The sequence below is a fragment of the Paenibacillus faecis genome, assembly GCF_008084145.1.
GTDB lineage: Bacteria > Bacillota > Bacilli > Paenibacillales > Paenibacillaceae > Fontibacillus > Fontibacillus faecis.
The window spans coordinates 479,206-536,876 of record NZ_VSDO01000006.1; the positions used below are offsets into that span (position 1 = coordinate 479,206).

General features: G+C 54.2%; 45 protein-coding genes (2 of these 45 only partly in view). 8 read left to right on the top strand and 37 right to left on the bottom strand.

Annotated elements, in window-relative coordinates:
* From FRY98_RS27380 to FRY98_RS27480, 21 genes are all read right to left on the bottom strand, one after another.
* Nucleotides 1-431, bottom strand: the start of a protein-coding gene (locus FRY98_RS27380) for a hypothetical protein (protein ID WP_148457869.1). 946 nt of this gene lie to the left of the window's left edge; only the first 431 of its 1,377 coding nucleotides appear in the window; the start codon lies at nucleotides 429-431; its stop codon lies off the left edge, out of view.
* A gap of 198 nt (nucleotides 432-629) precedes the next feature.
* Nucleotides 630-1,922: a homocysteine synthase gene (locus FRY98_RS27385; RefSeq protein ID WP_148457870.1), complete on the bottom strand. Its 1,293-nt coding sequence runs from the start codon at nucleotides 1,920-1,922 to the stop codon at nucleotides 630-632.
* A 280-nt stretch (nucleotides 1,923-2,202) separates the two neighbouring features.
* Complete coding sequence (locus tag FRY98_RS27390) at nucleotides 2,203-4,125, bottom strand: FAD-binding protein (protein ID WP_148457871.1); 1,923 nt, start codon at nucleotides 4,123-4,125, stop codon at nucleotides 2,203-2,205.
* 175 nt (nucleotides 4,126-4,300) lie between these two features.
* Nucleotides 4,301-5,113, bottom strand: coding sequence for a MerR family transcriptional regulator (locus FRY98_RS27395; RefSeq protein ID WP_225039534.1), 813 nt, complete (start codon nucleotides 5,111-5,113; stop codon nucleotides 4,301-4,303).
* Nucleotides 5,114-5,848: 735 nt separating this feature from the next.
* Nucleotides 5,849-6,709 (bottom strand): ATP-binding cassette domain-containing protein, encoded by an 861-nt coding sequence (locus FRY98_RS27400; protein ID WP_148457872.1) that lies wholly within the window; start codon nucleotides 6,707-6,709, stop codon nucleotides 5,849-5,851.
* Nucleotides 6,706-7,560 (bottom strand): hypothetical protein, encoded by an 855-nt coding sequence (locus tag FRY98_RS27405; protein ID WP_148457873.1) that lies wholly within the window; start codon nucleotides 7,558-7,560, stop codon nucleotides 6,706-6,708. Before FRY98_RS27405 ends, FRY98_RS27400 begins: the two co-directional genes overlap by 4 nt.
* Nucleotides 7,544-8,164, bottom strand: a complete 621-nt coding sequence (locus FRY98_RS27410; RefSeq protein WP_148457874.1) for an RNA polymerase sigma factor — start codon at nucleotides 8,162-8,164, stop codon at nucleotides 7,544-7,546. Before FRY98_RS27410 ends, FRY98_RS27405 begins: the two co-directional genes overlap by 17 nt.
* A gap of 66 nt (nucleotides 8,165-8,230) precedes the next feature.
* Complete coding sequence (locus FRY98_RS27415; protein WP_148457875.1) at nucleotides 8,231-8,953, bottom strand: hypothetical protein; 723 nt, start codon at nucleotides 8,951-8,953, stop codon at nucleotides 8,231-8,233.
* Nucleotides 8,950-11,106 (bottom strand): ABC transporter permease, encoded by a 2,157-nt coding sequence (locus FRY98_RS27420; protein ID WP_148457876.1) that lies wholly within the window; start codon nucleotides 11,104-11,106, stop codon nucleotides 8,950-8,952. Before FRY98_RS27420 ends, FRY98_RS27415 begins: the two co-directional genes overlap by 4 nt.
* Entirely contained in the window at nucleotides 11,099-11,989 is an 891-nt protein-coding gene (locus FRY98_RS27425; protein ID WP_148457877.1) for an ABC transporter ATP-binding protein, read from the bottom strand. The genes FRY98_RS27420 and FRY98_RS27425 overlap by 8 nt, the downstream gene beginning before the upstream one ends.
* A gap of 835 nt (nucleotides 11,990-12,824) precedes the next feature.
* Nucleotides 12,825-13,502: a deoxyribose-phosphate aldolase gene (gene deoC / locus FRY98_RS27430; RefSeq protein WP_148457878.1), complete on the bottom strand. Its 678-nt coding sequence runs from the start codon at nucleotides 13,500-13,502 to the stop codon at nucleotides 12,825-12,827.
* 18 nt (nucleotides 13,503-13,520) lie between these two features.
* Entirely contained in the window at nucleotides 13,521-14,102 is a 582-nt protein-coding gene (def, locus tag FRY98_RS27435; protein WP_148457879.1) for a peptide deformylase, read from the bottom strand.
* 91 nt (nucleotides 14,103-14,193) lie between these two features.
* Nucleotides 14,194-14,553 carry a hypothetical protein gene (locus FRY98_RS27440; RefSeq protein ID WP_148457880.1) on the bottom strand — a complete coding sequence of 120 codons (360 nt, stop codon included), beginning with the start codon at nucleotides 14,551-14,553 and terminating at the stop codon, nucleotides 14,194-14,196.
* Between the two features lie 144 nt (nucleotides 14,554-14,697).
* Complete coding sequence (locus tag FRY98_RS28630; RefSeq protein WP_170287205.1) at nucleotides 14,698-15,003, bottom strand: TSUP family transporter; 306 nt, start codon at nucleotides 15,001-15,003, stop codon at nucleotides 14,698-14,700.
* Between the two features lie 559 nt (nucleotides 15,004-15,562).
* On the bottom strand, nucleotides 15,563-17,635 hold the full coding sequence (locus FRY98_RS27450; RefSeq protein ID WP_148457882.1) for a beta-galactosidase: 2,073 nt from the start codon (nucleotides 17,633-17,635) through the stop codon (nucleotides 15,563-15,565).
* 465 nt (nucleotides 17,636-18,100) lie between these two features.
* Nucleotides 18,101-19,669: an extracellular solute-binding protein gene (locus FRY98_RS27455; protein WP_148457883.1), complete on the bottom strand. Its 1,569-nt coding sequence runs from the start codon at nucleotides 19,667-19,669 to the stop codon at nucleotides 18,101-18,103.
* Nucleotides 19,670-19,742: 73 nt separating this feature from the next.
* Complete coding sequence (locus tag FRY98_RS27460) at nucleotides 19,743-20,687, bottom strand: carbohydrate ABC transporter permease (protein ID WP_148457884.1); 945 nt, start codon at nucleotides 20,685-20,687, stop codon at nucleotides 19,743-19,745.
* 18 nt (nucleotides 20,688-20,705) lie between these two features.
* Nucleotides 20,706-21,626: an ABC transporter permease gene (locus FRY98_RS27465; protein WP_148457885.1), complete on the bottom strand. Its 921-nt coding sequence runs from the start codon at nucleotides 21,624-21,626 to the stop codon at nucleotides 20,706-20,708.
* A 132-nt stretch (nucleotides 21,627-21,758) separates the two neighbouring features.
* A complete protein-coding gene (locus FRY98_RS27470) occupies nucleotides 21,759-23,348 on the bottom strand; it encodes a response regulator (RefSeq protein WP_148457886.1) in 1,590 nt (529 codons plus the stop codon).
* A 99-nt stretch (nucleotides 23,349-23,447) separates the two neighbouring features.
* Nucleotides 23,448-25,178, bottom strand: coding sequence for a sensor histidine kinase (locus FRY98_RS27475; protein WP_148457887.1), 1,731 nt, complete (start codon nucleotides 25,176-25,178; stop codon nucleotides 23,448-23,450).
* Between the two features lie 129 nt (nucleotides 25,179-25,307).
* Entirely contained in the window at nucleotides 25,308-25,565 is a 258-nt protein-coding gene (locus tag FRY98_RS27480; protein ID WP_148457888.1) for a YqkE family protein, read from the bottom strand.
* A 134-nt stretch (nucleotides 25,566-25,699) separates the two neighbouring features.
* Here FRY98_RS27480 and FRY98_RS27485 point away from each other — a divergent pair, with 134 nt between their 5' ends.
* A complete protein-coding gene (locus FRY98_RS27485) occupies nucleotides 25,700-26,269 on the top strand; it encodes a type II toxin-antitoxin system PemK/MazF family toxin (RefSeq protein ID WP_148457889.1) in 570 nt (189 codons plus the stop codon).
* A 346-nt stretch (nucleotides 26,270-26,615) separates the two neighbouring features.
* Here FRY98_RS27485 and FRY98_RS27490 read toward each other — a convergent pair whose 3' ends face one another.
* Together FRY98_RS27490 and FRY98_RS27495 are read right to left on the bottom strand one after the other, a co-directional pair.
* Nucleotides 26,616-27,185: a TetR/AcrR family transcriptional regulator gene (locus FRY98_RS27490; protein WP_148457890.1), complete on the bottom strand. Its 570-nt coding sequence runs from the start codon at nucleotides 27,183-27,185 to the stop codon at nucleotides 26,616-26,618.
* Nucleotides 27,163-27,918 carry an MBL fold metallo-hydrolase gene (locus FRY98_RS27495; RefSeq protein ID WP_148457891.1) on the bottom strand — a complete coding sequence of 252 codons (756 nt, stop codon included), beginning with the start codon at nucleotides 27,916-27,918 and terminating at the stop codon, nucleotides 27,163-27,165. Before FRY98_RS27495 ends, FRY98_RS27490 begins: the two co-directional genes overlap by 23 nt.
* 152 nt (nucleotides 27,919-28,070) lie before the next feature.
* On the opposite strand from FRY98_RS27495, the gene FRY98_RS27500 reads away from it, so the two are divergent.
* On the top strand, nucleotides 28,071-28,703 hold the full coding sequence (locus FRY98_RS27500; RefSeq protein WP_148457892.1) for a LysE family translocator: 633 nt from the start codon (nucleotides 28,071-28,073) through the stop codon (nucleotides 28,701-28,703).
* A gap of 13 nt (nucleotides 28,704-28,716) precedes the next feature.
* On the opposite strand, the gene FRY98_RS27505 is transcribed toward FRY98_RS27500, so the two are convergent.
* Nucleotides 28,717-30,102, bottom strand: coding sequence for an amino acid permease (locus tag FRY98_RS27505; protein ID WP_148457893.1), 1,386 nt, complete (start codon nucleotides 30,100-30,102; stop codon nucleotides 28,717-28,719).
* A gap of 287 nt (nucleotides 30,103-30,389) precedes the next feature.
* Between FRY98_RS27505 and FRY98_RS27510 the strand changes: the two genes are divergently transcribed.
* Nucleotides 30,390-30,692: a hypothetical protein gene (locus FRY98_RS27510; protein WP_148457894.1), complete on the top strand. Its 303-nt coding sequence runs from the start codon at nucleotides 30,390-30,392 to the stop codon at nucleotides 30,690-30,692.
* An 80-nt stretch (nucleotides 30,693-30,772) separates the two neighbouring features.
* Here the strand turns inward: FRY98_RS27510 and FRY98_RS27515 are convergent, their stop codons facing one another.
* Nucleotides 30,773-32,209, bottom strand: a complete 1,437-nt coding sequence (locus FRY98_RS27515; protein ID WP_211373377.1) for a SulP family inorganic anion transporter — start codon at nucleotides 32,207-32,209, stop codon at nucleotides 30,773-30,775.
* A 168-nt stretch (nucleotides 32,210-32,377) separates the two neighbouring features.
* Nucleotides 32,378-34,672: a PAS domain S-box protein gene (locus FRY98_RS27520; protein ID WP_148457895.1), complete on the bottom strand. Its 2,295-nt coding sequence runs from the start codon at nucleotides 34,670-34,672 to the stop codon at nucleotides 32,378-32,380.
* Between the two features lie 261 nt (nucleotides 34,673-34,933).
* Between FRY98_RS27520 and FRY98_RS27525 the strand changes: the two genes are divergently transcribed.
* On the top strand, nucleotides 34,934-36,208 hold the full coding sequence (locus tag FRY98_RS27525; RefSeq protein WP_148457896.1) for an MFS transporter: 1,275 nt from the start codon (nucleotides 34,934-34,936) through the stop codon (nucleotides 36,206-36,208).
* Between the two features lie 92 nt (nucleotides 36,209-36,300).
* On the opposite strand, the gene FRY98_RS27530 is transcribed toward FRY98_RS27525, so the two are convergent.
* Complete coding sequence (locus tag FRY98_RS27530) at nucleotides 36,301-37,233, bottom strand: manganese-dependent inorganic pyrophosphatase (protein ID WP_148457897.1); 933 nt, start codon at nucleotides 37,231-37,233, stop codon at nucleotides 36,301-36,303.
* Between the two features lie 191 nt (nucleotides 37,234-37,424).
* On the opposite strand from FRY98_RS27530, the gene FRY98_RS27535 reads away from it, so the two are divergent.
* A complete protein-coding gene (locus tag FRY98_RS27535) occupies nucleotides 37,425-38,111 on the top strand; it encodes a response regulator transcription factor (protein WP_148457898.1) in 687 nt (228 codons plus the stop codon).
* A complete protein-coding gene (locus FRY98_RS27540) occupies nucleotides 38,108-39,628 on the top strand; it encodes a sensor histidine kinase (RefSeq protein ID WP_148457899.1) in 1,521 nt (506 codons plus the stop codon). The genes FRY98_RS27535 and FRY98_RS27540 overlap by 4 nt, the downstream gene beginning before the upstream one ends.
* A gap of 626 nt (nucleotides 39,629-40,254) precedes the next feature.
* On the opposite strand, the gene hflX is transcribed toward FRY98_RS27540, so the two are convergent.
* From hflX to FRY98_RS27590, 10 genes are all read right to left on the bottom strand, one after another.
* Nucleotides 40,255-41,538, bottom strand: a complete 1,284-nt coding sequence (gene hflX, locus FRY98_RS27545) for a GTPase HflX (RefSeq protein ID WP_148457900.1) — start codon at nucleotides 41,536-41,538, stop codon at nucleotides 40,255-40,257.
* 368 nt (nucleotides 41,539-41,906) lie between these two features.
* Nucleotides 41,907-42,728, bottom strand: coding sequence for a 3-keto-alpha-glucoside-1,2-lyase-like domain-containing protein (locus FRY98_RS27550; protein ID WP_148457901.1), 822 nt, complete (start codon nucleotides 42,726-42,728; stop codon nucleotides 41,907-41,909).
* Entirely contained in the window at nucleotides 42,725-44,512 is a 1,788-nt protein-coding gene (locus FRY98_RS27555; RefSeq protein WP_148457902.1) for a glycoside hydrolase family 43 protein, read from the bottom strand. The genes FRY98_RS27550 and FRY98_RS27555 overlap by 4 nt, the downstream gene beginning before the upstream one ends.
* Before the next feature lie 103 nt (nucleotides 44,513-44,615).
* The gene (locus FRY98_RS27560; protein ID WP_148457903.1) at nucleotides 44,616-46,376 is read right to left on the bottom strand and encodes a glycoside hydrolase family 2 protein; all 1,761 of its coding nucleotides are present in this window, start codon (nucleotides 46,374-46,376) and stop codon (nucleotides 44,616-44,618) included.
* Nucleotides 46,377-46,441: 65 nt separating this feature from the next.
* Nucleotides 46,442-47,248 (bottom strand): carbohydrate ABC transporter permease, encoded by an 807-nt coding sequence (locus FRY98_RS27565; protein ID WP_148457904.1) that lies wholly within the window; start codon nucleotides 47,246-47,248, stop codon nucleotides 46,442-46,444.
* Between the two features lie 2 nt (nucleotides 47,249-47,250).
* Nucleotides 47,251-48,138 (bottom strand): carbohydrate ABC transporter permease, encoded by an 888-nt coding sequence (locus tag FRY98_RS27570; protein ID WP_148457905.1) that lies wholly within the window; start codon nucleotides 48,136-48,138, stop codon nucleotides 47,251-47,253.
* 79 nt (nucleotides 48,139-48,217) lie between these two features.
* Complete coding sequence (locus FRY98_RS27575; protein ID WP_148457906.1) at nucleotides 48,218-49,558, bottom strand: ABC transporter substrate-binding protein; 1,341 nt, start codon at nucleotides 49,556-49,558, stop codon at nucleotides 48,218-48,220.
* 286 nt (nucleotides 49,559-49,844) lie between these two features.
* Nucleotides 49,845-50,783, bottom strand: a complete 939-nt coding sequence (locus FRY98_RS27580; protein WP_148457907.1) for an ArsR/SmtB family transcription factor — start codon at nucleotides 50,781-50,783, stop codon at nucleotides 49,845-49,847.
* A 570-nt stretch (nucleotides 50,784-51,353) separates the two neighbouring features.
* Nucleotides 51,354-52,322 carry a glycoside hydrolase family 43 protein gene (locus tag FRY98_RS27585; protein ID WP_148457908.1) on the bottom strand — a complete coding sequence of 323 codons (969 nt, stop codon included), beginning with the start codon at nucleotides 52,320-52,322 and terminating at the stop codon, nucleotides 51,354-51,356.
* A gap of 36 nt (nucleotides 52,323-52,358) precedes the next feature.
* Nucleotides 52,359-55,112, bottom strand: a complete 2,754-nt coding sequence (locus tag FRY98_RS27590; RefSeq protein ID WP_148457909.1) for a glycoside hydrolase family 2 protein — start codon at nucleotides 55,110-55,112, stop codon at nucleotides 52,359-52,361.
* 148 nt (nucleotides 55,113-55,260) lie between these two features.
* On the opposite strand from FRY98_RS27590, the gene FRY98_RS27595 reads away from it, so the two are divergent.
* Complete coding sequence (locus tag FRY98_RS27595; protein ID WP_148457910.1) at nucleotides 55,261-56,196, top strand: ArsR/SmtB family transcription factor; 936 nt, start codon at nucleotides 55,261-55,263, stop codon at nucleotides 56,194-56,196.
* A 789-nt stretch (nucleotides 56,197-56,985) separates the two neighbouring features.
* Nucleotides 56,986-57,671 carry the 5' portion of a DMT family transporter gene (locus FRY98_RS27600; protein WP_148457911.1) on the top strand. The gene runs 205 nt beyond the window's last position, so only the first 686 of its 891 coding nucleotides appear in the window; it begins with the start codon at nucleotides 56,986-56,988; the stop codon falls past the right edge of the window.

Here is a 57,671-nt window from a genome sequence, read left to right on the forward strand (position 1 = left end):
TTATGGGACAACATCACTTTAACGGCCCCCTCGTCCCCGGAAAACACGTTGGCCATCACCAGCGTCTCTCCCTCCAGCTCAACAATAGCTCCGTTATCGATGAAGTAATCCTCTTTCAGACCGGCCGGTACCGCGACTAGCGCTCCGTCCGCATTGCGGCTTGCGTTGAAAGCGCCCGGCGTCCGTTTGTCCTGCTGCGCCGCTGGCGGGGTCTCCGATGCTCCGCCTTGCGCTTCTTGCTTGACGTGTGCATCCGCCTTTTGAGCATTCGTTATTTGAGCTTCCGCTTGCTGCGCACTCCCCTTCATCGACAAAGATGTATTCTCCCTGGCTCCTTCAAGGCCTTTCCCCGGACCACTCGTCGGAGAGCAGCTCGCCAGCAGCAGTCCGGCGGCGACCATCGTCGGGAGCAGCCAATCCATTCTCTTCAAAATATAACCTCCTCCATCCTATACGATCATGATGGACCGTTAATATACGCTGCCTATAACATAAACGATGTTGTGCTCCCGTTCGTTTCACCTTAGCTATTTATTTACCCGCTATTTGCTCTCCTATAAAAAAAGCCGCCGCCCGGGACGGACCTCACCGTGATCCCGGGACAGCGGCTTTCGCTTGATTGACTGGAATTAGGCCTGGCTGGCGGCAATCGCCTGCTCCAGGTCATAAATAATATCGTCGATGGATTCCGTGCCTACGGACAAACGGATCAACTCGGGATTGACGCCCGCCGCGAGTTGGTCCTCCTCGCTCAACTGCTGATGCGTCGTGCTGGCCGGATGAATGATCAGCGACTTGGAATCGCCGACATTGGCCAGGTGCGAGAACAGCTTCACGTTCTCGATCAGCTTGCGGCCGGCTTCAACCCCGCCCTTAATGCCGAAGGTCAGGATGGCCCCTTGCCCTTTGGGCAGATATTTCTTGGCGAGCTCATAGGATGCATGGCTCGGGAGTCCCGCATAGCTGACCCATTCCACATGCTCATGCTGCTCCAGGTACTGCGCCACTTTGAGCGCGTTCTGGCTGTGACGCTCGACCCGCAGGTGCAGCGTCTCCAGGCCTTGCAGCAGCAACCAGGCGTTGAACGGCGACAGCGAAGCGCCCAAATCGCGCTGCAATTGAACGCGAGCCTTGATGATGTACGCGAGCGGCCCCACCGCTTCCGTATACACGACCCCGTGATAACTCGGATCCGGCTGCGTCAGCCCCGGGAATTTGTCGTTCGAGGTCCAGTCGAACTTGCCGCCGTCCACGATAATGCCGCCGATCGATGTGCCGTGTCCGCCGATAAATTTGGTCGCCGAGTGAACCACGATATCCGCTCCGAATTCAATCGGACGCAAGAGATACGGGCTCGGGAAAGTATTGTCGACGATCAGCGGAACGCCGTTCTCATGCGCGATCGCGGCTACAGCCTCGATGTCGAGCACATCGCCCTTGGGATTGCCGATCGATTCGGCATACAAAGCTTTGGTCTTCTCCGTAATCGCCGCGCGGAAGTTTTCCGGATTGGAAGCATCCACAAATGTCACTTTAATGCCGAGCTTCGCCAGCGTGTTCGCAAATAAGTTATAAGTTCCGCCGTACAAGGTGGACGAGGAGACGATCTCGTCCCCCGCACCAGCAATATTTAAAATCGAGAAGGTAATCGCCGCCTGTCCCGACGCCGTTGAAAGGGCACCTACGCCCCCCTCCAGGGCGGCGACGCGTTTTTCAAACACATCGTTTGTCGGATTCATGATCCGCGAGTAAATATTGCCGAACTCCTTGAGGCCGAACAGGTTAGCCGCATGCTCGGTATCGCGGAAACCGTAGGAAGTCGTTTGGTAAAGCGGAACCGCGCGGGAATATGTAGTCGGATCGATTTCCTGACCCGCATGAATCGCGAGGGTTTCCGGTGCAAATTGGCGTTCTTCTGACATGGGTGATTCCTCCTTTAAGTGGGCATTATGAAGATTGTTCATCATATATTGTTCACTATTCTCTCACATAAAATGTTATTTGAAAATAGGAAATCCGATAAAAAAACTGAGAATTAAAATAGCATGCAGGAATAGCCCCCGAAACTCCCCTACAGAGTGCTTTATCGCCTGATGTTTGGCGGCATAAACAAAACGACGGCAGATCAAGCTCCGCGGAAAAGTGGAGCCGGCTGCCGCCGTACAATTTTACTTTATGAAAAAACCATCCATCCCTCGCTGTCTATAGACCTAACGCTTCCGCCGCAGCGCTTTCCCCACCTAGACGACCGGACGTAAAGGAGTAGCCGAGCCCAACTCCGTTGCCCACGTATGTATCGTTGAACAATACGCCCTCGGATTCCAAGCCGACCGCATACAAGCCTTTGACCGGTACCCGCTTGTCATTCAGCACTTGAAACTTTGTGTTGACCAGCAGCCCGCCGACCGACCCCAAGTTGTTGACCTCGGCGATCACTGCATAATAAGGACCTTCGGTTCCCATCGGTAGCAGGTATTCCCCGGCCTTCCCGAATTCCGTATCGATCCCCGTTTTGGTGGCTTCCGCATAGTTGTTGAACGCCGCTCTGAAGACCTCAACATCCATGCCGGCGTTTTGGGCCAGTTCTTCAACCGTCTCGCCTTTGTAACCGTCCCCGTTCTTCACCATCGATTCAAACACCTTCTCCGCGTTGTCCCACGGCTGCTCCAGCGTAAACCGATCCTTGAAATCGGCATAGAACTCCGGTGGCATGCCGGGAAGCTCCGGCGCTTTAACCCCCTTCATCCCTTTAGAGGCAAGGGCGTCCAATTGCGACTTAGATACGATCACCAAATGGTAAGGTCCGTTAAACGCACTCGTATTAGCGGCCGCTACCGAAGTGAGCGTGGCCGCCTCATCCCGGAATCTTGCCCCTGATGGGCCGACGTTCATGAAATTAGGCAGATAGGACACCATCAGCGGATAACTGGCTTCAAAGGAAGAGTACTCTTTCTTCAACTTCGCCGTCGCTCGAGCCAAGGTCTGGTGAAGCATCTGACCGCCGAAGTTGTCCGGAACCTTCGCTCCGGCCGCCCAGGCCATTTTCAGCCCCTCGCCCACATTTTGACCCAAACCTCCGTTGACGCCTTCAAAACCGAAGCTCTCCTTGACCATTTCCTTATTCCCGGCATAACCGCCGGTCGCCATCACTACGCTTTTTGCCGTGATCTCCAAGGTGGTACCGTCGGTTTTTACCGCTTTGACGCCGGTCACCTCTCCGTGCTGCCCAGTCATAAGTTCTTTGGCCGTTGTTTCCGTCAAAACTTGTCCTCCATGCTGTTCTACGGATTCGGCCAACATATTACGCAGCAGCTTCTCCCGGGTGTCGTAAGCCGGCAGCATATGCAACTGCTCCCCCGCAAAATTGATAAACGTAGTCTCGTAGCCTTTGCTCTTTAGCCAGTCGTAAGTTTCACCGGATTTTGTGACGTACTGTCGGATCGCCGCCGCATCCACTCTCCAGTGGTTATTGACAATCCAATCGGCGATTTCTTTTTCCACGTTTACTTTCACGCCGTTTTCAACGGCGACCGAGGAGTTGTAGAACTTCCCTGCCCAGGAGAGGTTGCTCGCCCCGCCGATAACGCCGGTCTTCTCGAGAATGATGACCTTCGCTCCTTTGTCCGCCGCCGTTACGGCCGCCGACACCCCTGAGGCTCCGGCACCGACAATTACGACGTCCGCCACTAGTTTTTCCGTTTTGCCTTCGCCGGCCTTTTTGATCTTAGCGGCTTTCAGCGTCTCCAGATCTCCCCCGGCCTGTTTCACCGCGTCTTCAACCGCGGCTACCAAGGCCTGACTGGAAAGGCTCGCTCCGCTGACCGCGTCGACGGACAGGGTCTGTCCTTCAAGAATTTGTTTTTTTACCTGCTCGATCGCGTTATCTCCCAAACCCGCAGTTTCCGTTTGACTGATAACCTGAATATCCTTGATGCGGTCCGCCTGCTCCATGGTCACTTCTACCTTGATAGTTCCGTCTTTTCCTTCGGCCTGTCCCGTATACTTGCCCGCTTTAAATCCGCCGGAGGCTTCATTCACCTTATCCCCTTGACAACCGCCCAGCACAGCTGTAATCAGAAAAAAACAGCAGCTGAGTATAAAGACTTTCATCCATCCCTGTTTCATTTCATTCTTCCCTCTCTTTTTTACTCGTTCTGATTTAGCATCTTTAAACAGCCTGATAATGTGATTTTTTTCACTTATAAAGATATACTAAAGTTGCTTCACCCACAGGCTCCCCCTGAAGTTTAAACCTTGGTGCAGCACCAAGGTCAAGCGAAATCGCCGGTAAAGTTCCGCGTCAAATCGCCATATATACCTCCAGGTAATACCAGGTTTGTTTCTCCCGTTTTTCATTCACAATGATCCGCCCGACGATGTCGCCCCGCAAACTATATCCGTTGTTCCGCAAGTAATCGAACATAAAGCTTAGAGATGATCTCGATATATTCTCTTTCTGATGCACCCGGATCGTCGCCGAGATGCCGATGGCCGGAGGCAAATACTCCGCTTGTTCCGGCACGGTAACTTCCAAGCTTCGCACATCGTCTTCCATCAAGGATAATCCCCAGCTGTAATCCCAGTCATCCTGCTCGTCCGCGTCCGTCTCTCCCGACTCGATCCGGAAGGAGTAGAACGTAAACGGAAGCAGCTCCATCCAGGTCGTTACATCCCATTTCAGGGCATCGTTTCTCAATAAGCGGTTCTTCTTCGTTTGCTTTAACCGATACATGCCGGGTCTCGTTTTAATATGGCATTGATTCATCGTTGCCTCCAGAGATTCAAGCTCCCGGTAAATTTCGTCGATCTTTCCCAGGAGCATGGTGCTTCTGCGAATCTGAGCCTGCAAATTATGACGGCTGTCGCCCACTTCTTCCCTAATTTGGTCCAGCGTCGATTGCTGCATCATATCCGCCACGCTTTGCAGGGGCAGCTGCAGGCTCCGATACCAGCGGCTCATCAAAAGATCCCTCGCGTCAAAATCATCAAAATACCGGTAGCGGTTCTTCTCATTTTTGCTGGGCTGGACAATATTGTGCTTCTCATATAACCGTAACGTGTCCCGCGTGATCCCGAGCAGAGCCGAGAATTCGCCAATATTGTATTCCATCATTCACGTCCTCCATTCCTCTTAATCATGGACGACTCTCATCATACAAGAGGGACTCGTGAGATAATATAACCGTGTTCACAAACCGGGCTCAAGCGCTAACCATAATCACCCGTCAAATGGGTGGTTTGCTCTAAAGCTATAAGCCTTTATTACCGGCTCGCGTCTAAAAGCGCTAGCTTTCACTACGTTCAAGCTACTATGTGCCTTTGCCGCTTTTGCCTACCCTTGAAGGGATGCGATTATTACTAGCTAGTACCCGTCAGACAATCTTGCTAACATAAAATTCCTGCATATCTGCATGCTTTTTTCCTGTTTGGACTCAAAATTTCTAAATTCCTGCAAATCTGCAGGAATTTTCGACGAAACCGGCTCGTTTCTCTAAAATCGCTGGAAATGCCTGCAGATTTGCATCTTTTTTCGAATTCCCACGGGACCGGCCAGAAATACCTGCAGATTTGCATCCTTTTGGAGTTACGCCCCCATTCAGATGGCTTTTGGCTATAAGCATCACTACACCACCCGCATAGCAGGTGTTTTTTGTTTCGCACGCTTGCCAGCTCAACTGGCTAAAGCCCAAAAAAGACACTTCCCCCGGAAGCGTCTATCATATCTAGATTTAGGAATATACGTTCATTCTGGCCTTTTCCCTAATTAGCGTCGGATTGTACTTCGTACTGTTTAAGCTGTACCGCGTATCGCGAACCGGCTTCGTCCGCGGAGTCAGCCGTATGTTCTTTAACGCACCACGCTATCCCGTCCGTACTGGCGGACAAAGTAGGCGTCCTCCAAGGTCGGCTCCGCCAAAGTCAGCCCCGGGAAAGGGCGATTTCCCCCGATCAGGCGAACATAAATGCCCTCCGCCATCTCACGAAAGTGAATCATATTCCGTTGGGAGCAGTTCTCGAACTGCTCCCGGGTTATAAGGCCCTCCCAAACTTCCAAGGGCAATTCGTCGTTCCAGCGGCGCGTCCCCCCTTCGAAACCGATCTTTCCCCGGTTGAGCCAAATGACATGATCCGCCGCTTCATCCCATTCGTTCATTTCGTGCACGGCGGCGATGACGGTCCTCCCTCCAGCATAACGGGACAAGTAACTGATTGCCATTTTCCGCTCGGCTGTATCCATCGCATTAAGCGGCTCATCCAGGAACAGAAAATAAGGTGCGGCCAAAAGAGCCTGAGCCAGGGCGATGCGGCGGCGAATCCCAAGCGAAAGCAGCTTGATCTTGTGGTTTCGGTATGGAATCAGGCGAAAATCGGACAATAGCGCATCGATCCGTTCTCGATGATACACCCCCTTCAACTCCGCCAAATAAGCGAGCAGACGGTATACCTTCATCTCCTCGTAGAGTTCGATCTCGGCCGGCACATAGCCGATTTGGCTCCTGAGCAGCGGCAGATCTTCGGCGGCGGACCGCTGGCGGTACAGGATTTCCCCCCTCCGGGGCAGTTGAAGGGTCGCCAGCAGCTCCAGCAGCGTTGTTTTCCCGGCTCCGTTCGCCCCGACCAACAGCGTCAGCCCCGGGGGGATGCGGAGCTTCCCGATTTCCAGGGTCAGCTCCCCCATAGGGTGGCGTATATTTTCCAGCATAATCATGGCCGCTCTCCTCCGTCCGGCCCCCCGCTCATACGCAGGCTGCGGTAGTAGGAACGCAGAAGCAATATGCCGCCGGCAAGCAGCATTCCCCCGTCCACGGCCGCATTAGCGTTCATTGTCCATTCGTGCGTCCGGGTATATTCCTCCAGCACGAACCAGAGCACATAGGCTGCCGCAGCGACCGCACAAGCCAGGCTCATGCCTTTGCGAAACAAAACGTACATGGCCGCTCCCGCGGTCAACATGGAGATCCCCAGCCATTCGAGTAAAAAGGGGATAAACGGCAGCGTCGTTTCCCCGGCCCACGAAACGCGCAGCCCGACCACCACCGAACTGATCAACGCCCAACTCAACATCAAGGCGATGACCATAAGCATTCGGCTGTAGACCACCAGCGCCGGCGGGTAAGGGGTAATGCTTTCTATGGCACGCATACCGCGGTCCCAGGAGCGGTAACTGAACAGCATGGACGCCAGGAGCATCAGCGGCGTTATAATCGGGAACAATCCGCCGGGAATTGTATCCCCGAATAGCATGATCCTGTAGGGCCGCTCCGGATCGATCAATAAAATCAACATAAGGAACACCGCCGACCCGGTCAATATTAGCGATTTCCGGTTTAAACGGAATTGGCTCCACAGCAGCCTGCGCAGGGAAGGCGTCTCCACCTGTGGATTAAAATCCAGCGATGGGGATACCGCTTTGGCTTTGAGCTTGTCGAAGTCCGGCTGCAGGGCCGCTATCAATGCCGCGGTTTCCGAGGGCGACGGCGGCGGCAGGACGGCTTGGCGCAGGGGCTCGGCCAGCTCCTTTTCCAACTGGGCCAATTCTCTATCAATGGAGGGGTTCATGAGGGTACACCTCGCTTTCTTGTTTTTGCTTGATTCGCCTGCCATAGTCGGAAGAGGCAAATTCCGATGATTTGGACAGCGCCCGCTTCAGCTTGCGCAGCGCCCCGTACAAATGGGATTTGACCGAGCTTAGCGGTATTTCCAGCATCTCCGCGATCTCCTGCAGCTTCAGTTCGTGAAAGAACCGCATTCTTACGATGTTCTGCTGGACCTCGGGCAGCCATTCCAGCGATTCGGCGATTTGCTCCACCGTTTCCTGCCTCTCCAGCAGCTCTTCGGCCCCCGGCGAGGGGTCCGCATCCTCCGGCATTTCGTCCGCGGCCGCATGCTCGGAGCGGTAAGAGGCGCTCCTCCAGTAATCGCGGCACAAATTCAGCGCAACCTTGTATAGCCAGGGCCTGAGCTGATCCAGCGCCCCGTGCCTATCCAGATGCCGAATGAGCCTGATAAACGTCTCCTGCACCAAATCCTCCGCTTTCGCCCGGTCCCCCAACTGCTGCGTAATGTAGCTGAGCAGAGGCCCGTGATATCGGGTCACCAGCAGCTCGAAGGCCTCCTGTTCCCCTTGGGCCATGCGCTCCGCCAATTGTTGATCGGAAATCATGCCTCTCCTCCTCTCTCGTTCCTGGTCGTTCTCAATTTATATTTTTGAATTCCCGTCTTCTTCCGTTTATTCTTCTTCCTCAACAATCCAGCGATCCCTTTTCCCGATCAGCCATAGCGAGAATCCCAGCAATCCCCCGGCACCCGCCAGCAGAACAAGACGATTGGCCACAAAGGTGCCGTCCACGGGAAGAAACTCGGCATATAGCGTGAATCCCTTCAATAGATCGCCCCTGCTGATCGTATCTAAAACCCAGATCGAAAAACCGGATACAAGTCCGCCATAAGTTTTTCGGAAAATAAGCATGCCAGCCAGGGTCAGGGAAGACAGCAGCATGAACGCAGGCAAATTCTGCAGCATAAGTGCGGGAATTCCCGTGCTCACCTTGACCCCTTCTCCCCCGGACCAGGGATACATCAAAGTCTTGATTTCTCCGAACTTCGCCAAGTAAACGAGCATCCACCCTACATTCAATACGGAGGCGTACCCTAAGGCGAGCAGCCACTTCCGCAAGGCGATCAAGTGAAGAGATACCGGATAAGTGGCTATCATTTCCATCCCCCCTCCTCCGAGTTCCCGTTGGAACATCACGAGGGTCATCATGATAACGAGGGGAAACATGCCCATCTCGGAAAAGTAATATACCATTCTTGGCCGGTTCGGATCGCCGCTCAGAATGCCGATCAGGTACAGCAGAAATATCAGGACGACCAGTCCGGCAACAGGCTGCTTTTGCAGCTTGAAGTCAAAAGAAAGGCCCCGGCGGAGTTGTTCCAAAGCCGTCTTCATTGGCCCATCACCCGCTTCCATACCTGTTCCCACTCGGAATAAGGAATTTTGCGATCCTCACTGCTGTCTTTGCCGTCCGAATTCCGGATTTCCAGCCCCCGGTCATAAAAAATATTCAGCACTCGCTTCACCTGCTCGAGCTTCCCTTCGTCCAAAGCCTTGCCCACCTGATTCATCATGCGCAAATTCAACCTATTCGGATCGCGCTCCTTCTCATTGGAATAAAGTTCGTAAAGCAGATTGCTGTCCGCTTGGCCTAGGGTCAAATCCTGAGTGCTGTAACCCTCCTCTTCGTAAAAGTAAACATACCACATCAGAGCGCGAAGCTGGAGCCGGATGTCCTCTTCAACCTGGAGGTTCGGATCCTCGTCCCGCCGACTGCCCAGCAGCATTTCGTTCATCACGATTTTGGCCAAATATTCGGGATAGGAATTGTTCGACATAATATAGGCCTGGTTCTCCACGCTGTAAGTAATATAACTGTAATTCGGCAGATACAGCAGTTGAGTCAAGCGGGGATTAAAATGGTCCACCCAGCCGGCGAAATACCCGTACATGTCCTGCCAGCGTTGCAGCACTAGATTCCCGAAACGCTGATCATAGGGGGATGTCATCACCTTCCCCGGAAAACCCGGTTTGGTCAGTTCTGTAAAAGTCCCGCCAAACAGGCTTAGCCCATCCCTGATTTGTCCCTCAAATATCTGTGTCCCTTCCTGCCGTTTCGTTTCCGGAATGCTCGTATATAACGGATAAGCAAAGCCTTCCGCCTTCAGTTTCAAAGAGGTGTTTCCCTGAACCAGCAATCGAGAGCCCAATTCAATGCCGGAGTCGTGCTGTGTCTTTACGTAAATGGATTGATAGCCGGGCAGCGGATACCAGGCGATATAACCCGGAAGAAACAAGCTCATTCCTTTGCTAAAAGCATAGACGGAGCCTTGCCCCTGGAAGCCCGGGGCATAATCGAACAAGGTTCCGCCGTAGGCGACCTCAACTTTAAGCGCGACATCCCCGGCCTTGGGGAGCTGAATCGCCAGCCGCTCGCCATTATGGGTGAAAGAGGCGGGGTCGCCGTTTATCTTGGCCTCCTTGACCTGAAAGCTCCGGTTTAACGTCAGATGTATCTCGTTCCGTCCGCTCAACTCCCCAGCCGGAATATTGAGGACTGCCCGTAGATCCAGAAAATCCCCCTTCCGTTTTTTCAGGGTGATATCGTAGTCTTCGATGACAAACATATCCGTCTTTTTCCCTTCTGGAGAGTCCTCTCCCATCATTTCCAGTCCCGGATCGGCCAGTTTCGCCCGGTAACCGTCGTACCGTTCTTTCCAGATCAGCCCGTAAGGGACAAACGCGCCGACCGCCAGCAGCAGAGCGAGCCCTCCGGCCGTCCATACCGCCAGCTTGTGTTTGGTCGGGCGTATCCGGTCCAGCACCGTTACGCCGACCGCCAGCAGCAGGAGCGTAAAGGAGAACACAAACATACGGGAATAAAACAGCTCATTCCCAAGGACATCAAACCCCCAAGCGTCATGCGGCGCTCCCTCCATAGTAAGCAGTCGGTTCAAATGAAAAGTCCGCAACAGATTTAGGCCGGCTTTATCGATCAGAAAGATATCCATAAAGAAGGTGCCGAACATCCAGGCACAAAAGCCGATGAGATAGACGACCCGATTCGGAATCGCAATCGCCAGCAGCATGGCCAAGGCGAAGGTAACCAGGTAGGACACCTCATAGGTCATGGCAAAAAAGACTGTATACTCGCGGGTAATTTCCGGAAGCACGCCCTGACTTCCCGAAAACCAGGCGTATAGGCCCGCGGCCACGAGCGTAAAAAGGGAGCAATAGAGCACGCCGGCTAAATATTTGGCGGAAACTTTAGTTCCGTAGGAAACCGGAAGCGCGGAGCTCCATTCATAAGAGGGCCGGCGGATATCCCTGCGGACACTCAATATGCCGAGAAACACGACCAGTCCCAACGTCATGGTTTGAATTAACGCGTGCATGTTGTAAGCTTCTTGAAACAAATTTTGCTCAGGAGAAACCCGACCGAGCGCCAATCCGTTAAACAGGGCGAAAAACACAGGAAGAGCAAGCAGCCAGGGATTGCGGAAGAGCATGGCCAATTCAAAAACAAATTGCCTCCACCACTTACTCATAGCTGTAAGCCCCTTCCTTTCGACCGCTCCGCAGCAGCGCCAGGTAACCATCCTCCAGGGACGGGCGAACCTGAACGGCGCCGGACCCCGCCGGAGGGGTCTCCCCGATGATCCGGCAGCGCAGTCCATTCTCTGTCCGGCGGGTGGAGACGATCGACATGGGGTCGAGTCTTGCGAATTGCTCCTCGCTGACCACTTCCTCCCAAACCTTGCCCCGGCCGAATTCCTGAAGCTCCGTCAACTCCCCGGACATTCTGACCCGCCCCCGGTCAAGGACGGCGATCTGCCGGCAGTTGCTCTCGATATCGGCTACGATGTGGGTAGAGAGCAGCACGATCCGCCCCAAGCTGAACCGGGTCAACAGATTGCGGAAACGGACACGCTCCTCCGGGTCGAGCCCGGCCGTAGGTTCGTCGACGATGAGCACCTGCGGCGATCCGAGCAAGGCTTGGGCGATGCCGAGACGGCGCTTCATGCCCCCTGAGTAAGTCTTTACCCGTTTCCCGGCTTTATCCTGAAGATTGACCTCCTCCAGCAGACGCCCGATCTCCCGTTTACGCTGTTTCGGGTCGTTCATCCCTTTCATCGCGCCCACGTAGTCCAGATACTCGCTACCCGTCAACTGCGGGTAGACCTGAAACTGTTGGGGCAAGTAGCCGATGATTTTGCGGATATCTTCCGCTTTCCGCAGCGGGATCCCGTTGATTGACGCCTCGCCCGAGGTGGGCTCCACCAGCGTGGCCAGAATCCGCATCAGCGACGATTTTCCCGCTCCGTTCGGGCCGAGCAAGCCCACCATCCCTTCGTGAAGCGTCAGCGTGACATCGTTTAGGGCCAAGCCGCCTCTCCGGTATTTTTTGGATAAGTGTTTAATTTCTATCATAAAAAATCCTCATTTCCAACCAAATTCAATACTCCGCGCGGATCGTATCTGTACCTGTAACGGGAAGGCTGACAAAAAAGTTCGTGCGACGATTAAAAAATCAAACTGGAAATATTACAAAAAACCATCCCCCGGCAACGGCTGCATTATGCATTATGCATCAAGCGTTAAGGTTCCGAAGGATGGCATTACCCGCCAAAATCAAAACGACCCGTTTGAACGGGTGGTGCTCTAAGGCTATAAGCCTTTATTACCGGCTTGCATCTAAAGGCGCTAGCTTTCACTACGTTCAAGCTATTATGCCGCTGCCGCTTTTGCCTACCCCTGAAGGGGTGCGATTATTACTAGTACCCCGTCAGACAACCTTGATAACATAAAATTCCTGCATATCTGCATGCTTTTTTCCTGTTTGGACTCAAAATTTCTAAATACCTGCAAATCTGCAGGAATTTTCGACGAAACCGGCTCGTTTCTCTAAAATCGCTGGAAATGCCTGCAGATTTGCATCTTTTTTCGCATTCCCTCGGGAATCGGCTTAAATACCTGCAGATTTGCATCTTTTTGGAGTTGGAAGCTTGGAAGCACTCTAGGCGCCTCTTTGGATGTGACATATCACTTCGATTAGCTATTAAGCCACCCTTTTCCTTTCGTTATACATCGTAGCTTGAACACTCTTATGATAACGACCCCAATCAGATGGTTTTTGGAATATAAGCATCACTGCACCACCCGCATAGCACGTGGTTTTTTGTTTCGCACGCTTCGCGAGCTCAACTGGCTAAAGCCCCAAATAAAACAGGCTGCCCGTTAAGGACAGCCTGTTTACATCGTATTTTTAATAATCCGTGCGGCTGCTCAGCCCCTGCGCGATCGCAACGCCCGCGCTCGTTCCGAGCCGGGTCGCTCCCGCCGCGAGCATCGCCTCCGCATCGGCCAAGCTTCGCACGCCGCCCGAGGCCTTGACGCCGATGCCGGGGCCTACCGTCTTCGCCATCAGCTCGACCGCCTCAATGGTAGCTCCGCCGGTGGAGAAGCCCGTCGAGGTCTTCACGAAATCCGCGCCGGCCGACACGGCCAGCTTGCAAGCCCGTTCGATCTCTTTTTCCGTGAGCAGACAGGTTTCCAGAATCACCTTCACCAGCGCCTTGCCGGCAGCGCTCTCCACCACCGCAACCATGTCGCGGACCACGGCTTCGTCGTCCCCGTCTTTCAGCGCTCCGATATTGATGACCATGTCCACTTCCGTCGCTCCGTCGCGAATCGCTTGAGCCGTTTCAAAAGCCTTGACCTCGGAAGCCGACGCGCCCAGCGGAAATCCGATCACCGTGCACACCTTAACCTCCGGAGTGTCCTTCAACGCCTCCGCGGCCGTCTTCACCCAGTACGGATTGACGCATACGGAAGCAAAACGGTGCTCCTTCGCTTCGGCGGCCAGCTTGAGGATCGCTTCTTTGCCCGCATCGGCTTTGAGCAGCGTATGGTCGATCCGGCTTAATACTGATTGTGTCGTCATAAAATAGTACCTCCGCTTTTAATATAGGCTGGTGATTTGTACGCCCTCGGGAAGCTTGAAAGGGTGCTCCTTGTTAATCCGATCGTAGAACATAATTCCGTTCAGGTGATCGATTTCATGCTGCATGACGATGGCGTCGAAGCCTTTGAACCGAAGCTTTAACTCCTTGCCTTCGCCGTCGTAGGCTTTAATCTGCACCTTCTCGTAACGGGGCACGAAGCCCTGGACCACCCGGTCCACCGACAGGCAGCCTTCGCTCTCCGGCAGATAGATCATCGCCGCCGAGTGGCTGACGATTTTGGGGTTATACAAGGCGATCTCCCGGTCATTCCCCTGATCGTCCGTGAGCAAGGCGGCAAACATCCGCTTGTTTAAGCCGATTTGGTTAGCCGAGAGGCCAACCCCGGCCCGGAGCTTGTATTTCTTGCTGATTTCCGGGTCCTGGCTGTTTTTGAGGAAAAGCAGCATCGCCGCCATTTCCTCCCGATCCTCCTCCGTCGGCGGAACGCTTACCGGCTCCGTCACCACGCGCAAAATCGGGTCGCCCTCCCGAACGATATCATCCATAGTAATCATATAATCGCTTTTAAATTTACTCATGAGTGAGCCCTTCATCCACCTTCGCATACTAAATTTTCCCGTCCATTCAGATCAGCCCCCAGCTTAGCATGGGGCGAGCCCCGTGTCAAAGTCAGCGTTTGATCTTCATCCCCCAGACCGAATCCTTTTGAAAAGCCGCCGCCTCCCGGAGCTTCTCCAAACGGATATCTTCCGGATAATGCCGCTCCAGATACAAGACGAAAGCCTCCCGGAGCCGGATCTCCTCGTCAAGCTTATTATACTCGTTAGGGTGCTTCTCGAGTTCCTGAAGATTCGCTTCCCATAAGGCGAGATCCTCATCCGAGGAACAATCTTCCCGGGTTCGCGCGTTTAAAGCCCGAAGCTGCGCATACGCGGCCTTTACTTTACCGGACAGCCTCTGCTTCTGATTGAGCCAACCCAATATGACGATAATCAGAAAAAGCCCAACCCATAATAAGATATCTTTCAAATCTTCACCCCGGTTGTTCGATTCATGCCTAAAGTATCACAGCGGGAAAAACCATGTCAACCGACGCTTAAAACGATCCCCGTTAGTATGGTCCACAGCCCGAAAATGATGATTAGAATCAGCACCGTTTTCCTGAAAAAAAGCTCATTCATTCGGCGGCCCGCTCATCGAGACGCTTCCGTTCAGCAGCCCGCTGGCCAGGTCGGCCGTTACGAACCGCAGCTTCTCGCTGCGGACGGGAAACGAGCGCCCCAGCAGCATGATCGCGGCGAACAGGAGGATCAGCGCCCCGGCAATGATTTTTAACCAAGTCTCCGATATGTATAGGAGCAAGTAGGTTCCGAACGGCGCCGCGACCATCCCGGTCAGGATCAGGAGCAGCACTTTACGTACGGCGAGGTGTTTATAGCAGGCCGCCAACAGAATGACAAGCATTCCGAGCGTGATCAAAGGTTTATTTCCGTAAGCATACGATCTTCTTCCTTGAATGAAAGATGATTTAAGTAATTCTGTGCGGCCAGCCTCTCTGGAAAGCCGGCTACGTAGCTCGCTTGCGATCCGTACAGGGGAATAAGGGTGTTTTAAGGCGCGATTTTGTCGAATTAAGCTCATCGGCCAACAGTAGCGGCGTTTTAAGGACTTATTTTGGGAAAAAGCGCACTGGCGTTGCATTAAACCCGACATGGTGCTGCCGATCCGCAATCTCTCTTGCCGCCCGTCATAATAGCGGCGTTTTGGGCCGTTATTTCGGCCAAATTCGCTTTCGCGGGTAAAATAGCGGCCAAAAGGGGCCTTATTTATCTGGTTGGGCTCCCAAAATCAGGTTGCGGCCCGCTTTTCCCAAAAATAAGGCCCCAAAGGACCGCTATTTCACACGGAAAGGACGATTTCGACAAAATAGCGCCTCAAATGGCCGCTAACCTGGGCTGCTAGGGAAAATGGCAGAGCTCGCCGCCCCAGCCTAATTATAGTAAAGAGCCGACACTATGCCGACTCTTCATTAAGAATATTACTTATACTGCGAGCTCCGTTTCAGAATGATCGAACCGTGAAGCGGGAGCTCGACCCTGCCCGTCTTAACTTCCCCGGTCTCCAAGTCGGTGTATGCCCGGTCATCCAAGCGGACCTGCGCCGGTTTGCCGGAAAAGTTCAAAAGAAATACGTAGTCGCTTTCTCCGTCCGAACGGAGTTGCGCGGTTACGCCCTCCGGCAGCTCGGCATCCAAAGCCCGGCGAACCCCGGCTTCGGAGATGAGTCGGCCGTACAGCGAATCGTAGAACCCTTCCTCCCGGACGCGTGCCGCCAAATAATAAGCCTGCCCCGCTCCCTTTTGATTTAGCGTAAGCACCGGCATTCCGGCGTAAAAATCATCCCGGTACGTCGCCAACACCTCCGCTCCCTCGGTATGAATCACTTCGCAGAGCTCACGGATTTCAAAGCTTCCCTCAAACTCCAGGCGATTTGCGGGATTCATCACCAAGGCGTTGCGATCATGGTCGTGAAGGCCGTCGATCTCCTCCGCCCAAATGCCGAGCGTCCGCCGAAGCGGTCCCGGAAATCCATTCAGATAGCAAAGGTCATGCTCATCGACTACGCCCGTCCAATACGTGGCAAGCAAGGTGCCTCCGTCCTCAACGAATTTGTCCAGGCGCTTCCCGGTTTCTTCGCGAAGCAGGTATGCCATGGGAAGCACGATTAGTTTATATGGCGCGAAATCATCGCCGGAGCCGATAACATCCGTCGGAACCCCCTGCTTCCACAACGCCCGGTAATGCTGGACAACGGTTTGCTCATAACCCAAGCCGCCGTTGCGGGGCCCCTGGGCGTCATTGATCGCCCAGCGGTTGTCCCAGTCGAACAAGACGGCCGCTTCCGCCGGCACGTTCGTGCCCAGCACCTCGGTGATTTGCGACAAGGTGCGGCCGAGTTCCGCGACGTCCCGGAATACGCGGGTATTCGCGTGCCCGACATGATCCACGACCGCGCCGTGAAATTTCTCGCTGGATCCGCGGCTCTTCCGCCACTGGAAATACTGGACGGTATCGGATCCGTGCGCCACCGCCTGCAGCGAGGATAAGCGGTGCATCCCCGGCCGCTTCAGCTTGCTGACAAGCTGCCAGTTGGTCTGGCTCGGCGTGCTCTCCATCAGCATGAACGGTTTCTTCTTGATCGTGCGGAAGATATCGTGGTTAAAGGCAAACCAGGAGGCGATCCCCACCTCCGACTCCGCCTCGTGCCAGGTCGGGTAGGCGTCCCAGGAAACGACGTCCACCGCCTTGGCGAACTCGCGGTAATCCAGGCCGTAGAACAAATCCATCATGTTGACGGTGCAAGGCAAATCCGGATTAACCGCCTTGAGCGGCTTGATCTCATGCTTGTAGAAATCGATCGTCTGATCGGAAACGAAACGCCGCCAATCCAGGTTGTGGCCATGGACCATCATTTCCCCATGCGGGGCGGGCGATTCGACCTGGGACCAGGACGTGTACGTATGGCTCCAGAACGTCGTCCACCATGCCCGATTCAGCGCATCCAGCGAACCGTATTTACGCTTCAGCCAAGAGCGGAACGCCTCCTGGCAATAATCGCAGTGACACTCGCCGCCGTATTCGTTGGAGACGTGCCAGCCGACGACGGCCGGATGCGAAGAATACCGCTCCGCGAGCTTCCCGTTCATAATAGTCACCTTCTCGCGGTAAACGGGAGAGGTGAAGCAGTGGTTATGCCGCATCCCGTGCAAATTGCGGCGACGGTTGGCTTCTACCCGCAGCACTTCCGGGTACTTCTCGGACATCCAAGCGGGACGCGCCCCGCTCGGCGTAGCGAGCCAAGCATAGATGCCGTTCGCGGCCAACCGGTCCAACACTTGATCCAGCCAGCCGAAGTTGAAGGTTCCCTCCTCCGGCTCCAGGGCAGCCCAGGAAAAGATGCCGACGGACATGACATTGCAGCCCGCCTGCTTCATCAGCCGGATATCTTCCTCCAGAACCGCGGGATCGTGCAGCCACTGCTCGGGGTTGTAGTCGGCCCCGTGCATAAAGACGGGGAGCTTGCCGCTAATGGGCGGGAACTTATGTGTCATGGAATAATCCTCCGTTCATGATTTCTATTTATCTTCAATCTCAAAATTTCGTAGAGCGCATCAAATTCCTGCAAATCTGCAGGCTTTTCCGACGGAAAGTTCCGAAAAACCGGAATTCCTGCAAATCTGCAGGCTTTGCGCTCAAACGGCCCCCTACTGAGGGAAAAAGCAAGAATTTCCTGCAGATTTGCATCTTTTTTGCTCATACTCTACCGCAAGCAGCTAAATTCCTGCAGATTTGCAGGAATTTCACGCAACCGCAGACCCGGCACGGTCAGGGGGGCTCACGGCTGCCTGAAATCAGGCCTCCGTTCTCCCGCCCATCTTCCAAAAAAATCCGTTCGCCGGAAGCGTTCCTCCCCTGTCCCGCCCGAAGTCGTCCCCGGCACGGTCCGAACCGGAATGCGGAAAAACCGCTGGAGCCCGCGGCCCCAGCGGTCCTTGGTCCGCCCTCTCCCCGGCTGTCTACTTCTGTGCCGCCAGGAAGACGTCGATCTGGCTTTGCAGTTCCTGTTGAATTTTGTCGATGCCGGCGGATTTCAACTGCTTGATCAGTTCCGCGTGGCCTTTGTCCAGATCGTTGATGAGTCCGTATTCCAACGGAATCGCGTAGCGGAGCATAACGTTGCCCACATTGGCGACTTCATTCTTCACCTTCGAGTCGTCAAACACAAAGGTTTCGAGCGGGAAGTGGTACACCTTCTCCTGCCACGCCTTCAAAATTTCGTCCGCTTCCACCGGATAAGAAGCATCCGTCCGGTTCAGCAGCGAGTTCCAACCCCAGTTGGAGAACCCGGTATAGTTGGCCGCGCTCGGTCCCGCCTTGTATTTGTCGTCGCCCACCGGCTCGTAATGCTTGCCGACGATGCCGTACATGGTGAGGTCATGAATCTCCTTATCGTTCTGCAGCAGATCCAGCAGCATCAAAGAGCGCTCCACGTTTTTGGACGTGGCATGGATCGCCATCCCGTTTTGGGTTGAAATAGCCCCTATCTTTTTCTTGTCGGGCGTCAAATCCACAATAGCGCCTTCAAATTCCGGCTTATCGCGGCGCATCTCGGCGAGGTTGGCCCCCAACGTTCCGAGGGTGTGGGCGTAAGAACCGGTTTTGCCGGCTTTGATATCCTGCCATACATCGTTTTTATTGCTCACGATATTTTTGGACCACGCCTTGTTGTCGGCAAGATCTTTATAGTAAGCGATCAGCTGTTTGAATTCCGGCGTATCGTAGACATTGAAGACCTGGCCTTTCTCGTCCGCAAGCTTGTAGGCGAGCGGGATGCTGTAGTCCACCAGATTCCACTCGTTCTGCTGCTCCAGCAAAATCTGATCGAGCTCGTGCCATTTCCAGCCGTCGGCCGGCTTTGCGCCGAACGCGTTGAATCCCTTCTCGTTGGCCCCGACCGTTTTTACGTAAGCCGCGTAGGTTTCCGGGCTGTTGATCGGCTCCATGTTGTATTTCTTGCGCAGGTCCTCGCGGATGAACACGACTTTATCGGTCACTTCCTGGTTGTTGTTGGGCACCATGTACAGTTTCCCGTCCACCTTGGCCTGCTCCCAGGACACTTGCGGCATGGCTTCCCATGTTTTCGGCATGTAGGTTTTGAGCATATCCTCCGTCAATTCCAGGAATCCGCCTTTACGCGCCTGATCGTTGTAAAAAGCCCAGTTGGCCGTGTAGACAAGGTCAAAGTCTTCATTGGCGGCAAACTTCAACGGATATTTCTGCGTCCAGTCGGCCCAGTCCAGAAACTCCGTTTCGACCGTGGCGTTGATCTTCTCTTTCAGCAGCTTGTTCAGCTCGCCGGACACTTCGTCATAATCGGCCGGCTTGCCGCCTACGAGAAGCATCTTGAGCTTCACTTCCTTGGACAGATCGGCCCCGTCCGAAGCTTGGGAGTTCGTACCCGTCGCGCCGTTGGCATTGCCCGAAGCGCCGCCGCCGCCCCCCTTATCCCCGCAAGCGCTCAGGAAGGTGGATATGACCAAAACCATCGCCAACAGAAACGTAAATCTCTTGTTTTTTAGTTTCATGACTAAAGTTCCCCCTAATATAAAGTCAGAAAGTCAGAAATCTATCGACAACCAGGTTTCCCTGAGGTCATCCTTATCCTTTTACCGCACCGATGGTGAGCCCTTGGACGAAATAGCGCTGGATAAACGGATAAGCCAGCAAAATCGGCCCGGTCGCCACGATCGTCATGGCCATTTTCAAAGACTCCGTCGGCAGATTCGTGGTGATCACCGCCCCCGATGCCATCATCGCCTTGCGCATCCCGTCCATATTGCCGAGCAGGCGGTACAAATAGTACTGCAGCGGCATCAGATCCTCGTTGGAGATAAAGAGCAGCGCGTTATACCAGTCGTTCCAATAGGCCAATGCGATAAACAGGCCGATCGTGGCGAGTGCGGGCTTGGACAGCGGCAGAATAAACCGGACATAAATTTGGAAATCCCCCGCCCCGTCGATTTTGGCGGATTCGACGATCGCTTCGGGAATGCTGCCCATGAACGATTTCATCACAATGATATAAAACACGTTCATCAGCATCGGCAGAATCAATACGATCAGCGTATCCTTAAGCTCCAGGTAATTGACGATCAGCAGATACCAGGGGACTAGCCCTCCGCTAAACAAAGTGGTGAAGAAAAAGAAGAAAGAAAACGTATTTCGCCATTTGAAATCTTTTCGGGACAACACGTAGGCCGTCATCGAAGTCAAGAACAGTCCGAAAAACGTGCCCAGCGCCGTTACCGTGAAGGTCACGGCATACGCTTTCAGCATATCCGCCGGGTACTCGAACAGAATACGGTAAGCCTCCGTCGAAAAGGAGGTCGGTATCAACTGAAATCCGTTCTCGATAATGCCGCTTTCTTCGGTCAGCGAAGATGATACGACCAGCAGAAAGGGAAAGATGCAAAACAACGCCAATAGGGTCAAGGCGGTATAACCGATGACGGCCAGAATCAGCCGGTCTTTGGATCTGTTTTTGCGTGCGGCCGGCCGGAGATCCGTCCCCGTTCCGCCTGCTGTCGATACGGTTGCGTTCATGTTCTCTACCTCCATGGCTTAAAATAAGGCGTGATCCCTGTCGTATTTGCGCACGGCATAGTTGGCCAGCATGATGGTGGCAAAACCGAGAATGGACTGGTAGAAGCCCGCGGCGGCCGACATGCCGATTTCATTCGATGTAATCAAGGAACGGAACACGAAGGTATCGATGACATCGGTGGAGGAGAACAAAAGTCCGTTGTTGCCAACCATGTTGTAGAACATCCCGAAATCGCCGCGGAAAATGTTGCCGATCGCCAGCAGCACTAGGATGATCACCGTCGGCATCAGATTCGGAATCGTAATCTTCCGGATCCGCTGAAAGATGTTGGCTCCGTCGATTTCGGCGGCCTCATACATCTCCGTATCAATGCTTGTAATCGCCGCCAAATACATGATCGTGCCGTAGCCCAGCGTCTTCCAGGCCGACACGAGCACCAGAATCACCGGCCAATAAGCCGCGGTATTGTAGATATCGACCGACTCCATGCCGAGCTTGTTCAACAGCACATTGACCGTGCCCACATCGAAGTTAAACAAGTTGTAGGCGATGGCGCCGACGACCACCCAGGAGATAAAGTAAGGTAAAAACATGACGGTTTGCGTAATTTTCCGGAACCATTTCCCCGCCACTTCAAAAAGCAGGATCGCCGCGAAAATTTGCAGCAGGTTGTTGACGACGATAAAAGCGATATTGTAGAGCGCCGTATTCCGGGTCACCCGCCAGGCGTCTCCCGAATCGAAAAAAAAGCGGAAATTGTCCAGTCCGTTCCAGGGACTGCCGAAAATTCCGCCGGCATAATTGTACTGCTTGAAGGCCAGCACGATGCCCGCCATCGGGATATAGGCGAACAGCAGGAAAAACAGAACGGCCGGAACCAACATGAGAAGCAGTATTTTATATTTTTTTACATCTCCCCAAAAGCCGTGTCCTTTCATCAGGCTCCTCGACTCCCCTCTCGTTGTGTCTGTCTAAATTATAGGGGGGCGGGTCCGCAACCGATAATTCAGCGGCTCAACTAAAACTAATACTTTTACCACGATCAGGAAATTAAAAGGATGGATTCCGGGTTAAATCCTGTTCTTTTTCCGGTATTCTCCGGGCGTCATCTGCATGATTTGTTTGAACTGCCTGTTGAAATAAATAATGTTCTTGTACCCCATGCGCTCGGCGATCTCATAGATCCGCAAAGTGGGATCGTTAAGAAGCTCGCAAGTCCGCCCCATTCTCCGCTCGTTCAAGAAATCGCTGAAATGGGTCCCCGTCTCTTCCTTGAACAGGAAGCCGAGATAATTCGGCGTAAAATCGAAGTGAGCCGCCACCTCTTTAAGCGTGATCTTCTGCTCGATATGGCGCTCGACATACTGCACGATCTCTTCGATCAGCTTGCGTTTTTGCCGCTGCTTTTTCACGTAGAGCAGCTCGGACAGCTCATAAAATCTCCGCCGCAGCCAGGATTTGATATCCTGAACGGTTTCGAACTGAAACAGAATGACCGGTTGATGGGCGTCCCACTTCAAAATTGCATAGAGGTTCTCCCCCATCTGCCGCAGGTCCGAATGCAGCTTCGTCGTAAGGCGCAAAATCAGGTCGTACACTTCGTTTTTGCGCGTAAGCGACGCGTGCCGCCGATCGAAGACTTCCTCCAGACAATCATCCACGGCCACCAGATCGTAATCCAGAATGGCCCGCAGCATGTTGTCCAAAATACCGTCCACATTTGGCAAGGGCTGCGGCTCACCGTCCGGAGTCCATTCCACGACGTTCCAGGCGATCACGCGGTTTTTGCCCAACAGCCATTTGATGCGGAGCGCGGCTTCGGCCTGGCGGTAGGATTCCCGCAGCTGTACCTCGTCCCTCGCGGACTTGCCGACCCCGACCGTCACCGTTAACGGAAAATGGGCGTTGACCGCGGCCAGCAAACCGTTCAATTGTTCGGTGAATTCCCCTTCCGGAATCGACGACAAAATCAGGCATCGCGTCTGCTCGCTGCGAAAAAACGTCCCCAGCATGTTGTCTTCCACATAATTGCGGATAAATGAGGTCAACCGATAGATTTGGTCATGCCGCTCCTTGTCGTCCAACTGGCTGGTCTTCCATTCCACGTCGTCAATCTCGGCCAGGGCGGCCACCGTTCCAAACCGCAGCAAGGGACGGAGGTTCTCCAGGACGTGGGACTCCACCGAGCCGGAGGCCAGGTCGTTAAGCCAGCGCAGGAGCAATTCCTCCCCGACGGCGGACCAGACGGCCGAGGCCGACCGGTTCTGCTCCCTCTCCCGCTCGACCGCCTCGCAAAGCGAGTGCAGCATTTCGTACAGCTCGCGGTCTTCCACGGGCTTCAACAAATAGCCGGAGGCACCCAGCTGGATCGCCTTCCGGGCGTACTCGAAATCCTCATGGCCGCTGATGAACACGATTTTGGCCAGCGCGTTCATCTCCTTGGCGCGACGGGCAAATTCCATGCCGGACATAATCGGCATGCGAATATCGGACAGGATGATGTCCACCCGCTCCTGTTCCAGAATTTTAAGGGCGTTGAATCCGCTGTTTGCCGTACCGACCACGCGCAAGGGAAACGGGAGCCCGCTTCCCGCGATCCGCCGGCGCAGCCACTCCAGGTCCACCGCTTCGTCATCCACCAGCAACACATTAATATCCATAGGTCAGCGTCCCTCCGGTCGAAATAGCCTGTTGCTTTTGAGAATAGCTTAAGGCCGACAAACTGAACATAAACGTTTTCAATGAAAACCTATACTTTTTCACCGATCGCCTTCCCCTTCTTCGGGCTCTCCACCCTGCTCGTCGTCCGGGAGAAGGATTCTCACGGTCGTTCCGGCTCCGAAAATACTCGCGATAGCGATGCCGTATTCCCCGCCATACCTGAGCTTGATCCGCTCGTCCACGTTTTTGATGCCATATCCCCCGCTCTGGGACGGGGAGCTCATCAACCGCTTGACCGTCTCCGGCCGCATCCCGATCCCGTTGTCGATGACTCTGAGCTCAATCCCCTCCGCGATCCTGCGGCCGGTAATTCGAATGGAGAGATGTTCCCCGAACCACGCATGCTTAAAGACGTTTTCCACGAACGGCTGAAGAATGAGTTTGATCACCGGCACGGTAAGAATATCTTCCTCTATGTCCACGTAAACCTCGAACCGGTTCGCATATTTTACCCGTTGAATATCGAGATAGGTTTCCACTTGGGTCACTTCGTTCTTCAGCAGCGTCAGCACCTTGCCCTGATTCAGCGTCAGCCTGTAAAACCGGGACAACCCCTGCACCATGTCGGTCACTTTCCGGGTCTCGCCCAAATTGGCCAGGCTGCTGATCGTCGACAGCGTATTGTACAAAAAATGCGGATGGATTTGCGCCTGGAGCGCTTCGAGCTCCGCCTGCTTCCGCTGCAGACCCTGCACATAGACACGATCGATCAGCTCCTGGATATTTCCGGCCATCACGTTAAACGCGTCGGCGATATGGACGAATTCATCGTTGCCCGAAAAAGCGATCCGTTTACGGAAGTTCCCTTCCTGGAACGAACGGACCAGCCGGACGATCCGGGCCATTCGTCTTCCCGAAATCCTCGCCACCACCGATCCGATGACGGACATCCCCGCGAAACTCAATACGCAAACCGCGATGATCGATCGCTGCAGCTTGCTGGTGTCTTTGGTCAGATAGGCTTTGGGGACAAGGGTTTCGATGTTGAAGGAAGTGCCCGGGATCGGCTCTTGAAGACTCAAGTAAAACTCGCCCCCGCCGTCGGTCCCCGCTTCTCCGCGTTGATACAAGACGCCGCCACCCTGAGCGGTATCGACAAGCCGCAGCGTAATTCCCTCCTCTACCGGGAATGTGGCGAAATTGCCGAACAGATCGTCAAGAGAGGCCGTAATGCGAATATAGCCGATCACGGTCTTATAATCGCTGAAGGACACCAGCCGGCGGATATGGGATATATTGCCGAGGCGTTGGTCCGTGTCGATCTGCAGCCAGATATTGTCCTCCCCGGAATCCCGGTAGGCTGAATACCACGGGCTATCCTCCACTTCTTCAAGCGGCAGGATATAATAATCGCTGCCCTTGATCGGTTTCTCCAAATCGTCGCCCGGCACCAGGTTGAGATCCCGGTTCATCGTGTACAGCATCAGCCGGATGTCGTTGCCGAACAATTGAAGGGGAGCCGTGATTTGCGGAACGATTTCATCGAGCATGACCAGATAAATCTCGTAGGGTTCCCCTTTGGCCTGCAGAGCCCGCTGAAAAGAAAGGCTACCGAAGAGGGTGTCCGACATCCGCTGGATTTCGTCCATCTGGTACCGGATGTTGTTTCTGGCCTGCTCCATGCCCGTTCGGATATTCGTCTCCGCCATCTCGGTCCGGGACTGGACCAGCATGGTAAAGGCGATATAGCCGATAATCATGTCCGTGATTAACACAAGCAGCAGATACGGCACGAGCATTTTATAAGTAAAAGGAATGTATTTCTTCATTTTGGCGCCCTCTCTATACTTCGTAAGATAGAGTTTACGAGTTAACGCTTTCATTTTTCCGTAATTTCGAACTACAAAAAACCGGGAGGAGCCTGGGCTTCAACCATGGCCTCTCCCGGTACTCAAGCTTTATTTAAACTTTTGCCAATCCATCTTGCTCGTGTTCAGCAAATGCTCGAAATCGTTCTCCAGACGTTTCTGTTCCGCCTTGCGCGCCGCCTCGGCTTTCGCACGGGCTTCTTCCTTCTTCCGATCTTCATTCTGCTTCAATTCCGCGGCCTGCTCCTTAAGCTTGGCAATCGTCTCCGCCCCCAGCAAATCCTTCAGCGTGGCCGGTTTATCCGCCGCGGACGAAGGCATACTGGTGTTATTCTTCTTTTTGGCCATAAGTGCTTCACCTCGATTTCAAGCCTAAAGTATCACAGAGTGAAAAAAAATGTCAACTCACTGTTTAATCTTTATGTAAAAACGTGTAATTCTAAGGTATATATGTTTACTACCGCCAGCTTGGAGGAAAAACCATGAACAGAGAACGGGAACAAGAATACAGAGAACATACCCCACAACCCAAATCGCGCAATCCGCGGATTGAACAGGCAAAAAGGCTAAAAACAAAGCAGCTCACCGATTGGTTCCCCGTCAAAATCGAAATGGCCCACTACTGGATCGAGCACGAGAAGACGCAGATGAAACGGAACATGACTCGGGGAGCGGTCCATTTTTGTCATTTCGGGGAGAACATCGGATGCGAACAAAACGAGGAACGGCCGGTGGTCATCGTATCGAACAATACGGTCAACTCCACGTCGGGCAATGTCCTGGTCGTGCCGCTCACCAAAAATCTGAAGGTCCGCACGGTCCCCAAAACGGGGGAAGCCGTACTCACGAAGGACGGAAAGCCGATCCCCCGCTTCCAGAGCCATTATTTTCTTTTTAAAAGTAAATATGATTTCCTCGCTTTTGATTCCGCGGCCAAAACGGAGGAAACGACCTCCGTCAGCAAGGTCCGCCTGAAAGAACATCTGGGGAATTTGGATGAGGAAGATATCAACCGGTTGGAGAACCGGCTGAAATGGTCCTTTGGAATTTAAGACGGACGATGCTCTGCCTTCCATTGAAGGTAAGTCGATAGAAGTTTTTCTTATAGGGGGTTGACATCACTTTAACGGCAGGTTACTATAGTATCAAATGATTTGAACCGTTAAATATTACGTCATCCACCCTGTCGTGGATAAACTCACACGTGCCCGCGTGTTATTGAGTCTGAAGGAGCCTAGTGCTCCTTTTTTCCTTTCTCCTAAACAAAAAATTTAAGTATACCATAATGTCGCCCACCGTGGTCGTGGGCAAATTCACCCCGCCGGGAACTCTCCCGTCGGGGTTTATTCTTCCGCCTTAAATTCCCTCTTGGTTACCAATTACCCGATCTGCAAAATCTTAACCAGTTCTCTGCGAGAGACCTTGCAAAAAAAGCGCAAGGCTGAATTGCAGGCTCTCGCGGACATCCAAAGGCAAGCCGAACCCTTGCTGCCGTTCGAGGGAGGCGAAGCCGTGGATCAGACTCCGAAGTCCGCGCACCGTATGCAGCGCCTCCTCCTTGGTCAAGGAATATCCCCCAAGGAGGCCGACGATGAAATCGACAACCTTGCCGCTGGCTTCGGCCAGCTCCCGGTTGGTTGGGTCCTTCGCCAATTGGGCTACGTCGTACAAGCCGGGATGCTCCCGAGCAAAACCAATATAGGCATCGGCAAAAGATCGGATCGCCCGTTCTCCCGTCAGTCCCGAGGCGGCCCGGACGATCCTATCGTACAGCTCGCCGAGCGCATAAACGGCAATCCTCTCCCGCAGCTCGCCCAGCCCGCTCACATGGTTGTAAAGGGACGGCGGCCGGATGCCGAGGCGCTGGGCGACGGAAGAGATGGTCACCGCCTCCGCCCCCTCGCTGTCCGCAATCGCAACGGCCGCCTGCAGAACGGCGCCCGGATCAATCCCCGCTCTTGGCGACATGGCGTCCCGCCCCCTTTCCGGCCGTTTCCAGCTTCCGCTCCGCTTGCTCGATCGCCCGCCGCATCGCGTCCGCCGGATGGCCGATCATGCGCCCATGCCCGGCCGCCAGCAGCGCCGGCTTCAAAGCCGCCAGCTTCCGCGCGCTCGCCAGCGCCGTTTCCGCGCTCCACGTCGCCAGCGCCGGAAACGGAAACAGGGGGCGAAGCATGCCGCTGACCGCGATACCGCCGCGCGTTTGAAAGGCGTCCCCCGCGACCAGGGCGCCGCTGCGGGTATCCAGCAGGGAAATCGAGCCGGGGGTGTGCCCCGGCGATGAGATCACCTGCAGGGACCCGACCCGGTCACCGTCCTTCAGCAGCACGTCCGCGCGGGTCTTGATCTTCTTCGGAACGCCGCCCCGAATCGGGGTCTGCGCTTCCTCCGGATCCAGCGAGATATCGCCTTCCAGCAGCCGGGCATCCCTTGCCGAAATATACACCTGAATTTCGGGATGTTTCGCTTTTAGCGCATCGAGCGCTCCGACGTGATCGTCATGCGCATGGGTCAGGACGATCCTCGTCAACGGTTTCCCCGTTGTGGCCGCGACGGCGCGAAGAATGCCGTCGGCGCTATACGGGAGCGCCGCGTCTATCAGCGTGCAGCTCTCTCCTTCTTCGATAAGATAACAGTTAACCGGAAACAACCGGGGCATAAACGACACTTGAACCAGATGGCCGTGGCGCGTTAATTTCATGATGATCAACACCTTTCACGAAAACTAATGGGTTTAGTTTTATTTTAAACTAAACCCATTAGTTTATCAAGCCCGCTTTTTTAGTCGTACAAGCGGGCGTCCGTGAATAAGATGTACAAGTTACAAATATTCCGAGTTCGGAGGTATGCGGCATGAACAGTATTCTTGGTTTTATCTTTCTCGGCCTATCCCTGTCCGCCCCGATTGGCCCGGTGAACGCAGCCCAACTGGACAAAGGCATCCGCGGCGGCTTCCTGCCCGCGTGGTTTGTCGGGCTCGGCGCCATCGCCGCGGATATGATCTACATGCTGTTGGTCTATTTCGGAGTGATTCACTTTTTGAACACTCCTTTTATGCAGTCGTTTCTCTGGTTATTCGGTTTCTTCATCCTTGTGTACACCGGGATCGACAGTATTAAGCAGGCGTCAACCCTTAGCTTAAACGAAACGCGGGGGACCGAACCGCTGACGAAATCCTTCATGTCGGGGTTTATGATGTCCATTTCCAACCCCCTGTCGATCCTGTTTTGGCTCGGCATCTACGGATCCGTACTGGCACAGACCGCCGCAACCTCCGAACCGCGCGATCTGATCGTCAACAGCTGCGCCATTATCGCGGGGGTGCTGCTCTGGGATGTGACGATGGCCGGATTCGCAAGCGTCTTCCGCAAAATCTTGAGCGACCGTATGATCCGGGGGATTTCGTTCCTTTCGGGGCTCTCCCTGATCGGATTCGGGCTTTATTTCGGTTATAAGGCTCTTCTTCTGCTGCTGGAGCGGTTATAGCCCGCGTTCCCGTCTATTCAAGCCGGGGCCGTCTGATTAAAATCGCCTTGCGCCGATGGCGGCGAACCGAGGTTTTCTTGCGCTTCCAAACTTTAAACTGCATCCACAGCGTGACGGACCCGATGACCAAAATAAATCCCAGACTTCCCCAAAATCCCGGGCTGCTTGTGCCATGGGCCAGTGTTCCGGAAACGGCGATCAGAATCAGCGCCAAACCGCCAAAGCGTTTGACCTGGCCGAAGGCCGTCAGCTTCAACAACTTGCCCGAGGTAATCAGGATAAACATCCAGTTATACAGCAAAAGCAGGCCTGCCGCGGTTGTGATATACTCGTAAATTCGCCCCGGCATCGCCAGCGACAGGGCAATGGACGCGGCGAGTCCCACCGCCGTCAAGCCAATCGCGTACATCGGCCGTTTTTTCAAGGCCTTTCTGGCGAACAGCGGCGGAGCGTCCCGGTCCTCGGCCAGCGTAACCAGCATCGTCGTTACGGCGTAGAGCGAGGCTACCATCGTGGAAAAGCCGGCCACGATCAGCACGCCGTTGAACAAATGAGGGATGAACGGCATCTCTACCCCGCCGAGCGCCGTGATGAACGGGCTCTTTTTGGGCACGATGCTTTTCCAGGAGACCAGCGTAACCACCAGGGACAAAGAGAGGATATAGACCGTCATGAGCAGAAGCAGCATGATTTTCCCCGCTTTGGGGGCATCCGACGGATCTTTCAACCGAAACGCCATCATCCCCATGACCTCGATGCCCCCGAAGGCGTAAAAAGCAAAAATAAATCCGGACCAAAGCCCCATCGCTCCGGCGGGAAAAAATTCGCGGAGCGTCCGCGGGAAAGCAGGGTTTCCGCCGCCGGGTATCCAGCCGAACAAGGCGGCTCCGGCAATCCCCAGAAACAGGAGAATGGCGGCAATTTTAATGACGGACAGCACATTTTCGATCGAGTCGAAGCCTTTGTTCCCCAGAAAAATGACCAGCAATCCGAGCAGCGCATATCCCGTTGCGAACAACCACATCGGCACCCCCGGAAACCAAAATCGGGAGAAAAGGGATAGCGCGGTCAACTGGCTGCCCATGATCAACAATTCGGACGACCAGTATACCCAGCCGCTGCTAAACCCGGCCCACCGCCCGAAAGCCTGTTTCGCATAGGAGCGGAAGGACCCTTTTTCCGGATGCTTGGCCGTCATCTTCGCCAGGGACTCAAACACGGTGTACGTTCCCAGAGCGGCCAGCGCGAAGGCGATCAATATCGCGGGCCCCGCTATGCTGATCCCCAGCCCCGACCCCAGGAAATACCCCGTTCCGATGGTCGAAGCGACGCCCAACAGGGAAAGCTGCCACCACTTCAAATTTCCGCCCTTATGCTTCTCTTTCCGGCTCTCGGCCAATGTAAACGCCTCCTATTCGTTAGCCTGATCCATGTAAAAACAAATCCTCGGCCTTTCAAACCATTCCTTAGCTTCTATCGCCAGCCAATTATTATGCGAGGAAAAAAAGGGCTTTTTCCCCTACGCCCAGAATAACGGGAATCAAACTCTTTATGGTATAATAATTCGTCAGAACTAGTTTATCTTCGTATTCTACAAACTAACGGGAAGATTCCCTTTAATTTGACCAACCTAGATTAAAAGCCGGAGAGGCTACCACCACTCCAGGCTGGAAAGGAGACGAGCCGATGGCTTTCGGAGTGAACAAAGAGGAACTGAATGCTTGGAAGGAGGCCGTCTCCCGGGGAGAAATCGCCTATTTGACGCATTATTGGCTGGACCCCCGCTTTCCCGGTTCCAAAACCGTCACCAAAGTCGGCTGTGCCGATCTCGCCCGATTGCGCGACTGGTGCCTGAAACATGAGTTGAACCCGGATTATATCCATCGCCGGTCCGTCTTCCCCCATTTTGATCTGATCGGCCCGAAGCAGCGTGAAATTCTGCTCCAGGAACAACTGTGGGATCAACTGGAGCGGTTCCATATGTTATAGCGCAGAACATCTTTACAGAAAAAGGGGCTGCCCGAAGATCCCACGGATCTTATGGACAGCCCCTATATTTTTTCCCTTTATTATGACAGACCGATGCGTTCCACAAGCCGTATACTTTCCTCATTCATTCCGGTTATGGACACCTCTTTATTCAATTGCCGGTATTTACCCATCACTTTGGAGATGGCATTCGCCGCCGATTGATCCCACACATGGGATTTTGAAAAGTCGATGACGATCCGGTCGGGATCGCCCGCCGGGTCAAACTCCTGAAGAAAATGCGTGACGGTGCCGAAGAACATCTGCCCGGCGACCCTGTAGGTTTTTACGCCATCCCGCATCTCCGTGACCGTGCGGATTTGGGCGATTTTCCGGGCAAACACCAGCGCGCTGATCAGAACCCCGATGCCTACGCCGATGGACAAGTTGTCCGTAGCCACCACGGTTACCACCGTGACGATCATAACGATGGCGTCGGATTTGGGGATTTTGTGGAGCGACCGTAAGGAAGCCCATTCAAACGTCCCGATCGACACCATAAACATAACGCCGACCAATGCGGCCATCGGGATTTGTTTGACCACCCCGCCAAGGACGAGGATCAGAAACAGCAGCCCCACCCCCGAAACCAGCGTGGACAGCCGGGTACGCCCTCCCGATTTCATGTTGACCATCGACTGTCCGATCATGGCGCAGCCGGCCATGCCGCCGAAAAATCCGGTAACGATGTTGGCCAGCCCCTGGCCTTTCATCTCCCGATTCTTGTCGCTGGCCGTATCGGTGATGTCATCGATCAACGTCGCCGTCATTAACGACTCAAGCAGGCCCACTACGGCAAGAGATAAGGAAACCGGGAAGATCGTCTTGATCAACTCCCAGGAGATGACGACATCGGGCAGGTGAAAGACCGGCAAGGCGCTCGTGATTTCCCCCATATCGCCGACCGTTTTAACGTCCAGCTTCAGCGAGATGCTGAGCACGGATACGACGATAATCGCCACCAGGGCGGACGGAACCGCTTTGGTCAACCGCGGGAACAGATAAATGATCGCCAGCGTCAAGGCTACGAGCGCGTACATCAACCATCCCTGACCCGAAAAATGGGTGAGCTGCGCCATAAAAATCAGAATGGCGAGCGCATTGACAAAGCCGGTCATCACGGAATGCGGCAGAAAGCTAATCCACTTCCCGAGCTTCAGTTGGCCCATGATGATTTGCAGCACCCCGGCCAGAATCGTTGCGGCGAACAGATACTCTATCCCGTGATCCCGTACCAGGCCCCCCATCAGCAGCGCCATCGCCCCTGTGGCCGCGGAAATCATCCCCGGACGCCCGCCGGCAAAGGAGATAACAACCGCGATACAAAACGAGGCGTACAGCCCGACCATCGGACTTACGCCCGCCAGGATGGAAAACGCGATCGCTTCCGGAATCAACGCAAAGGCCACCGTTAATCCCGAAAGGATATCGTTTTTCGCGTTCGAGAACCAACCGCCGTATTTTATTGTTTTTTCCAAATCGAAAAAATCCCCCTTAGGATTACAGAATAGGTCCGATGCAACGCCAACGCTTTCGATTATATGAAAAAAGGCCGCTCCCTCTCAAAAAGGTCACCGGCCCGATAAAGCGCTTTTATCCAAACCATTCAGCCGTTGGCGGCGGAATGCTCTTCTATTCTTTCAAATTTAAAAAAATTTGCGGATGATTTTCGCCACGACCGCGGGTTTAATCGGCTTGCTCATATAATCGTCCATTCCGGCGCTAAGGCAATTCTCGCGATCCCCGGCGAGCGCATTCGCCGTCACCGCCACAATGACGGGGCACTTCTCCGGAAGAAGCTTGCTCTTGATGACCCGGGTCGCCTCCAGCCCGTTCATTTCCGGCATATGTACGTCCATAAAAATCATATCGAAAGATTCATAAGCTACCGCCTGAAGCACTTCCAGGCCGTTTGCGGCCTCTCGGGTGGCATGCCCCAGCCGCTCCAGCATTTTCTTCAAGACAATGCGGTTGATTTCATTATCCTCGGCAATAAGAATATTCAGCTTCTTGCCGGAGGGTACTTCCTCCAAGGTCCCCGTGACCCCTCCGGCTTGATCTTCGGTTTGCTTGAGGGCTAAGCAAAAAACAAAGGTCGCTCCGGGTCCATCGTGAGGTTCGACCCAAATATCCCCGCCCATAAGATCCACCAGTTTTTTGGTAATTGCCAGACCCAGCCCCGTTCCTTCGAACCGGCGCGTCATGAAATGATCCAACTGGGAAAAGGGCTGGAACAATAGCGGGATTTTTTCTTTCGGAATCCCGATTCCCGTATCTTGAACGGTGAAGCAAAGCTTCACGTCCGGCCCTTGCTCCATACGCCGGACGGTTACCGTAACGCCGCCGGTATAGGTGAACTTTACGGCGTTTCCGATCAGATTGAGCAGGACTTGCCTGAGGCGGTCCGCATCGCCGAACAACCGGTCGGGAACGTCCGGGGAAACGTTGAAGTCCATGGACAACCCTTTTTCCATGGCACGGACCATAACGATGTCCAGCGTTTCGGAAATCAGTTTCCGCAGGTCGAACATCTCCTCATGCAGCTCGGACTTGCCCGATTCGATTTTTGCGAAATCCAGAATGTCGTTAATGATGGCCAGCAGCGTATCTCCGCTCTTGCGGATAATCTCCAGATACTCTGTTTGGGTTTCCGTCAATTCGGTCGTCTCCAGCATCAAATCCGTCATCCCGATGACTCCGTTCATGGGCGTGCGGATCTCATGACTCATCATCGCCAGAAATTCGCTCTTCGCCCGGTTGGTGCTCTCCGCCGCTTCTTTGGCGATCAATAGCTGCTTCTGCTCGGTGATGTCTTTGGCAATAATGTAGAAGCCTACATTCTTCTTGTTGATCATGATCGGCGCCACCGTAGTCAGCACCTCGGACGTATGGCCGTACTTGGTATGGATCTTGTCGATGCCTTTGGCGACGGAGGCGTCTTGCATCGATTCGGACAGGATCTGGGACAAGGGCTGTTCTCCGATAAACTCGGAAAAGGGCTTTCCCGCCATATCGGAAATTTTATACCCGGTCAACCTCTCAGCTACCGCATTGGCATTGATAATCCGTCCGTCCAAATCCAGGGAAAATACGGCGTCATGATTGTATTTTTTGAGCGAGTTATAACGTTCGACCGTCTCCTGCAGTTCGCGTTCCACCCGCTTTCGGTCCGTGATATCCTGTACCGTGCCGCTCATTTTGACCGGATTCATTTCTTCGTCATAGGTAACGATTCCGCGCAAATGAAGGTACAGGTACTCCTCCCTCCTGATTTCGAACCGGCATTCAAAATCAAATTGCCCCGAGCGCAAAGCGGCATTTACGGCTTCCACCATACGTTTCCGATCTACCGGATGCACTTTGGACAGGATGTCCGCACCGGAAGGCGGGTCCGTCTGCTTCTCAAGTCCAAATATCGCATAGAGCTGATCGAACAGCTCGATGTCTCCTTCTCGCACATTCCATTCCCAACTGCCGACCCGGGTCATCCGCATCGTCTCGGCCAGAATGGAGGCCTCCTGCCTCCGCTTGGTCGTCTCCCTGCCGACCGCCAAAAGCATAGGGCCTTTCGGAGCATCCTTGTTCAAACGAACCGCAAATTCAAACCATACTTCCTCGCCCGCTTTGCTTCGGAGCCTCCATTCCACGGTCGCCCGCCGATGTCTTAGCAATTGACGGCTCAGCTTCCCGAGCTCCTCCGGATCCGGTTGACACCAGGCCGTGTACTTTACGCCAACCACTTCTTCGGGACGATAACCGAGCCATTCCGTGACGGATGGGGAGCAAAACAATCCGATCCCATTCAAATCACAGCAATACACAAGATCATTCATATTGGTAAGAATATAACGGCTCCATTCCTCCGCTTCCACCTCTTGGCGACTCCAAAGTTCTCTCGTTTCGTCTATCCCAAGAGACTGCTGTCCTTCGTGCCCGTTCATTACCAAGCCTCCGTTCCAGGATCGTTCATATCGGCAAGTAACCGGAAGGATCTTTTGATCTATTGGTTTGACTATGACTTGTTTTCTTCTTAAATATCAGACATTAATTTAAATGTCAATTTACAAAGCAACTAAACGACTGTCCGGCCCAAAAGAAAAATTAAGTATATTCAAAATTTCCCTTTTCATTGCTAAGCCGATCCCTTATTGTATAGGGTGGAAAATACTCGCTGTGGAGAGAAATTATATTGAGGTGGTCCTATGACAACGCAATCCGCTTTACCTCCGAACACCAGTTTGTTTCGGAACCGGTTTTACCAGACGATCCTGATTTCCAACATCTTTCTGCAAATCGGGATTTGGGTTCGCAACTTCGCGATCCTTATGTTCGTTACCGATATGACGAACAACGACCCGGTGGCGGTTTCGCTCATCTCCGTGGTCGAATTCGCTCCGATCTTCGTGTTCTCCTTCATCGGCGGAGCTTTCGCCGACCGTTGGAAACCCAAGCGAACGATGATCTGGTGCGACTTTTTGTCCGCCGCTTCCGTGTTCGCGGTGCTGTTCACGCTGATGTACGGCTCTTGGGAAGCCGTCTATTTCGCCACATTTATTTCGGCGATCCTCTCCCAATTTTCACAGCCGTCCGTTATGAAGCTGTTCAAGCAGCATGTTCATCCGGATAAGCTGCAGCAAGGCATGGCCTTGTTTCAATCCCTGGTCGCGATCTTTATGGTGCTGGGGCCGACGCTCGGGATTTTCTCGTACCATCAATTCGGCATTTATATTTCGATCGGAGTGATGGGGGTCGCCTTCTTGATTTCCGCTCTCGTTCTGTTCCGGCTTCCGGCCGATGAGCACACGGAGGAAAAAGCCGAACGGACCACGAAGCTGACCCGCGAGCTGGCGGACGGCTTCCGCTATGTATGGCGCAGTCCGATTCTGAAAGTTCTTGGCGCCACCTTCGCCATCGCCGGTTTTGCCGTTGGGACCATCCAGACGCTTGGCCTGTATGTTGTAATCGAGAACTTAGGGAAAACCAAGGAATTCCTGCAGTTCCTTCTGATGGTTAACGGCGTGGCGATGCTGATCGGAGGCGGTATCATCATGACGCTGTCCAAAAAAATCCCGCCGCAAATGCTGCTTGCCTTCGGGATGGCCGTCAGCGCGGTTTGTATCGCCGGCATGGGATTCTCGACAAGCGTTCCGCTGACGCTGGTCCTGCAGTTTATTAACGGGCTTACCTTCCCTTGCATCCAGATCGGGATCAACACCATGATCCTTCAGTCCACCGAGCAATCTTACGTCGGCAGGGTCAACGGCGTGCTGAGCCCGATGTTTATGGGGATGATGGTCATTATGATGTCGGTGTCCGGATTGCTCAAGAAAGTGTTCCCGCTGGTCGGCATCTACACGTTTTCCGGCATCGCCATGCTGATCGGCGCGCTGATTCTCATCCCGATCTTCAAGGTCAAACCGGCGCCGATTCCGGTACCCGACGTGAACATGAAAGAACCCGGAACCGGAACAACCTAGCTTTAACCATAACATAAAAAAGGGTCCCAGCCGCGTTGAATGGCGGTTTCGGGACCCTTTTGCTTTGATGTAAAGTTGATGACGGTTCGGTTTTACCGGCTGTTAAAGATGTCGGTCAATACCGGAACGATTTGCGATTTGCGGGAGACTACGCCTTTCAGCAGCGCCTTGTTGTTCTCCAGCTTCACGCCGTAAGCCGCTTCCACCGCGTCGGCGGCTTTGCCCAACGCGAGCCCGATGGAATCGTTGTTCAGAATGTCGGTCACCACGAACAGGAACAAGTCCAGTCCTTTGCGGTCCACAATGCCGTTCAGCGCGGCTTCCAGTTCAGCCTGGCGTACGAGCACATCATTAACGTCGACCGCGTTCACCTGAGCGATTTCCACCTTCGCGCTGCCCATGGAGAACTCCTTGGCGTCCAGGGAGATCAACTGCTCGATCGATTTATCGCTAAGGTCGGCCCCCGCCTTAAGCATGTCCAGCCCGTATTCTTCCGGGTTCACGCCGGCGATGTCCGCAAGCTCGCGGGCCGCGGCCACATCCTGCTCCGTACAGGTCGGAGATTTAAACAGAAGGGAATCCGAAATGATTGCGGACAGCATCAACCCGGCGATGTTGGCGGGTACCGCGATGCCGTTCTCTTTGTACATCTTGTTAAGGATCGTAGCGGTACACCCTACAGGCTCGGCACGATAGTAAAGCGGGCCGCTCGTTTCAAAATTCGCGATCCGGTGATGGTCGATGACCTCGGCGACACGAACCTGATCGATGTCGGAGACGCTTTGCTGACGTTCGTTATGGTCGACCAAAATAACGTCCTTCACTTCCCCCGCCGCGCTTTCGATCACGCGTGGAGCCTGAAATCCGAAACGGTCGAGGGCAAACTTCGTTTCCCCGTTAACTTCGCCCAAGGCGACGGGTTCCACGTTCCAGCCCAGCTTGGTTTTCAAATCGGCATAAGCGATCGCGGAGCAGATGGTATCTGTGTCCGGATTTTTGTGTCCGAAAATCAATACTTTGTCCATTCGTTTACTCTCCTTTTCGTTATTCGCTTAGAAAAGTATATCCCGAACCGGAACCACAATCAAGGGCGGACCGGGGCCGGACCGGCAATTTTCAGCTTCGTATTAAGGTCCCTCTCAGGGAAAATTCAGCAAATTCTCAGGTAAGTTTCCGATAATAGAACCATTAAGACATAATTGGAGGTCTTCGCATCATGAAAAATCTAAAAGGGGTCAGAGTGATGCTGGTGGACGACGAGCCTCATATCACCCAGTTTCTGGAGTTCGGCCTGCTCAACGAAGGGTTCGACACCCGTACGGCGCCGGACGGCATGACCGCCGTCAACCTGGCGTTGGAATTTCAGCCGCATGTCGTCATCCTGGACGTCATGATGCCTGGTATGGACGGTTGGGAAGTGTGCCGGCTGCTGAAAAAGAACCTGAGCAATGTGGCGATTATTATGCTGACCGCCAAAGATGAAGTCGAAGACCGGGTGAAGGGCTTGACGACGGGGGCGGACGATTATGTGGTCAAGCCCTTCAGCTTCGAGGAACTGCTCGCCCGGATCGGCGCCCGCTTGCGGAACCAGTTCCCCGCCTTATACGGCGAGGTCTCTTTCGGCCCGTTCCGGCTCGATGACCGCAGGAAAGAGATCCGGTATCGGGACGAAGTTCTGGAACTGTCTCCCACGGAATATGAGCTGCTGAAATATCTGGTCATCAATCACGGGATTGTTCTCAGCAAAAGCACGATTCTCGATCAAGTCTGGGGATACGACTTCGGCGGCGACGAAAATATCGTCGAGGTGTACATCCGGTTTCTGCGCGAAAAGCTGAACGACAAAGAGCACCGTCTCATCCGGACGCTGCGGGGCGCGGGGTACCGCGTCGATCTGCCATGAGGCGGAATCGGTTCTTCCCGGTTGGCCGCGGGACGTTATCCCCCCGTTCTCTCCGCTCCCAGCTCCTGTCCAGGTCTTTGCTTGTTCTGGCTCTGCTGCTGGCGCTCATCGGCAGCGTTCAGTACGTGGTGGTCAAAAATTTTCTGTACCGCAATCAGGCGGAAACCTTAATGTCGCAAATCCGCGGGATCCCCGACTTCTTTTTGTTCGGCGGGGAACTGCCTGCCTGGGCGGAACGGATCGGCGGCGTCCCCGCCTCCCCGAAGGAGGGCGAACGGAGGCCGGTGCTGTTTCTGCCGGATACTTCCCTGGCGCTGATCAGCAGCTCGTCCGAAGTGATCAGCCGGTCCGACGGGTCCGGCCTTCCCGCCCCCCGCCTTTCGGAAGCGGAGTATGCCGCCGTTCGCAACCAACCCCGCAATCTGCGTAAAGACGCGTATAAAGTGGTTCGGGATCCGAACGGGATGGAGCAACTGGTGGTGTTTCGGCCGGCGGATGGGCCCCAAAGACGCGGCACCTTGATCCAAATGGGTATCGCCACCGCCCATTTGAAGGCTATTGCGCTCCGCCAGTTGACCATCTTCATGGTCTTGTCCCTGATCGCCCTGGGGGGCGGCCTGATGCTGTATTTGTCGGTGCTGCGCAAAACGCTGAAGCCGCTCCATCAAATGATCGGCACCGTGCGGGAGCTTGACGCCGGCAACCTTGACCGGCGCTTCCCGGCTTCCCTCGGCCAAAGCGAAATCGACCGCCTCGCCGTTTCCTTCAACGGCATGCTCGAGCGGCTGCAAACCTCCTTCGCGACGGAGCGCGAGGCGAAGGAACAGATGCGCCGCTTCATCGCCGACGCTTCGCACGAGCTGCGGACGCCGCTGACCTCGATCCACGGCTTTCTCGAGGTGCTGCTTCGCGGGGCCGCCGACAAGCCGGAGCAGCTGAACGCGGCGCTAAGCAGCATGCTGGGCGAAGCCCGGCGGATGAAGAAGCTGGTCGAGGACCTGCTTACGCTCGCCAAGCTGGACCGGGCCCCGGTCTTGAGCCGGAGCGAGATCAGGCTCGACGCGCTGGTGGCGGAAATGGAGCCCCATCTGCGCATGCTGGCGGATGGCCGGTCCGTGGTGTTCCGCTTGGCACCGGAGATGACGGTGACGGCGGACAGCGACAAAATCAAGCAGGTCGTGCTGAATTTGTTCCACAACGCCGTCCAGCACACCGACCCGGCCAAGGGCCGCATCACCGTCACCTTGTCCAGGGTGACGGAGCACGAAGCGCTGCTGTGCGTACAGGACAACGGCCCGGGTATTCCGGCCGAGCATCTGCCGCACGTGTTCGAGCGCTTCTACCGCAGCGACGCCTCGCGCACGCGCAAGCAGGGAGGCGCCGGCCTGGGCCTGGCGATCTCGCAGGCGATCGTCGCGGCCCACGGCGGCCGCATCTCGGCGCACAGCGCGCCGGGGGGCGGCGCCGCCTTTGAGGTGCGGCTGCCCGCCGCCGCAGCAGACGCGGCCGCGCGCTAGGAGCGCGGGCGGCTGTGCGCGGGCGAGCGGCTACGCGCGGGCAGCGGGCAGGCGCGGGCGAGCGGCTACGCGCGGGCAGCGGGCAGGCGCGGGCGGGCAGCCGTCGCGCAGGCAGCGCCACGCGCGGGTAGCGGCCAGGCGCAGGCGGCGGCCTTTGGCACCAGGACTGGCGGCCCTATGATTTCCTTAGCCGCTCGGGTTAACGGCCTTTTGGGGAGCTATTTCGGCCCGAATCGGCTTCGCGGGGTAAATAGCGGTCCAAAAGACACTGGCGTTGCATTTAACCTGACATGGTGCTGCCTATCCGCAATCTTTTTTGCCGCCTGTTATAATAGCGGCGTTTTGGGCCGTTATTTCGCCCCGATTCGCGTTTTTGGGGAAAATAGCGGCCAAAAAAGGCCTTATTTCACTGATGCGGGTCCCAAAATTAGGTTTCGGGCCCGTTTTTCCAAAAATAAGTGCCCAAAAGGCCGCTATTTCTTGCCATTGCCGCAAATTCGACAAAATAGCGGCTCAAAAGGCCGTTATTAGCCTTATTGGCAGCCCACAATTAAACATAAGCAAAAAAACCTGCATAATCGCAGGTTTTTTCGCCTTTTTCACCTATTTCACCTTTCCCCTATTCCCTACTCTTGCTCCCCGGCACTCTCTACAGCGTACTGCTTATACTTGCCGTAGTCGCTCAGCCTGCATTCCATCGAAAGCCGGGTGCCGTCCTCTTCATAGCTGGTCGCGAAAATGTTGGCGCGCTCATTAAAATAGGACACGACCGCACCTTGATCGTAAGGGATCAGCATTTCGCAGCGGATATAATCCTTGAACACCCGCTCCCGGATCATTTGGACGAGCTCCTGCAGCCCGATGCGCGGTTTGGCCGCCATAAACACTTTGTCTCCCTGAATTTCGGGAATCGGGCGCTCCGCCAAATCGGATTTGTTGTAGGCGTAAATGACCGGGATATCCGTAATGCCGATCTCTTTCAACGTTTGGTTGGTGATCTCGATCAAACGCTCGTACTCCGGGTTGGAGTAATCTACCACGTGGATGAGCAGATCGGCTTCCGCGACTTCCTCTAAAGTGGAGCGGAACGCCTTGATCAGGTGATGCGGAAGTTTGCTGACAAAGCCGACCGTGTCCGTGAGCAGGAAGGTTTTGTTGTCTTCCAGAGGGATGCTGCGCACCGAGGTTTCCAGGGTGGCGAACAGCATATCTTTCTCGAAGACCTGCTTCTCTTGTTCGGGATGAAAAAGTTCCATCATCGCGTTCATGATCGTCGATTTGCCGGCGTTGGTATAGCCGACGAGCGAGACAACGGGAACGTCGTTCTTCTTCCGCTGTTTCCGCTGGGTCTGGCGGTGGGCCACCAGGGTGTCGAGCTCCTTGCTCAGCGCGTTGATCTTCTCTTCAATCCGGCGGCGGTCCAGCTCCAGCCGGGTTTCCCCGGCGCCGCGGTTCTTTGTGCCGACCCCGCCGCTTTGGCGGCCGAGCGATTCACGGAGACCGATCAAACGGGGAAGCATGTATTTCAGTTGGGCGATTTCCACCTGAAGCTGCGCTTCCCTCGTCTTGGCCCGCTGGTCAAAAATGTCGAGAATCAGCACGGTCCGGTCGATCACTTTGCATTGCAGGTCGGCCTCCAGATTGCGGATTTGCGACGGGGACAGCTCGTCGTTGAAGATGACGAGGTTGCCGTCGTTCGCCTCCAGCAAGGCCGTCACCTCCTGCAGTTTGCCGGTGCCGATATAGTGAGAAGTGTTGACTTTCGGCAAATTTTGCGTCACCACGGCCACGACTTCAATGTCGCACGCCTCCGCCAAATTGGCCAATTCCTCCATGGAATACTCAAAATCCTCCTGCTGGTTCAAATTAACCCCGACGAGGATTGCTTTTTGCTGCAACGGTTCCGTCATGTAAATTCCTCCCTTATCTAAAACTTAAACAAAAAAAGACACAGGCATCCCCTGTGTCATGTTCAAACGAGAACGCACGCACCTATACGGGGAAATAAACGTCTCCCGAAAATTGGCGCACGTAAAGCCGGCATATTCTATTCAAAAGTAGGTTCCCTTTATCCTAGCATACCCATTCCGTTTGCCCTGCACAGGGGCAGAGCCTTTGGCACTATTCAATTAGCCGCGCAAAGTGGTAAAACGGAATTTGATATTAATCACAGGGAACCCTCCGTTCGTTTAAGATTATCTATATTTTAACATATTATTATTCGTAAAACAATTTGCTCAGGGGTTAATCAAAAATAAAATGACGCCCCGCCCTCCTATTACTGTATCGGCTGAACCTTCACCCGGTCAAAACGGACCGCAACATCCGCACTTTGCACTCCGATCCTTCCCCGAAGAAGCGGGTTAGCGCTGCGATCGGTATAAGAAAGAACGGGATCACTTGAACTCCCCGTGTATACCTCAATGGTCGCGCCTCGCACGGACACCTTAAGTTGAAGCTTGCCGTCCGCGGAAACGGAATCGGCCTCTGCCGGGAACGGGACGCTTTTCAAGCGCGTTGTTCCGTAATTGATCTTGTCGAGGTGCAATCCTTCAGAATCGGCATAAATGTAGTAACCGCGGACAAAGTCATTCCGGTTTTGATGCTGTTCCAAGCCGTTGGCGGGCTCCGAGGCACGAACGAGTATCCCGGCGCGGCCCGTGTTGTCCATCCGCTGCAGATCGGCCTCCACCCTATAGTCGGACCAATCGTGCTCGCCGGTCAACGATTTGGCCGGTGACACCGAAGAAGCCCGCAATTCTCCGTCCTTCACGGACCACATCCCTTCAAACCGGGTCCATCCGAAATCGTTACCGTCATCAAAGTCATCCTCCCATTTCTCTACAGGCTGGTATCGCTCCACCCAAAACCGGTCAACTTCCAAAATCCCTGACATTACCTCCAGTTTCCAGCGCTGCGGGCCGACCGGCAATTCTATGCCTTGTGCGGAGGCCGTCTGCCATTCTCCGGCAGACTCTTGAACTGCGGAGAACTCCGCGACTTTCCGTTTTTTCTGATCGCGTAATCTAAAGCTTGCGTTCTCCGACAGAGGCCGGATGCGGAAGTGAATCGAATATCGCCCGGATTCGCCGGGGTTCACCAAATCCCCTCTTGCACGGATAATACATAGCCGCCGTCCTCCCTGCTCTTCAGGCTCAATGCTCCGGGACGGTAAGGGAGCTTCCCGTCGGCCGTCGCTTTGCTCACGGCATGGTAGGCTTTCCCCTCCTTGCCGTTCTCATAGTGGACAGCCTGTACCTGCCCCGGGAGCGGCCGATAAACACGCCCGTCACTGCTTCCGTTGACATCATTGCTGTATGCGATATAACCGAACCGCCCATCCAGACCCGCAGCAGCGTACCCAATGGCACCCCCGCCTGTGGAAGCCGGACCGGCGAACTTCCGCATCTCGTCAATGTACACCCGGATTTCGGCACTCCCTGCACTCCCTGCACTCCCTGCATCCCCGGCTTTCTCGGCTTCCCCAGCTTTCCCGGCTCTCCCGTCATTCCCCGCATTCCCGACACCCCTGGCATTCCCAGTGCTCCCGGCGGCGGTATGCTCGATCCGGATTTTATGCCACTGACTGTAATCGAAGTCGGCGGGCAAAGCCGCCGAGCCGAGCAGACGCTCCCTCCCGTCCGAACGTTCAGTAAGCTCCATACGTCCCGACTCGGGAATCAACCATACCGTTCCGTAGTTTTGTTCATCCCGATACGAGAAGACGGCTCCGACCCGGGATTCCGCCTGCGCTTCGCTCTCCGAGCGGACGTAAAACTCGGCCGTATACCCTGGCTCCGTCTTGGACTTCGTCCGCAGCAGGGCTATGTCCGGCGAATCCGGTGCGCGGACGCCGGCGCCTTTTCCGGGATCGACCGACCATTCGCCTGTCCCGGATGTAATCCACGACTTTCCGAGGCTATCCCGCTCAAAGCGGTCCGCAAACACGGGCAAGGCTGGCGCCGGTTGCGGCGTGTCTGTCGGTCCGGCTACCGTGAAGGTCTCCCCATTCCAGAAGAGCCGGTCCATGTTCATATGGCGCAGTGGCCCGACTATGCCCGGCCCCTCCAGGTTGTGGTAGATCATGTACATGGAATCGAGATCCGGGCCGGTAACGAGCGAGTTATGGCCCAAACCGACCGTCTCTCCTTCCGTTCGAATCAGCACGGGGTTCCCTTCGAACGGCTCGAATGGACCCAGAGGCGATTCGCTGACCGCCGCATCGATCCGGTAACCGTTGCTGAAAACGTGATTTCCGGTATAGGTCATATAGTACCGTTCGTTCCTTTTAAATACCGTCGGCCCTTCGGTCCAGCCGTCCATGTAAGCTCCGGTGGGCGAGCCGGGAGCCGTTACGGACAGCGGGGAATTCATCCGGGCGGCTTCGATACCGCCGGTTCCGGCGTAATAGAAGTACCAGGTCCCGTCATCGTCCACAAAAGTCGAAGCATCGATCGTCCTTCCGAAATTGTCCGTCGCCACACGGAAAGGCCCGACAGGCGACTCGCTCTCCAGCACATAGTGGCCGTTTCCTGCGGGAGAGGTGTACATATAAAATCTGCCGTTCCAGTACCGGACTTCGGGCGCATACGCGGCGGTTGTAACCGGGTCCTCCGTGCATAGCCCGCGGTAAGTCCAGTCCACCAAATCCGGCGAACTCCACACTTTGATGCCCGCGTCCGTATCCCACGTGCTTACGTACAAGTAATAATACCCGTTGAACGCAAAAATAAAGGGATCCCCCAATCCGTACTCTTCCCATTCATCCGGTAAGGTCACGGGATTGCTCCATGTCCGGACCGACTCCGGCTTCGGCTCCGCGGACGAGCAAGCCCCCGCCGACAACAGCAGCATAGCGATCGCCAGCCATTTTCCAAAACGCACGACCCCTCTCCCCTTTCGGAAATCATCCGGTAAATCCGATAAACCTTATTTTTTCAAGAAAAAACGGCAGAATCGTCGGATCGCGTCATCTGCCGTTTTCCCATTATTTTCGGGTTCCCTCGACGATCTCGCGGATCGTCTCCAGCGGAAGCTTCGGCTTCCGGTCATACGTCAGCAAGCCGTTGATCTCCTGCTCGACATCGCTGAATTGCGTGTAACAGAATCCTTGGATGATCGGGGATCGCCGCATCGGCTCCACGACATTTCTCAACCGCTCCGTGAAGTCCTCTTCATTCTCCGCTCCGGAATATCCCCATCCTTCCCACTCATTTTTCTTGAAGGAAATCCCGCCAAACTCCGTGACAAGAATCGGCTGTCCCGCATAAGGGAACCCGGGGACCAGAATCCAACGGTTCCCCGGCTGCGCACTCAACGTCGCTTCCTTGGCTGCATATCGCTCCGTCAGCACCTCGCGGCGCCATTCGTAATCATGGATGGTCACCAAATCCGTATGGACCAGCTCCCAGCCGTCATTCGAGATAACGGGGCGCGTCGGATCAAGGGATTTCGTCAAATGATAGATTGACAATGCGTGCTGCTGCTGTTGCTTGTCGACCAGAATATTGGGCACGCCCCAGCTCTCATTGAGCGGTACCCAGGCTACGATGCACGGATGGTTGTAATCCCGCTCTACAGCCTGCATCCACTCCTGCGTCATCCGTGCCACATAGGTCTCGGAGAACTGGTACGCGTTCGCCATTTCCCCCCAAACCAGCAGACCCAGCCGATCCGCCCAATACAAATAGCGCGGATCTTCGATTTTTTGATGCTTGCGCGCGCCGTTAAAGCCCATGGCCTTCGTCAATTCCACGTCCCTGCGCAGATCGTCGTCACTCGGGGCGGTCAATAGGCCTTCCGGGAAATAACCTTGGTCCAGCACCATTTTCATGAAATAAGAGCGGTTATTCAGGAGCAGCTTCCCGTCCTCAATGGATATTTTCCGCATGCCAAAATAGCTTTTCACCTGATCGGCAACCACTCCGTCCACGCTTAAGGACAATTCCAAATCGTATAGATTCGGTTTTTCCGGCGTCCACCAGCGCCCCAGCCCATGGTCATTGAAATCCTCCAAATGGATATACCGGCTCGCCGACTCATGCTTCAGCGAGAATACATCTTCCGCCACAAATTCGCCTTTGAACGTAATCGTGGCTTTCACGTTTACCAGCGCGCCCGGACGATAGCCGGACAGAAAGACGTCCAGCGCTATGTTGTTCCCGTCGATGTCGGGAGTCAGGCGAATTCGCCGGATATACGTTTCCGGCACCGGTTCAAGCCATACGGTTTGCCAGATGCCGGTCGTGCGCGTATAGAAAATCCCCGCGGATTGTTCTTCCCAGAACTGTTTGCCCCGCGGCAGCGTTACATCCCGACTGTAATCGGTCGCTTTCACAACGACGGTGTTGTCGCCCTCGGCAAGAACATCCGTAATGTCGGCGTGAAACGGAGTATGCCCGCCCTCATGCAGCGCTACCAGTTTTCCGTTCACCCAGACCTTCGCCTCATAATCGACGGCGCCGAAATGAAGAAGAAGTCTGCCTTTCCTGTAAGCATCGGGTAGGGAAAACACCTTCCGATACCAGACGGTATCATGGAACCCGGTATCCCCTATCCCGCTTAACCGGCTTTGGTAACAGAACGGCACGATGATTTTACCGCCGAAATCATGATTTTCGTACCACTTTTCCCGCTCGCCCATTCCTTTATCGTCGAAGTCGAATTCCCATTCCCCGTTCAGACTCATCCAAGCCTCGCGCACAAATTGCGGCCGGGGATATTCATTGCGTACCCATTGATCAGCCATTGTTTCTACTCCTTCTTTATCCAGTAGTTATATCTCAGTGTTGTTCCGTATCCTAGCGCTGTTCCTTATCCTTTAATTCCCGAAAGGCTGACTCCCTTAATAATTTGACGCTCGAAAATCAGGAACAACAGCATGATCGGCAGCGAAGCTACGGTGTTAATAACCATCGGCTTCACGTAATCTTCCGTGTACTGATTCATTAAAGTAGGGATCCCCATCGGCAGCGTGAACAGGTTGTCGTCGGTCACCGACAGGAACGGCCAGAGGAAATTGTTCCATGAGCCGATAAATGTCAGAATCGCGATCGAAACCAGCGCGGGACGGGTGAGCGGAAGCATAATGTTTACGAAAATCCGCCAAATGCCCCCGCCGTCGATCTGAACGCTTTCCAGCAGGTCGTTCGGGATTCCGTCGAAAAAGCTCTTCAACACGATGATCGCGAAGGGCGATGCCAGAACCGGGAAGATCAAGCCCAGGTATGAATTCAAAATCCCCATCTCTTTGGCGACCTGATACAACGGAATAAGAATCGCTTCCCCCGGAATAAGCAGCCCGGCCAAAATAAAGAAAAACATAAACGTCCTGTAGCGGAACGGAACCTTAGACATCGCAAACCCCGCCATCGCGGCGATGACCAGCGTCAACAAAGTCACGCATACGGCGATAAAAAAACTGTTCCAGGACCAGTGGATCAGTTTGGTGCCGGTGATAATTTCATGATAGACCGCGAAGGAATAAGGGGGCGTAAACCAATCCACGACGGAGGTGATTTTCATGCCTTCTTTTTTCACCGAAACCACAAGCATCCAGACGAGCGGAAAAGCAAACAACACGGCCATGAACAAGGAAAAAATCCGGTAGAACCATTTCACGATCAGTTCGCCTCCTTCCGGTTATTGACCCAGTATTGCAGCCCGGACAGCACAAGAAGAATAGCGAACAGCATATAGGACATGGCGGCCGCGTACCCCAGATCGTTTTTGCGGAAGCCCGTTTGCCAGATCAGCTGGATGACGGGACGCGTCTGATCCAACGGCCCCCCGCCGGTCATAACATAGATTTGCATGAACACTTTAAATGAAGCGATGATTTGCAGCATCGTGATCGTTTTCGTAATCGGGCTCAGCAGCGGCAGCGTGATCTTCCAGAACAGCTGGGCATCGGTCGCTCCGTCCAAACGGGCCGCTTCATAGACCTCGTCCGGCACATCCTGCATCGCCGATAAATACAAAATAAAGTTAAAGCCGACCGTCCACCATAACGTTAAGAGCGAGATGGCGATCCAGGCCAAATTCGTTTCCGTCAGCCAAAAGATCTCCGAACCTTCGGGAAGCAGCTTCACTAAATGGAGCAAAGAGTTGACAAGCCCCGTATAAGGCTGAAACAAGAACAATCCCAGAAAGGAGGCGACCGCCACGGAAAGAATGCTCGGGATAAAAAACACGCTGCGGTAAAACCTTTGCAGCCTGGAATTACGGTTGGCGATGAGCGCCAGAATGATGGCCAAAACGATCATTAACGGTGTTGTGATGATTACGAAAATCGTGGAGTGCCAAATGGATGCCCAAAAATCGTGATCTTGAAACATCCGCTCGTAGTTGCCGAATCCAACGTGTTTCATCTTCTTGATCAGCGTCCATTTATAGAAGCTCATCTCCACGCCTTTGATCATCGGCCAGATGGTAAACAGGAAATAAACGACCAAGAAGGGGAGCAGGAACAGGAGTGCCTGCACGTCTGCTCTCAATTTATTCATTTTCATAAGCGCCTTACCTCCCCGTAGGACCGGCAGACTCTACGGCCCATGCCGCAAAGTCCGCCGATTTCATCGCTTTGATCTCCTATTCGTTTAACACCTTCTGCACTTCATCCGACATTTTGGCGATACCGTCCGCCGGGCTTAGTTTATTCGCCCATACCTCGTTCAAATATTTAAACATGGCCAAGTCGCGGATTTGCCAGTTCTTCGTAGACGGCTTGCTGAATTTGACGGTGGAAGCTACGGAGACATAGTCGCTGCGATAAGGAAGATCTTTGAATTCCTGTTTTTCAAAAACGGACGGCTTGGATGGGATATGTCCCGCCTTCGCCCATACTTGACCGTTGTCGGCCAGCCAGTTGGCGAAGGTGATCGCCGCCTTCCGCTTCGCCGGATCTTCCTGCTTCGTGACCGGGAGGATTACGGTGTGCGAATCGCCCCAGGTGGCTTCTTGATCGAACACTTTCGGAATCGGCATCGCACCGAATTCAAGACCTTGCGTCGACTCCCAGGTTCCTGTCGCCCAAACCCCGGTCATCATAATCGCTGCCGTGCCGCTTTGGAAGTTCTTGTAGAAGTCGGGGTCGTTCAATTTAATCACTTTATATTTATGATACAAGTCCTGGATATACTGGGCGGCTTGAACCGCTTTGTCCGTATCGATCTGCGCCGAATTCAGATCATCCGAGACCACGTCATTGCCGCCCAGTTGGGAATAGAGCGCCCACCATAAGCGGAACGGATCGTCATTCGTGTTCGAAAGGGCAAAAGGCGTCACCTTTGGCGGCAGCTTCTCTTTAAGCGTAGTCAGGAAAGTGATAAACCCTTCGGCCGACTGTTCCAGCTTCGGCTTACCTTCGTCGTCGAGCAGTCCCGCATCCTTCAGCAGTTTCTTGTTGTAGTACATGATGAACGGATGCGTATCGATCGGCACCGCGTAATGCACGCCGTCCACAACCGAAGCATTCAGAATGTTCTGGTTAAAGCTTGCCCAGTCCACGCCGGCCTCTTCGGCCACATCGTCCAGCTCCGATACCACCCCCTGGTTAATCAGGTCGGGCAAGCGGGAAATATGCGAAATGCCGATGTCGGGACCGTTCCCGTTGCCGACGGCGGTAATCAGCTTCGTGTAATACTCCGCCCATTCCAGTTTCGTATTCTTGACTTGAATGTCCGGATGCTCCTTGTTGAAGGCGTCGATCATCGCCTGCATATTGTCACCATCGCCGCCGGAGAATAGCGTCCAGAACGATAACGTGACTTTCTCACCTCCGTTTGAAGCGCTTCCATTACCTTGATCGGCAGATCCCTCATTCGTGGTTCCCGCCCCTGCGTTACTGCCCGAATTGCCGCCGCCGCATGCGCTTAACACCAAAGACAATGAGAGCATGAAGGCAAGCACCATTCCAAAACTTTTTTTCATGTTGACCTCCCCTTTAACGATTAATGAGGTACAAGGCATTATTATTGTTTTATTACACATTTTTTGTACCTTTGAAGTTAATATAATGCTCGTTTCCCCAATTGTCAACGGTTTCAAACTAATTTATTGTAATATTTTATCGATTATGGCCTTTGTTACATATTTATTGTAACAATAAACTTGTCTCGTTACCTCTTCATGTCCTATTTGGACAAATTGCTCCCCCAAGTTTCTCATTCGCCGCAAAAATAAAAACCACCATTCCGTCTCGAAATGATGGTTCCTATTATTCAGCCTCTTCCTGCGTATAGGTTACCCGCATGACGATATCCTGAGCGTGATCACCGAATTGTTTGCCGAAGAGATTGACGCCGCCCTTATGAACCGCGTCCGGATGAACTCCGATCCTCAACCGCAGGTTGGGGCGCTGATTCAACTGCAGATCCTTGAGCTTCACATCGGACACTTTCTGCATATCCAGCGTCGTTCGTTCATGGTCGATACGCCAGGTTTTCAACAGTCCGTATTGCGTGGTCCAATCCAGCCACCATGCCGGATTCAGCAGGCCCCGCCGGTCACCGAAATCGCCGGGACTGGTCCACATGCCGATTTCGACTCCGTTGACCCATACCGAAATGTCCGAAGGCCAATCGTTGTCATAATTCGGCGCTTCCGAACACATCTCCATAGAAAGCTCGATCGATTGAATCGTCGCATTTTGGGGAATTTCCAAGGGGAGCAGGTATTCCACATACCCTTTGCGGAACCAGATAATTTGCGCGGCCACATGCTTCGGATGATAAAAGCTGGCCGGTTCGTCCTCTCTGACCAGCATTCCCTCATGGGTAGCCATGCCGCATGTCGGGTGGACTTCACAATCGCTATAATGCCCGATCGGCATCTCCACCTCATAAAACTTCATTCCGTCCTTGGTGGAACGGACGCTTGAGTTAAGCGATATCAGAATATCATCATAATTCCGGCTGCACACCTTCATCGCCCCGCGTACGGCCGGAAGCAGTTCCGTATTGATCAGCTTGGCCGCTTCGAGCACCTTCACATTGTTGGCGACCGTGGAAACCGGGAGTTGCAGCGCCTCGGCAAGTTCAATCACATTCATGCTCCGCGTATTCAGCAGGCGAAGAATGTCGACCCGGGACCGCGTAGACAAGGCATGAGCGACCTGAACCAATTTATCCGGTTCGTGGATACCGACTTCCAACATAAGAATCCTCCCGCAGCTTTTCCAAGAATTTTACAATAAACAATCTCTAATGTACTTTACTACAAAAAGCTGTATTAAAGCAATAATATTAATTATTATGAAGAATCCGCGGCATGCGCGCTCTAACCATGGAAAATCAAAACCACCCGTGTGAACGGGTGGTTTGCTCTAAGGCTATAAACCATTATTACCGGCTCGCGTCTAAAGGCGCTAGCTTTCACTATGTTCAAGCTACTATGCCGTTGCCGCTTTTGCCTACCCCGGAAGGGGGGCAATTATTACTCGTACTCCTTCAGACAAACCTTGTGATAACCTAGAATTCCTGCCATATGTGCATGTTTTTTCTTGTTTGGGGCCAAAAATTTCAAAATCCCTGCAATTCTGCAGGAATTTTCGACGAAACCGGCTCGTTTCTCTAAAATCACTGGAAATGCCTGCAGATTTGCATCTTTCTTCGCAGTCCCTCGGGAATCGGCTTAAATACCTGCAGATTTGCATCTTTTTGGAGTTGGAAGCTTGGAAGCACAAAACCGGCATAGTCATATGCCGGTTTTTTTAAGGAAATTGTATTCATTCCCCCGAGGGCAACGGCTGGGGCGTCTCCGTCGCCAGCGGAACGCCAAAATCGGGCTCCCCGTTTTCTTTCCAGCCGATTTTTTGGATCCGCGTACTGCGCGGGCTGCCCGCCGAACGATCCCGTTCCGCCTCCGAATAGGAATAGGCATGGTAAACCAGCCAATCTTCCGAACCATCCGGCGAGACGGTAAAACTGTTGTGACCGGGTGCGTAAACCCGCGCCTCCGGGTTCTTGGCGAAGACCGGGCCGTTATGCTTGATCCAGGCCCGGGGATCCATAAGATCCTCGGACTCCGGAATCATCGCCATACCCAGACAGTAATCGTCGGACCAGGTGGCGCTTGCCGAAAACACGAGATAGATCCGCCCGTTTCTCCGCAAAAACGACGGCCCTTCGTTAATGGCCATCCCGCCTTGCTTCTCCCACGGTTCCGTCGGTGCCGTTATAAGCACGTTAGGTCCCGTTAAAGTCCAGGGATTGGCCATGCGGGCAGCATAAACGGCCGATCCGTAATCCGGAAAATGGCCATAGCCGGAATAAAAGAAATACAACTCGCCCCGATGCGGCAATACCGTTCCATCCAGGCCCGGATATTCCGTATTGACGGCTCCTTTAAACACCCACTCGTCGTTCAGAGGATCGTCGCCTATAAGCTGAAGCACGCATACTCTTCTGGTCTCGTCTCCCCCGCCGCCGTCGTTCGCCGTATAGTAGATATACCAATTGCCTTCGATACAATGTAATTCCGGCGCCCACAAGTGATGGGAATAAGGCCCCGGGGCCTCAGGCATCCAAATGGTTTTTGGAGCTGAGTTTCCCAATTCCGTCATGGTGGTTCCATGCCAAAGCGCGATACGGTCCCCCAAGGTAACCGTCATATAATAAATACCGTCTTCCCGCTTAATAATCCATGGATCGGCCCCGTTCGGCAAAATCGGGTTCCTGAATGAATTTCGGCTCATGTCCAGCCTCCTTTTTCCCCCATGCGATGAACCTTCCTACCCGTTGTACCGGATCAGCAGATCGAGCGGATAACGTCCGGCATTGCGCCCGTATAAGGCCAGGCCGCCCTCCTCCGCCTCCAGTTCCAAGCGGAAAGTACGGCTGCGGTTCAGTTTGGCCGTCATTTGTACGGGTACGCTCAGTCTGCACAGATAACCGTACGATCCGGCTTCATCCAGTTTGTTCGCGACCGGCTGATAATGCCAGGACAATACGCCGCGGCTGTCCGCCGGATCGTCCGGCAGAACGAAGGAGCCGATCTTTTCGCCGTCGATCAGCACGTTTAGGCGGGAAGGATGCTTTTCCTCGTCGGTCATGTAATAGGTGTTGGGGTTATATTCCACCTTTGCGTCGGCGCCATGCATCGCGCCGATCCCCATGTCGGTGTCTATCGAGCCTTCGATATTCCGGGCCAACACCCGCTTCGCGCCGGCTTCGAACAAAATTTCGATATCGTAAATGGCGTTCTGCTCCGCTATACCGGGCAATGCGACGTCATAAATAAAACGGCCCTTCCCCGCACCGCTTACTTTCACGCCTTGAATCGAGGTCCAGTGATGCTCGAACGTCTGCTCCGCGAAAGAGCTTACCGGAATTTGCACCCCTCCGCCTTCCGCCGCGTATCCGCCGGCCTCGCCGCTTCTTACATCGAACGTGATAAAGTTCCGCGTAATCGTCTGTCCCGCCGTGTCCATCAGGGACACCGCAAGCACGGCTACCGCATCCCGGTCCGGCATGGTCAGAGACAACGCGGAAAGCGGCGCAACGCCGTACCCCTCCCAATCAACCTTTAAAAGGCCGCTGTCGACCACGGTGCGAACACCCAAATCATCATGCCACAGCTCCCACTTCAATGTCAGCCTTTGTCCATGATGCCGGTCGCTGAAGCTCGAACGCAGCATGGGAACAACGGCCTGTTCACCTGCGGAAATCGTTCGGCACGGAGGCGCGTCAAGCACGATGAAATCCGGAGAATGCAGATCGGCCAACGTCATGCCGGGTACAAAGGCGTCGTAGCCAAATTCTTTTCCCGTTCCGTCCAAACGATAATATCCGTTGAATTCATTGATTACGTCGCGGAACTCGGTGAACACGAACCCGCACAGCTTGTCGTGCTTGCGGAACTCATTCATCATGTAGCGGTAATGCCAGGCCAGGTCGCTGTCGCCCGCACCGCCTTCGATGCCCCATACATTGCCGCACTCGCTGTTCATCAGCGGAGCATCGGATTGGACGTTTCCGCCGATGCAATTGAAGGGCGAGCCCGGATAGGTTTTGCTGACGACGTCGTCCAAATGGGCGCGGACCTGTTCATAACCGTTGATATAGAAATGCCATGTATTGATATCGGTCTCGACATGGTCATAATTGCAAGGCGAATTATCCTCGACGATCCGGGTCGGATCGAGCCGCTTGGCCCAGCGGTATTTTTCGCGCACCCATTCCTGGGTTTCCGGCAAATAGCTGCTCTGCCGTCCGATATCTCCGGTCACCCCCGCCTCTTTGGGATCTGTCTTGAGCCCCCATGTCTCATTGAACATCACCCAGGAGAAAATCGACGGATGATTGTAATCCCGCTCGATCACCTCAAGCGCCTCTTGCTCGTAAGCTTGGCGCGCCTTTTCGTCCGGGTTCCCCCAGAAACAAGGCATATCCTCCATCACGAGAATCCCCAGCTTATCGGCCCAGTACAGCTTGCGCGGCTCTTCCGGCTTGATGTGAATCCGTACGAAGTTGAGTCCCAGCCGCTTCATCAGGTAAATTTCATCATGCATTTCCTCATCGGACGGATAGGTAAAGTAACCGGTCTTGTGATACGACTGATCCAGTGTTCCGTTCAAATAAACCGGCTTGCCGTTCAGCGTAATCCAGCGGTAACCGCGGTCGCCGAAAGCGGCCGTCCCGACTTCACGGATGCCGAAATAAGTGGCGACTTGATCCAGGCCAAAGGAACCGCCAAGCTTTAGAACCCCCTCATACAAATGCGGGGTATCCGGACTCCATAGTTGAGGATCGTTCACGATAAAGCAGGTGTTCAGTTGATTCTCGCCGGCCGAAAGTTCAGCCGTTAAGGTATGCCGAACCGTATGATCCGCGAAATCCATAGTAAACTCGGCTGTTCCGGCTTGGTCCGCCATGATCGTTGCGGCCACCTCGATCCGCCCATCCATATAGGTCCTGAACTTGGCGTCCTTGATATACGTCTGCGGGCGGGCTTCCAGCCAAACCGGCTGCCAGATGCCGCGAATTTCACCGTACCCCTGCTTTCCGCGCGCCTGGTAGCTATGATCCTGATCTTCCGCCCTCACCAGGATCGTATTGCTCCCGTCCATTTGCCAGACCCCGGTTACCTCAAACTCAAACGAACCATAGCCGCCTTGATGGGAGCCGACATGGCAGCCGTTAATCCAGACATCGCATACATAATCCACCGCTCCAAAGCGTAAAAACAGGCGTGACCCGCTGACGGTGGGACTCCAGGTTACCACGCGTCGGTACCACCCGATTCCTTTGACATCCTTACCGATTCCGGACAAGGGACTGGCCCAGGAAAAGGGCACCTGAATCTCCGCGTCAAAAGGAACTGCCTGGTCCGTGCTCCAGTGATTCTGGGCGCCCTCATCGTCCGGGTCAAAACGAAACGACCAGGGACCGTTCAAATTCAGCCAATGCTGCCGCTGCCAATGCGGATGAGGAAACTCCGGGCGAGGAATGTACAAGTTCTCGGCGTTCAATAAAGAGGTACTCATGAGTATGCACGACCTTTCGCAAGAGGTTTATGCGCCCATTTTAGCACCAGTATATGATTTTTACAATGTTTATTATAGTTTTACAATACACCTGCTTCAGTGTACAATTAGCTCAATTCAATCTTTGTATAAGAAGAGGAACTTTGAGATGAATGAACCTTTGCAAGAAATGATCCGCTACCCGGCTTCCCGAATTCTTGACGTGGCCAAGGCGTTGTCCGGAGATCTTCGCGTCCGCATTCTGGAAGCGCTTGGGGAGAAGCCTATGAGCGTCAGCCAGCTGGCCGAAGCTCTGGGCGTGGCACAGCCGACGATTTCCATCAATGTGCAGACCCTCGAGCAAGCCGAACTGATCGTCTCCACCCAGGGAGCCAACCGGGAAAAAATATGCTCCGTCACCTGCCGTTCCATCCAATTGGAGCTTCCGTCCAAGCCTGGCGACGGCCTCCATCCCGTCGAGAGCATTCATATGCCGATCGGGATGTACTCGCATTGCTCCGTGAAGCCCTCCTGCGGCATGGCCGGCAAAGACGGAACCTTGATCGGCTCGCAGGACGATCCCCGGGTATTCTATATGCCCGAACGAATCGACGCTTCGCTGCTATGGTTTGCCGAGGCCGGTTATATCGAATACTATTTCGCCAATCCGCTGCCTCCCGGCGTCGAACTCGATGAATTGCGCATTCGCGCCGAGCTGTGTTCCGAGGCTCCTTCCTTCCGATCGGATTGGGCTTCGGATATCACGGTCACGGTAAACGGGCTGGACGCCGGCACCTGGACTTGTCCGTCCGATTTCGGGGACCGGAAAGGCAAGCTGACCCCCGAACGCTGGAAAAGCGGAACCGAATACGGCATGCTGACGGAATGGCGCATCGGTCATCAGGGGAGTTTCGTGAACGGAGTCCCTGCCGGCGGGACCTCGATCGAAATGCTTCAGCTGGCGTATAATCAACCTATTTCCGTCCGGTTTGAAGTTAAAGAGGATGCGGTCAACAAACGGGGACTTAATTTGTTCGGTTCCCATTTTGGGGATCACCCGCAGGATATCGTTCTGGAGTTCATACGGCGTGGCGGGGATTCGTAAATTCCGGAGGAGTCTTATTATTGTGAAACGAATCAATACAAGCGTTATCGCCACAAGCGTTATCGCAGGCGGTGTGCCTTTGCGATTCGTACTGGTACGCTCCTTCATCCGTAAGTTTTTAAGAGGGGATAAATTAGGGATGGGCGAATAAGGGATAGACAAATAAGGGTCGTTTGCGGCGCGATTTTGTCGAATTTGGCTGTTTGGTGTGAAATAGAGGTCTTTGGGGCTGTTTGACCTCTTGTGCCCCATCCGGCAACCTTGATAACATAAAATTCCTGCATATCTGCATGTTTTTTTCTTGTTCTGACCCCAAATTTCAAAATACCTGCAAATCTGCAGGAATTTCCGACGAAACTGGCTCGTTTTTCTAAAACCGTTAGAAATACCTGCAGATTTGCATCTTTTTTCGAAATCCATCGGGGATTAGCTTAAAATACCTGCAGATTTGCATCTTTTTGGAATAGGAAGGGTCCGATGTCTGAAGAGACATTAGTATGCCCGTTGAGCCGAATCGGGCCAAAATAACAGCCCAAAAGGCCGTTATTCGGTGGGCGGCAAGAAAGGCTGCGGGTACCAGCCCTCGTTCGCCACGCACCGCCGCTAACATCGGCGAATAAGTCTTATTAAGGCCGGCAAGGTTAGCGCCCATGTCAGGTTTGAAGCACGCCGGTGCTCATTTCTCAAATAAAGCAAGAATTCCCATTTTATAATAATCATTCATTTTCATCATATTAAAAAATAGTGTATCATTCGGGTTGACCCTTTTTGAACAAGGAGAGACCTCTTATGTCGGAAACCGCACTAACGCGCAAGCAAACTCTATTTTATTTATCCTTCCTCATTCTGATGTGGGGGATCAACTGGCCTTTATCCAAATATGCCCTGGAATTCACGCCGCCGCTATTGTTCGCGGGCCTTCGGACGCTGATCGGCGGGGCTCTGCTTATCGTCGTCGCGCTGCCGCGCTGGAGGAAGCTTAGGCTGCGGGAGACCTGGCCTTACTATTTGTTCTCGGCCTTCTTGAGCATCGTCTTCTACTACGGCTTCCAGACCGTCGGCCTTCAATACATGCCCGCCGGCCTATTCTCGGCCATCGTGTTCCTGCAGCCGGTGCTGCTCGGCTTATTTGCCTGGATGTGGCTCGGAGAGCGGATGTACGCCCGGAAAATGATCGGCCTGCTGCTCGGCTTTGCCGGGGTGGCCGTCATGAGCGTAGGCGGCTTGGAAGGCGGGATCTCCCTGATCGGCATCCTGCTTGCCTTGGCTTCCGCGCTCAGTTGGGCGCTCGGAACCGTCTATATCAAGCGGCAGGCGGCCAAGGTCGATTCGTTGTGGATGACCGCCATGCAGATCCTGATCGGCGGCACGGTCATGACGGCGTACGGCTCGGCCGTCGAAGACTGGTCGAAGATTCGGTGGACCGGAGCGTTTATTTACGACACGCTGTTTATCTCGATCTTCGTTATCGCGCT

Bases quoted from the DNA above. Each gene is read 5' to 3' on its own strand.
- FRY98_RS27385 (WP_148457870.1), bottom strand. From the start codon at position 1,922: ATGTCAGAAGAACGCCAATTTGCACCGGAAACCCTCGCGATTCATGCG.
- FRY98_RS27420 (WP_148457876.1), bottom strand. From the start codon at position 11,106: ATGAGTAAGTGGTGGAGGCAATTTGTTTTTGAATTGGCCATGCTCTTC.
- FRY98_RS27390 (WP_148457871.1), bottom strand. From the start codon at position 4,125: ATGAAACAGGGATGGATGAAAGTCTTTATACTCAGCTGCTGTTTTTTT.
- FRY98_RS27530 (WP_148457897.1), bottom strand. From the start codon at position 37,233: ATGGACAAAGTATTGATTTTCGGACACAAAAATCCGGACACAGATACC.
- FRY98_RS27475 (WP_148457887.1), bottom strand. From the start codon at position 25,178: ATGAAGAAATACATTCCTTTTACTTATAAAATGCTCGTGCCGTATCTG.
- FRY98_RS27410 (WP_148457874.1), bottom strand. From the start codon at position 8,164: ATGATTTCCGATCAACAATTGGCGGAGCGCATGGCCCAAGGGGAACAG.
- FRY98_RS27595 (WP_148457910.1), top strand. From the start codon at position 55,261: ATGAATGAACCTTTGCAAGAAATGATCCGCTACCCGGCTTCCCGAATT.
- FRY98_RS27585 (WP_148457908.1), bottom strand. From the start codon at position 52,322: ATGAGCCGAAATTCATTCAGGAACCCGATTTTGCCGAACGGGGCCGAT.
- FRY98_RS27400 (WP_148457872.1), bottom strand. From the start codon at position 6,709: ATGATTATGCTGGAAAATATACGCCACCCTATGGGGGAGCTGACCCTG.
- FRY98_RS27560 (WP_148457903.1), bottom strand. From the start codon at position 46,376: ATGGCTGATCAATGGGTACGCAATGAATATCCCCGGCCGCAATTTGTG.
- hflX (WP_148457900.1), bottom strand. From the start codon at position 41,538: ATGACGGAACCGTTGCAGCAAAAAGCAATCCTCGTCGGGGTTAATTTG.
- FRY98_RS27570 (WP_148457905.1), bottom strand. From the start codon at position 48,138: ATGAAAATGAATAAATTGAGAGCAGACGTGCAGGCACTCCTGTTCCTG.
- FRY98_RS27510 (WP_148457894.1), top strand. From the start codon at position 30,390: ATGGCTTTCGGAGTGAACAAAGAGGAACTGAATGCTTGGAAGGAGGCC.
- FRY98_RS27405 (WP_148457873.1), bottom strand. From the start codon at position 7,560: ATGAACCCCTCCATTGATAGAGAATTGGCCCAGTTGGAAAAGGAGCTG.
- FRY98_RS27580 (WP_148457907.1), bottom strand. From the start codon at position 50,783: ATGTTGGAAGTCGGTATCCACGAACCGGATAAATTGGTTCAGGTCGCT.
- FRY98_RS27425 (WP_148457877.1), bottom strand. From the start codon at position 11,989: ATGATAGAAATTAAACACTTATCCAAAAAATACCGGAGAGGCGGCTTG.
- deoC (WP_148457878.1), bottom strand. From the start codon at position 13,502: ATGACGACACAATCAGTATTAAGCCGGATCGACCATACGCTGCTCAAA.
- FRY98_RS27395 (WP_225039534.1), bottom strand. From the start codon at position 5,113: ATGATGGAATACAATATTGGCGAATTCTCGGCTCTGCTCGGGATCACG.
- FRY98_RS27490 (WP_148457890.1), bottom strand. From the start codon at position 27,185: ATGTCGCCAAGAGCGGGGATTGATCCGGGCGCCGTTCTGCAGGCGGCC.
- FRY98_RS27540 (WP_148457899.1), top strand. From the start codon at position 38,108: ATGAGGCGGAATCGGTTCTTCCCGGTTGGCCGCGGGACGTTATCCCCC.
- FRY98_RS27575 (WP_148457906.1), bottom strand. From the start codon at position 49,558: ATGAAAAAAAGTTTTGGAATGGTGCTTGCCTTCATGCTCTCATTGTCT.
- FRY98_RS27465 (WP_148457885.1), bottom strand. From the start codon at position 21,626: ATGAAAGGACACGGCTTTTGGGGAGATGTAAAAAAATATAAAATACTG.
- FRY98_RS27520 (WP_148457895.1), bottom strand. From the start codon at position 34,672: ATGAACGGGCACGAAGGACAGCAGTCTCTTGGGATAGACGAAACGAGA.
- FRY98_RS27590 (WP_148457909.1), bottom strand. From the start codon at position 55,112: ATGAGTACCTCTTTATTGAACGCCGAGAACTTGTACATTCCTCGCCCG.
- FRY98_RS27535 (WP_148457898.1), top strand. From the start codon at position 37,425: ATGAAAAATCTAAAAGGGGTCAGAGTGATGCTGGTGGACGACGAGCCT.
- FRY98_RS27525 (WP_148457896.1), top strand. From the start codon at position 34,934: ATGACAACGCAATCCGCTTTACCTCCGAACACCAGTTTGTTTCGGAAC.
- FRY98_RS27500 (WP_148457892.1), top strand. From the start codon at position 28,071: ATGAACAGTATTCTTGGTTTTATCTTTCTCGGCCTATCCCTGTCCGCC.
- FRY98_RS27460 (WP_148457884.1), bottom strand. From the start codon at position 20,687: ATGAACGCAACCGTATCGACAGCAGGCGGAACGGGGACGGATCTCCGG.
- def (WP_148457879.1), bottom strand. From the start codon at position 14,102: ATGAGTAAATTTAAAAGCGATTATATGATTACTATGGATGATATCGTT.
- FRY98_RS27480 (WP_148457888.1), bottom strand. From the start codon at position 25,565: ATGGCCAAAAAGAAGAATAACACCAGTATGCCTTCGTCCGCGGCGGAT.
- FRY98_RS27485 (WP_148457889.1), top strand. From the start codon at position 25,700: ATGAACAGAGAACGGGAACAAGAATACAGAGAACATACCCCACAACCC.
- FRY98_RS27470 (WP_148457886.1), bottom strand. From the start codon at position 23,348: ATGGATATTAATGTGTTGCTGGTGGATGACGAAGCGGTGGACCTGGAG.
- FRY98_RS27450 (WP_148457882.1), bottom strand. From the start codon at position 17,635: ATGACACATAAGTTCCCGCCCATTAGCGGCAAGCTCCCCGTCTTTATG.
- FRY98_RS27455 (WP_148457883.1), bottom strand. From the start codon at position 19,669: ATGAAACTAAAAAACAAGAGATTTACGTTTCTGTTGGCGATGGTTTTG.
- FRY98_RS27495 (WP_148457891.1), bottom strand. From the start codon at position 27,918: ATGAAATTAACGCGCCACGGCCATCTGGTTCAAGTGTCGTTTATGCCC.
- FRY98_RS27415 (WP_148457875.1), bottom strand. From the start codon at position 8,953: ATGAAGACGGCTTTGGAACAACTCCGCCGGGGCCTTTCTTTTGACTTC.